A 57,671-nucleotide genomic window follows, 5' to 3' on the forward strand; every position below is an offset into this window, starting at 1 on the left:
GCGTGCGCTGGTACTCCCGTACCCGTGGGCTGTCCCCTGACAGCACACTTCATCACTTCATTATTCCTGTCTGTCAGGGGACAGACCGGGGTGCGGTTAGCAAGAACAAAAAGTAAAGAGGGCGCTCTTGCTGGATGGCCAGAGCGACCTCTTTACTGGTTACCCTTTCTCCTCTACCTTCCCATCGGCGTGGATAGCAAAACGGCCTTTCTCTCTCGCATGCACGTGCTCGTGGTTGGGCCAGGGCCAGCCGCCGAACTGCGTGCGCTGGTACTCCTGCATCGCCTGCTGGATCTCTGCCTGGTTGTTCATCACAAACGGGCCGTACTGCGCCACTGGCTCACCAATCGGCTTGCCTTGCAGCATCAGGATAAAGCCAGGCTCCTTGCCGTTCGCCAGCACCGCTTCCTGATCGGCATGCAGCTCTACAGCTTTGTAGGCATTGATGCTTTGGTCTTCCACCTGCAGTAGCTCTCCTTTGTAGAAGTAAATCGACCTTTTGGCTCCCTTCGAAGCTTTAGGCACCGTAAACGTAGCGCCCGGCTCCATTTTGATCGTCCAGATGGCAACGTCATGGTCGGCTTCGTTGGCCCAGGAGTGAGGTGGGGGCGTAGGGGCGGTTTTGTCGCCCAGTTTACCTGCCACGACCATTACCTCAGTCGATTTGCCATTGGCGTCTTTCACCACTTCCCTGGGAATGGTTTCATTCCACAGCATGGCAAAGTGAGGAGGCACCAGCTTGTGTTTTTGTGGCAGGTTGAGCCAGATCTGGAACAGCTCCAGCGGATTGCCGTTTTCCTTGCTCAGCAGCGGAAACATTTCCGAGTGCTGCACCCCTTTGCCGGCGGTCATCCACTGTACGTCGCCATTGCCAAAGCGAGCGGCGGCACCGAGAGAATCAGAGTGGTCGATGAGGCCTTTGGTGGCGATGGTCACGGTTTCGAAGCCACGGTGGGGGTGGGCCGGGAAGCCAGGTACTTTTGAGCCGTGGTACATCCTCCAGCCGTCTTTGATGGTGAAGTCGTTGCCAATGGCCCTTCCGGCCAGGGAAGCATCCGGCCCCATGCTGTCGTTGCCTTTTGGGTAGGCATCGGCATGGTGCACACAGAAGAGGAAGGGATCCTGGGTTTCCCAGGGAAACCCTAATGATTTTACTTTTATGATGGCTGACATATTGTGTTCCTTTCAGTTATTTATATGTATATACATACAACTAACGAGTCAAGTCAAAATTAGTTCTGATGGGCAAGGTAAAAAAATAGAGGAAGTATACCCGTTTGTTAATTATGAGGGAGATAAAGAAAAGAGTCCTCTTTCCCTCTTCTTCATTTGGCCCGATTTTAGTGCCTCAATAGCTGGAGGCCATCATCTCTTCCTTTCCCAGGCCATTCCGGTGCGGCGCAAGATTTTCTCCTTCGATGCCCATCAAACCACTCCTTCGATGCCCATCAAAACTACCATTCGATGCGCATCAAACTAATATTTATACAGCAATCGCCACACAACTCTGGCCGTAGACCCTCACACATCTAGCGCTAGACCCGGACACTTCTTGCGGTAGAAGTGGCTCCGTCTTGCAGTATGAGTAAGTGTTTCTTGCGCAACAGATGAGTACTTCTTGCTGTAGCGTCAGCTCCGTCTTGCGGTAGAAGTGGCTCCGGGTTGCGGCATACGTGGGTGTTTCTTGCGCTGCAGGTAACAACTTCCAGCGCCGTAGGAAGCTCCTTCTTGCGGTAATGATGGCTCCATGTGGCGGCGCAGCGCACTTCCTTTTCTGCAAGGCCAGCTATCCATCCGAGGCAGGTGTGCCTCTTGAAAAAGGCAGTGAGTAGGGTTGGGGATGGAGTGAACGCCCGGAGGCAGACTGGGGTTTGTTCAAGCGTTGTGGGTAAGATTCAGCATCTGATATCATCGGTAGTAAATTGTATATTTGAGTGCAATGAAAAAACTATATGTCATAGCAGGTTGTAACGGAGCGGGGAAGACCACCGCTTCATATACTATTTTACCAGAGATTCTTGACTGTAGGGAATTTGTAAATGCGGATGAAATTGCCAAAGGAATCTCTCCTTTTCAGCCGGAGAAAGCGGGAATTGTAGCAGGCAGATTGATGTTGGAAAGGATTAAAAAACTGTTAGGGTCAGGAGAAAGTTTTGCTTTTGAAACGACGCTTTCGACCAGAAGCTATGTTCAGTTTATTGATAGGGCAAAGCAATTGGACTACCAGGTGAGTTGCTTGTTTTTCTGGCTCAATTCGGAAGAATTGGCCATTTCAAGAGTGGAGACAAGAGTAAAAGAAGGTGGTCACCATATTCCGGAAGACGTCATCAGGAGGAGGTATAAAAGTGGTCTGAAAAATTTTTTCAACCTGTTTCTTCCCAAAGTTGACAACTGGCTATTTGTAAACAACTCTGGAGATAATTACGAGATTATAGCAGAAGGGGCTTTAAATGAAGAAACTATTAATAATGTTGAACAGTGGGGAGAATTGAAAAGGAAATACTATGGGAACTAAAGAACAGTTGAAAGAAGAACGGGACAGGATAGTCAAAGGACTTGAAGAGACTTACAGAAGGCTTGTCGAATACAAAAAGCAAAAGAAAAGCCTCATGATTGTGGTTAGGAACGGCAAAATTGAAGCGGTTGACCCGAATGAAATACCACCCACAACATTGTATAAGCGTAGTGCAGGCTGAAACTAAAATCAACAATTTTTGCTCTTGGCAAGGTTTGTACCTGGCGAGCAGTAAAGTGCTCCGAATCCACAGAAGGCGATGTACGGGTAGTCTTACGGCGCAGCGCACTGCTTTTTCTGCCAGGCCAGCTTCCTTCAAAAGGGAGTGAAAGCCTGGCGACCATCAGACGGTTTTCTACTGGACTGGCCATTCTTCTAAAAATACTACCGAAACTGCTGGTAAATTACACGGCGTTTGACTAGTATTATTTCTGTAATTTTTATCCTCCGGCCGCATGACCTTTTTTCTACCGGATTTTTTACCAGCCAGCGGTTTGTCTTATCCGACTTTCTTTTTACCTGTGAACGCTTTGTAGTAGGGGGAGGGCATACAGCCGGGGACAGTGAGCACCGAAAACGCAAGGTGACCAGCGGGCAAGCATGCATACATGTTGACCAGACGGGCACCTGCGGCTATTTGGAATATAAATGCTAGTGCCGGGGCCGACTGGGGTTTATACAATCGTTGTGCGCAATATGAAAAAGACGAACTTGACCTAAATGAAAATAGAATTTGACATCTCAGGCGAGAAATCTCAAAACCTAAGTCAATCCGCTTCATCAGAGTTGACAAGGGTTTCTAAGGAATATGTCGAGGACGTCCTTGATGAGGCGAACCGCCTTGAAGCTAGTAGAAACGATTCTTCAAATCATGAAATTACAGCTGCAATAATTAATGATGCGGTATTATACACCAAGAAGTATAGACTTAGAAAGCGAAAACCAACAAACATTATCATAGCTCAGGTAGTGGCGTTCATTTCTTCTGTGTTTACAGGAGGACTGTTTGATACTGACAAGTTTAAAGACTTAGGATATATTATCTTATTCCTATTTGTTTTTCTAGTTGCAGTGGTATCATCTGTTTTTATAATCTTCAAAGACAACAGCAATGAATAAGGACGAAATATTGAATAAGTTAACTCCTGCTGCTAAGGAAGCGCTTGACGAACTCTCACAGGAATACTACAATGGTCTTTTAGAAAAGGCTTTTAAAATAGCTCAAAGAAGACAAACTGTTGATAGAGAAATTTCTCTTAGAGACATAATTGAAGCTCAAGATCGAGAATTAAAAGGTAAGTCAAACATAGAGGGTTATCAAGACAGAAAAAAGAGATGGTCAACTCTTATTTCACTGAGTGGGGCTACTTATGCTGCTGCTGGAATAACTATATATTTATGGCAAAACAACAAGTTCAATATTGAACAAGACCTAGGATTAATCATTGCAATTGTTGGGATTTTGATAACTCTTGTGGGATATTTTTACGCACAGATTTTACCCAAAAGAATGATCTCTATTGGAAACTATAAGGAATCTGAAGTTGCTGTGACTTCTGACTCTGATCTCGATCTTGTCAAAAGGTGGCAAATAATAGAACGTCTTGCATCAGAAAAACTTTCGGATAAAGACAAGCACTCTTTTCGCTCAATCCTCCAATATTTATCGGAGAATTACACTTCATCAGATAATGAAATGATGAAGTTAAAGCAACTGCTTGATTTAAGAAATCGCATTCTTCATGAATCTTATGGTCTATCAAAACACGAGCGAACAGAATATCTGGAATTTGCTGACAACCTAATTGATAAGCTTGAAAAAACTAAAAAGACTACTGCGCACAACAAACACTAAAATGAATATGCGAACTGAGCCTTTTGATATGATAGTGCAAACCAGAAGCTTTTGTGCTTCTGGCAACCGGGACGCATACTCATTTTAGTTGGACGTTAGTGGCAAGACAAAGCCAACACAAAAAAACAAAATCAAGAGCAAGTGATAAGTTTTCAGAATCGTGAAGAATAGAAATCTGGGAAATGCTTGACAAAAAAATCACTACACTTATTGGTAAAGCCATAAGGGAAGGAAAATACCTAAACATTACCTATCAAAATAAGAGTGGAGAGATTACGCCTTTTTGGATCAGCATACTGGATATCAATGAAAGAGATGAACTGCGGGTAAACATGTTCAACGTTACAAAAGATGATCCCATCAGAGATTCCAAAATATTCATTTCAGCCATTCAGACTGCCGAAATCCTGAAATTTTCACACTATAATGTGCCAGAGAAACTTATTCGAAGGCTGGATGAAGATGAAAGTTTGCAGATGTATGAATTTGACCGGTATGACAATAATATACTGAACTACTACCTGGAATGCTACAAGGCCAATAAAGACCCTTTTTTATACAAAGCTCATTTAATTCCGGGTGTGGATCTGACAGAGTTGGCCATTAAAAATCCATATCAGTTAAGCGACGAACTTCAAAAGCAGATTATAAAAGATATCTATCACAATGATTACAACAAGTATTATGATTACGAGCTGGCTATAAGTGAGTTTTCAATTGATATACGTTCGAAGGGGAAATTTGTAATTGCATTTAGAAAACTCACGCTTGATCCTGTAGACAAAACATTGCATGTGGGTAGTAAAACACAATTCAATACAAATTTTTATATCGAAGATGTAAAGCATTCACTGTCGTACTACACCGATTTGAGCTCGACAGATTTTGAAGCGATGTACTTAGACAATAAATCTGATGCCATAGAATTATTGCGAACCCATTTCAAAACTGGTGAATTGCCAAATACAAGGCCTGAAGTAGTTGTGCTGGGGTATGCACAGATAGATATCTCTGGCATTTACGACGACATACATAAAGCATATGAGCTCAAGGAAATGGAGGTTCCGTTAAGGGCATTCTTTCAAAACTTATCATTGCTGGACAGGCAAAACCGAAAAGAGCCTCACATTGCACTGTATGACCGGAATATAAATATTGATCAAATTCAGACCATTTACAATGCACTAAAATACCCGATCACGTATGTGCAGGGACCACCCGGAACGGGCAAAACACAAACCATATTGAATGTAATTGTGAATTGCCTGACCAATGGCAAAACGCTACTGATTTCGTCAAATAACAATGTACCCATCGATGGGATTAAAGATAAATTATACTTAGGCAAGTACAGAAACAAAGAAATTCTGCTTCCCATACTCAGGCTTGGAAACAACAAATGTGTAGCTCAGGCACTGCATCTCATTAAAGAACGGTATGCTTTTGAAACCAGAGATGTACCTAAGGAAGAACTATTGTCTAATCTCAAAGAAAAGTCGAAAGAGAAAAACAGGAAATTGCTTGAGAAAATTAAAAATCATGAAACCAGAATAGAACAGACGCAAAACCTGTCGTTTGTCAGCAGTCTGCTATCAAAAGGCGGAAATCATTTGTTGGAAAAAGAAAAGCAAGCCATTGAAGTAAAACTCAAGCAGATCCCTGAAATCGCCAATGATGATCTGGACAATTTATTTGAAGTGATAAAAGATAGTCAACAGCTGTTGCAGTTTTTTTACTTCGAATCATTGAAGTACACAAAGCGCTTGAAACACAAGGATTATAATCAGTTGATCGAGATACTGGATATTGAGGAGTCCGAAAAGCAGGTAAGAGAATTTAATAAATGGATCGCAGATGACGACAACCTGGAGAAGCTCACAAAAGTATTCCCCATTATTCTGACTACCAATATATCCGGTCGCAAGCTGGGACGAAAATACAAATTTGATCTGCTGGTAATGGATGAAGCAGGGCAGTGCGATATAGCCACCAGTTTGATTCCTGTCTCAAAGTGCAAAAGTATGGTACTGATTGGCGACACCAACCAGCTAAAGCCGATTGTTGTTTTTGAAGAAAGCAGAAATCAACACTTGATGCGCCAGTTCGGTATAGATCAGGCATACGATTACTACAATAATTCTATCCTATCCGTTTATAAAGGGATTGATAATATTTCGAGGGATATTTTGCTCAGCTATCATTATCGCTGTGGTAAGAAGATCATCAATTATTCAAACATGCGGTTTTATGAGAACAAATTAAACCTTTCGAAGATTAAAGCCATTGGTGAGGTGAAACTGATCGATGTGAATAATGTCAACCAAAAGGATAGAAATGCAAACATTGAAGAAGCACAAGAGATCATAAAATTTATAGCAGACAACAAATTAACGGATGTTTTCATCATCACACCATTTCGAAACCAACAAGAAGTTCTGAATCATTACCTGGAAAAGGCAAAAGCAAATGCAGAAATAGATTCGTCGGTAAGTTGTGGTACGATCCACAAAATACAGGGACAAGAGAATAGAACCATCATCATATCCACTTCCATATCAAGAAACACAACGTCGAGAACATACGACTGGATAAAAAACAACAGTCAGTTAATTAACGTTGCAGTTACAAGGGCGCAGGAAAATTTGATCGTGGTGGCCGATAAAAGGGCAATTGATATTTTATCAAGGAGAGATGATGATTTGTATACCTTGATTGATTACGTGCAAAAAAATGGCACTACACTAATTCCGCAAAGCACCGCCAACAGGTTTACAATCGGGTTTTCGAATGATTCAAAATTTGAAAACGAATTCTATAAAACCATGAACCATTTTTGCACAATACAGGGCTCCCGCTTTGAAAGAAATGTGAAAGTAATAGATGTGTTTCCGGAAGAAAGAAACAATTCTGCTGTAAACAAAAAAGAATTTGATGGAGTGATTTATGAGGGCAGGATTCCAAAAGTGGTATTTGAAATAAATGGTGCCGAACATTATAAAATGAAGAAAACAATTGGCTCAGATAAGATTAAATCGCAGCTACTCGTTTCTAAAAACATTCCTAAAATTGATATCCCTAACCAGTATGTTAAACATTATGAATTTATACGGGAATTAATGAATAAAATCAAAGGAGGTGTTTATCAAACAGCATTGTTTGGAGGCTAAGATTCCACCACCTGATAAAAATGAGATCACTTAGCCAGCGAAATGTTTACCCCAGGAGATTCTTCGTAAAGTGTGCGGTGCTCAAACAACTCGTCGTCGTAATGAAAAGGGAGGTGGGAAGCGGTTCGTTGTATGGTTAACGTCGTAGTTGTGAGCATATTGTACCGTAGAAAATTTAGCCGAAAATGGTGTTTTGGAAGAGCTGAGATGAATATTTTTGAATGTTCACAGCATCAAGTGCTGCCAATAAGCAAGGCAGAACGCTCACCAATAACACACCGGTAATGGAAACGGAAAGCATTGAAAACGAGGCAGCAAAGCCGACATACTATCATGGAACGAAGGCAAATTTGAAACCGGGAGACCTGATAGCACCAGGGTTTAAGTCCAACTACGGATCGGGGAAAAAGGCGGCTTACGTCTACTTCAGCGCCACGCTGGATGCCGCCATTTGGGGGGCGGAGCTTGCAGTTGGCGAAGAGCCAGGCAGAATTTACATAGTGGAACCAACAGGCTCTTTTGAAGATGACCCCAACCTGACAAACAAACGGTTTCCAGGCAATCCAACCAAGTCGTACCGAACCGCACAACCCATTCAGGTATCCGGTGAGGTCCGGGAATGGCAGGGGCACTCACCTGAGCAGCTCAAAACGATGAGGGATCATCTCGAGAAGTTGAAGGAGCAGGGTATTGAGGCGATTGAGGATTGAGTAGCGTAGCAATACTGCTCGGAGTATATGGCAAGGCGACAGCACTCAAAAAACTGCTGCCGACCTTGCTTTTAGTAAGCCCTCAATTCACATTGGCCGGATCCACCCTTGTCGGCGTGTCTTCTCCTGAGATCATGCCAGTAGCAGCGGCAGCAATGGCCTTGATGGAGTTGGTCATGTGCGCCAGATCCAGTGTTTTCACCTCATCAGATGCCTGGTGGTAGTCTTTGTCGACGTCGATGGGCGTGGTACTGATGGAGTGAGCGGGCACGCCTAATCGGGCCAAGGTAGCATTGTCGGAGCGATAAAATAGGTTTTGGTCGGGGTATGGGTCGGCGTAGAACTCATACTCGGTGCCCTTCACGGCCTTTTGCAACAACTCACCAAAGCTGGACTTGTCGAAGCCGGTCACCCAGGCAGTGTTTGGCCCGCTCACGGCAGGCTTGCCTATCATTTCAATATTGAACATCGCCACAATCTCATCAGGGTTCAATTGTTGTGAGAAATACGTCGAACCGTAGCCGCCGCCTTCCTCGGCGGTAAAGGCAGCAAACAGAATGGTGCGCTCAGGCTGCGTGCCCATGTCTTTGAAGTATTTGGCCAAAGTGATCACGGCTGTGGTGCCCGAGGCGTCGTCGTTAGCCCCGTTGTAGATGGTATCTCCTTCGGTGCCTCTGATGCCCAGGTGGTCGTAGTGAGCGCTGAAAAGCACGACTTCGTTGGGGCGCTTTCCGCTGATTTTGCCTACCACGTTCGACAGGCTTTCTGTTTTTACATCGTTCTCTACACTTATGTTCAGAGAACTCACTTCGGTAATTTCGGTTAACACGAGCACATAAGCTTTATCGTTTAATGCCATCACATGATTACCCCCCGACAAGAAACCACGGTATCTTTCGAAAATGCCCTTATGAGAAGGATCGGCCAGTATCAGCACCTTTCCCTCCGCACTTCTGGCTTTGGAAATGGCACCCCGGAAGTCGTCGCCAGCTTTGACGGTGATCACTTCAACTTCGTTGGGGCTGGTAATATTGAGCCTTTCACCGTTAACCGAGGCCGTGAGGTTTTCTTCAGCCACAGCCTGTCCGTTGATCGTAACCTCCATGCTCTTGGGGGTGATGGTGTACATATCGAACTTTTGCTCGTAGCTGTTCAGGCCGTCTACATATTCCAATCCGATGGACTGAAATTCGCCCTGAATAAACTTTGACGCTTTTTCAATGCCGGGGCTAAACATTCTTCTGCCTTCCATATCGTCGGCGGCCAGGGTGGTGATGATACGGGTCACATCGGCTTCATTGATCTCGGCAGCAGGCTGACAGCTGATGATGAGTGATGTGAACAATAGGAAGAAAGCTGGGAGGATAGACGTCTTTTGCATGTCAGGTTAAATCAGGGATTTTTAATAGACTGGAAAGTTAATACTTATTTTTTCACTTGGTCAACTGGCTACACACCAATGGCAACTTCTCTATTCTGAGGCGTGACATTTGGAGGGCCTCGTTAGAAGCAAAGGTAATTATTGATATATTAGGGGATATTTGATTCACAAATAGTGTCCTTTCTATTCTCTTAAGAATCTCCATCTACGCTCGATGCAACGAAGAAGCTTTATCAAAAAATCCTCATTGACAACTCTCGGTATCACTTTTCTGGGTACTATACAATTGAATTTTAAACGAGTTTTACGTGGTGGCATGTTGAATGTTAATGCACAGCGAATTGAAGACCGGATTACAGGGATGGCTCAATTTGGGCGGAACGACAAAGGCCACGGCTACAGGATGGCGTTTACTCAGGGCGATGTTGAAGGGCATGCGTGGTTTGTTGACCTGATGAAGAAGGCGGGGCTAGAAACAACCATCGACCAGGCTGGGAATATCATTGGCAAACGAAAAGGGAAGAAGCCTACACTCAAACCCATCGCCTTTGGCTCGCACATCGACATGGTGCCTGATGGTGGTAATTATGATGGCACGCTTGGGTCAATTGCTGCGCTGGAGGTAATTGAGGTGCTCAACGAAAACAAGGTAGTGACCGATCATCCCCTTGAAGTGATCATTTTCGCTGATGAGGAGGGGAGTATGATTGGCAGCAAAGCCCTGTCTGGAAAGATCACGCCCGAAATACTGAATCAAACAAGCCATAGTGGGCTCACCATTTCAGAGGGTGTTAAAGTGCTTGGAGGCGACCCTGATACTATTCAAAACGCCCGCCGCAAGAGAGGCGACATCCACGCTTTTTTAGAATTGCATATTGAGCAGGGAGGGATTTTGGAAAAGGAAGGCCTGCAGATTGGTGTAGTGGAAGGGATAGTTGGCATAGAGCATTGGGAGGTGACAGTGGATGGTTTTGCCAACCACGCAGGAACCACCCCCATGAGTTTGCGCCAGGATGCCATGCTATCAGCTTCAAAATTGATTATTGCAGTGAATGAGGTGATCAGAGGGACAGAAGGAAGCCAGGTAGGCACCATAGGAAAGATTAATGCCTACCCTGGGGCATACAATGTCATTCCCGACAAGGTGACCCTGGGGCTGGAGATGCGTGATTTGTCGCCTGAAAAAATCGAACGACTTTTCGCTGAAATAGAAAAGCAAGCGATAGCCATTGCCGAAGAGACGAAGACGAAAATCAGTTTTGTAAGACAGCCGAGCGTAGCGAAGGCGGCACTTACTGATAAAGGGCTCCAGCAGATTATCCACACCTCTGCCCAAAAGTTGGGATTGAGTACCAAATTTATGCCCAGTGGTGCAGGCCACGACTCTCAAAACATGGCAATGATTACTCCTGTGGCGATGATTTTCGTGCCCAGTATAGGTGGCATCAGTCATTCCTTTAAGGAATTCACCAAAACGGAGGACATGGCAAACGGAGCCAATGTGCTGCTGCAGGCGATATTGGCTGCGGACAAAGGGTAGGATTGGGAAGGTTTTGCGATCCCGGAGATTGGCAGGTGCCATGAGCCGAACTAAAGAGCAGCTTTAGGTCTTGGGCTTTCCTCTTCCATGCATCTACTCGGTTATGGTTCATAATTTATTTCTCTGGTGTCGAAAAGTTGACGTCGGCGTGTATTTTTGCCAGTGTGCACTGTGGCCACGCTGTGCCTGTCTGCTGCCTAACCCATAATTATTCCGTTTTATGCGCCAACGTTTTGTGAGGGAGTTTGTCCCGATGTTTCTGCTCCTTTTTGCTGCGAATGTACATGCTAAGCAGTCGGGCGCCAGCGAACTTGAGAAGCTGTTTACTGAAGCAAGTAGTGTTCTGTGCCAGGATATGGCAAAGACTGACTCGTTGGCTGCCCGATTGCTTGAGGTGGCTCGGCAAGCCAAAGACGTCAGCTACCAAGCCCGGGCCTATAAGTTGATGGGGGACAACGCCTCCTGTCAGCAGCAGTTTCAGAGGGCCATTCAAGGGCATGGGCGAGCAGCAGCTTTGTTCGGGCAGGTGGGCGACGACGAGTTTACTATTCGGAGTCTGGTTAATCTTTCCAACAGCTACCTGAAGCTTAGTAAAACAGATTCGGCCCTGGCTGTGCTCAATCAGGCTGAGTTGATCAATCGGCGACTGAAGTCAGACTTTATGGCAGCGCAGATTTACCTGGTAAAGGCCAGCTATTACAGCGACTTCTCTAAAAACGATTCCGTCGTTTTTTATTCGCTCAAGGCGCTGAGTCTGGCGGAAAAAATTCCTGACGAATCGATGATAAACAGGGCTGTTATCACGCTTGGTGCTGCCTATTATCAGAACGAAGACTATCAGCTGGCCATCAGGTACTTCCGAAAGTCACGTGAGCAGTTGCTAAGTCAAACCAACCAGGCCAACCTGTCGATAGTCAACTACAACATGGCCAATAGCTACACCGCCCTCAATATGTATGACTCTGCCACCTACTTTTACCAGGAGGCACTTGAAAGCCCCGGGGTAGAGGGCAATAAGTTTTTGCAGGCCTACTTTTATGAAGGGCTGGCTGAAATGCAGGGCAGAATGGGGCTGTACAAGGAGTCGATTGCGAACCACTTGAAAGCGATTGAGTTGTGCAAAGAGGTGGGGGAGAAACGAAATCTGTCAGCAGCTTATGTGAACCTGTCGGAGATATTTCTCAAGACAGGGAAGACGGCCGAAGCGATCAGGTATGCCGAGCTGGGAGCCGGTCTTTCTCACGACATTGAATTCATTGAAAAAGAATCAGACGCTTACTGGATGCTGAGCAATGCTTATCGGGCGTCGGGCAGGTACAAAGAAGGACTGGAGGCACTGCACAAGTTTTATAAGCTCGACAGCACCATGCTGAACCAAACCAAGGCGTTGCAGATATCGGACCTGAACATCAAATACGAAACGGAGAAAAAGGAGAATGAGATCGACCGCCTGGCACAAATGGCGGAGATACAGGCGTTGCAGCTCAGCCAGCAGCGATACCTGATCATTGGCGGGGCGATTGTGCTGCTGCTGGTGATCGCTATTTTGGTGCTTTACTACAGGCAGAGGGCCGACAGGCAAACCCAGGCGTTGACCCAGCTGGAGCAAAAAGCTTTGCGAAGCCAGCTCAATCCTCACTTTATTTTCAATGCCCTGGGGGCCATCCAAAACTATATGCTGCAAAACAAACCACAGGATGCCGCTTCTTTTATGAGCCGCTTTGCCCGGCTCATGCGCCAGATTTTGGAGAACTCCCGGGAAGATTTCATTTCGCTGGACGAAGAGGTGGCTACGCTGGAAAACTACCTAGAGTTGCAGCTGCTGCGGTTCAACAACTCCTTTGAGTATGAGCTGACAGTGGACGAGGCCATCGACCCGGAGGAGGTATCGATTCCGCCGATGTTTGCCCAGCCGTTGATTGAGAATGCCCTGGAGCACGGGCTGAAAGGCAAAATGGACGGAGCCAGAGTGAAAATCACTTTCCGGCAGGAGGGTGAGTATGTGCTGCTGACCGTGGAAGACAATGGCAAAGGAATTGCCAGTGAGGTGAAGGCCAGGGAAGGCCACAAGTCGCTGGCGGGTGTGATCACCAGCGAGCGGATTGAGCTGTTCAACGCCGGCCTTAAAAGCAAAATACGAATGATGGTAGAGGACCTTGCTGGCGTAGGTAGCTCGGGCACGAGGGTGCAGTTGATGTTGCCTTATAGGGAGGGGTGATGCGTATTTCTCAGAGTCCCTTGCAGGAGACGCTGAGTGAAAATCTAGTTTGTTAGTGAAGCTATTCCTTGTTGTCAGTTAGGCTTTTTAGCGACCTAAGAAGGAAGAATATAAAATAAACAAGACAATTAATATTAGGAATAGAATAACCAAGCCCACAATGAAATCAAAGAAACCCATTCTTTGATGCTTAAAACAATTGAAAGATACCTTCTCCTTATTTTGGTGCTTTCTAGCTAAATTATTTGCAATCCATCTTGCGCAGAAACCAAGATATTCCACTGGAGTAAATGATTCTTTGTTTCTCATCGGAATTGTTGGAACCTTTTCTTAAACTTTGCGAGACTCTACTGCACCAGATTTTGATGCGAAAATGCTACGACTCATCTGCACTAGCTCTTGGGGCAATCTGGTCACTAAATTTGTTGATAGCGTGATCTGAATCCATAGATGTAAAGAAGGTGCTTATGTCCGTTGCAAAAAAGAAAGCTTTTCCATCTGAAAGCTCTAGCTTAAATATAAATGGCGATAGCGACGTTTTTTTGACAGCAATAAAGTTTTCTCGTTTAAAACTATTGCTAGATAGTAGGTTTCTGATATTAATGCTCTGTCCAACCACCTCAATTTCCCGAAGTTTGAGATAAAGAGCATTGAACCCTATAACAATCCCAATTCCAACTACAAGACCAAAAAGACCTGACATGGTCGGCTTGATGAAAAGGATTATTGCAAATATCAGCAGCCATAGTCCACTAAAAAACATCACCACTCCTTGCACAAACATGACAGCTATACTTCCGATTTTCATAGTCTTTGTATGTCCTCAGTCCCAGAGTCCCTTGCAGGAGACTCTGAGTGAAAATCTAGTTTTGGCCAGGTGCTACTAAGCGATTTGAAGCTTGTATTTTTGAAGCAACTCTTCTTGAATAAGGCTTTTTAATGAAGTGTCGGCTGTTGGGATTTCCGGCCATAGCACACCGTCTCCCATGTTTTCAAAATTACTTAATTGTTTGAGGCTGGCAGAAGTTAACCCTTTGAACTGGCTAATCTGACGTTGTAACACGGTGCTATTGTTCAAGATGAAAAGAATTGTATTGTTTTCTTTCTGGACTATAACATTACTGATTTTTAAACCATTGAATACAATAGCTGTTTCGATTGGCGACATTTCCGACGAATAAATATCCACCTGATCATTGTCCTTGAAGTTCGCAAGTATTTCGTCGATGGATTTAATGTCTGTTTTGTCAGTTATTACAGTAGGCATTCCAGTATTCAGTTAGTTGTGCTATATGCTCTTCTGCTAATTTAAGCAATTGTCGCTTCTCTTTTTGCTTGAACCCTTACCTCGTTGGGTTTGGTATGCCAGACCCCGCTTGGACCTTTTGTTCTTTTTGCGAAAAGATCAGGCGAGCTACTGCCCAGGGATACACGAAACTGAAGTTTTAGTGATGAAGCTATAGTTGTGCACTGCCAAAACTGCATGACGAGGCGATGGGCTTAGCGCTTTTCTCAGCTCAACTGAAGTTCAAGTATAAAAACATTGTTGTCACGTAAGCTAAGAACAGACAAAGGCTAACAACATAGAGTTTGGTAAGCCTGTTGAACTTTGAAAGTAAAGCCGCATTTGTCTTAGGGTGGTCGTTATTTTTCAGATGGAAAGGGATCAAGGGTTTGAAAATATAATGTCCCTTCACATTTGAAGGAATATTGATTTTGTACAACCCCAGTCCGCTTTTTAGGTCAGATATTCTTGGATCATAAGCTTGCTTAATTTGAAAGTACATACTGCTTCTCTGTGCCATGCAATAGAGCATAGTTCCGACAATAAGGAAGAAGAATATGCCCATATTATTTCGCAGTCATTTTATTTCCTCAGAGTCCCTTGCAGGAGACTCTGAGGGGATGCTTTTCTCAATCCAAATGCTCATTCACCACATCCAGCAAGTACTCCTTAGGATCGCTGGCGTATTGCCAGAACATGATACCGGCGAGGCCATTGTCGTTAACATATTCGCACTTAAGCTTCACAGAGCTTTCGTCGTCGTACACCACCAACTGGTTGTTTTCGGCATTGAACAAGTAAGGTGACTTAGCCGCATCATCCCAGTAGCGTACGAACCCCGGCTTGGCCATCAGGCTGTCCTTGATAAACGTAAAGCCGTTGTTTCCTCTTATCACCTCGTCTCGGGGGCGAAGGATGCCCAGATTATCGCTGCTTTTCATCGTCCAGCTACGGCCATAGAAGGGTACGCCCAGCACCAGTTTCTCAGCAGGAACTCCCTGCTCGATATAGGTTTTCACGGCTTTGTCAGCAGAATTTTCTTTTTCATAGCTTTCGGAGGGGTAGAGGTTACTGTGGTGACCAACGGTATCGCCAGCGACATAGAAATCGTAGGCCATGATGTTCACGAAGTCGATATGCTTGGCTACGTCGCCCATATTGGTAACTTCAAAAAGCCTCGGGAAGCAGGGGAGGGCGGTGGAGACAATGTATTTCTTGCCAGTGGTGACTGCCAAAGCATCCAACTCTTTCCTGATGGCTTCAAACATCAGGGTAAAATTCTCCTTGTCTTCAACCCGGAAGACGTTGTCCTCACCTTTGAGCCCCGGATACTCCCAGTCGATGTCGATGCCATCGAGGTTGTAGTCGGCCACGATTTTGGCGCCACTCTTAGCAAACTTTTCTCTGGAACTGTCAGTGAGCACAGCGTCAGAGAAGTTTTCGCTCCACGACCAGCCGCCGATGGAGATCACGATCTTAAGAGCAGGGTTGTCCTTTTTCAGGTAATTGAGCTTTCTGAAGTTGACGCTATCTGTCTCCAGATTGGTCAACCACGCCAGGCTGTCTTTTACGTCTACAAAGGCGTAGTTGATGATGGTCAGCTTGTTGGCGTCGATATCTTTTTCATCGAGCAAACCACGGAAGCCGGGCACATAGCCGATGATTTCTTTTTTTGAGGCAGAAGCTTCGATTGATTCTTTTGATGTTTCCTGTTGGCAAAAGGAAAGGGCCAGGCACGATGTTGCAAGGACTATGGAATTGATCTTATTCATGAACGAGGGATTTTGACAAACACATAGAGCAGACTGTTTTGGCTAGGGTTAGATAAACGAATGCCCTCAGTCTAAAATGAGAATTTGCTTCACAACCAATGTCTTGCCGAGTATGTCAATGATATCGAATGGCTTGAAGATTTGTTTTTCATCATAGGCTTTGCTACCCGGTCGCTTGAAAACTTCAATGGCGTTAGCGTCAATGTCTACTATCCAATACTCGGGAATGCCAAACGAAGCGTAAAAAGGCATTTTTACGTTTTTATCATACTTGACAGATGAGTCGGCTACCTCAATAACCAGAAGTATATCAGAAACACTGGGGTGCGAGCCGCTATAATCGTCGGATCTAAACTTAAGAATAGATATATCGGGCTCAGGCTCATTTTTATTGTCTAGCCTAACAGGGGATTGCACACCAATCGTTGCCTGTTTTTCAAACAAAATATTTAACTGTCTCGCCAAACGGTTGACGATCGCCGCATGTTTACTACCTATAGGACTCATCTCGTATATTTCACCATTGATAAGCTCAACTCTGTCATCCGTTTTCAGAATACCCACTTCTGCCATTTTGTAGTATTCTTCAACGTTGATGAGTCTTTTTTCTACTTCTACTGGCATACAGCGTTTCTTTGTTAATTAAAGATAGAAAATATTTACATGGTTGAAAACACACCAAAATGGCAGATAATTCTTTAGCGATTAAAAATCTGTATCAGCCTTCTTCAAATCAAGTTCTTCAATCCAGATATTACGATAAAACACATCGTGGCCTTCTGCCTGTAGCTTAAGCCCGCCAGGCACGTCGGTGATGCCTTTGCCACCATCATTGCCGCCATCGATGCCCGAGTTAGGCCCGCCCCACACCTGGCTGATGACCTGATTGGTATGCGCCTTTTTGCCATTGAAGTACAGGGTTACCATTGGTTTTTCAGTGAGTTTGCCATCCTTGAAACGAGCGGCACGAAAGACAATGTCATACGAGTTCCATTTTCCCAAGCCATTGTAGGCAGAGTAAGGAGACTCCGACTCGTTGATTACTGCCCCCAGGCCATGGCTGGTAGAATCTCCATCCAGCACCTGGATTTCGTACCTGTTTTGCAGATAGACGCCGCTGTTGCCGCCGGGATTGACAATGAGGAACTCTACATGGGCCCGGAAATCACGGAATTTCTTGTTGGTCACTATATCGGCCGCACCATATTTGCCCCCCGCCCCGGCAGGGTCGTTGCTGCTCATGGCTGTGCCACCGTCAACCGGGTCTTTCACAATTTGCCATTTGATCGGCAGCTGTGCAGCCAGCCTGGGGCCATCCCAGTAGGTCCAGTTTTTATCCAGCATATCACGGGTGCCATCGAAGTAGACTACGGCCTTTTTTGTCGGTTTAGCTCCGACATTCATGTTGGACTGAGCGAAAATGCTGGTTGCTGAAGCAGCCAGGAATAGGATCAGAAGGGCGTTCTTTTTCATTATTTATTGATTTGTTAGCTTCAATTATTTCGCACCAGGAACATTCATTTTTACGCCATACACGGCATCCATGGCTGTGATGAAAAGGGTTTTTCGGTCTTTACCACCAAAGCACACGTTGGCGGTCCATCCCTTTCCTGTAGGAATATTGCCGATTTCAGCGCCACTTTTATCATAAATCATCACGCCGCTTCTGCCCGTGAGGTACACATTGCCCTGGCTGTCGAGGGTCATGCCGTCGGAGCCCATTTCGACAAATAGCTTCTTATTGGCCAGCGAACCATCTTTCTGTATGTCGTACACGTAAGTCTTACGGTCGCCTATGTCGGCCACGTACAGGCTCTTTCCATTGGTGGTGCCGACGATGCCATTGGGTTGTTTGAGGTCTTCGGCCACACGGGTCAGGGTTTTGCCCCCAGGGCTCAGGTAGTAGACATGCTGCCCATCTTGCTGCATGGCCGGGTCACGGATCCAGTAGTCTCTTTTGTAAAGCGGATCGGTAAAGTATATACCACCTTTTTTGTCGACCCATAGGTCATTGGGTCCGTTGAGCAACTTGTTGTCATAGTTTTCGATCAGCGTAGTGGGCTTTCCGTTCTTGTCCCACGACCACAGTTGGTTGTCCATGTCGGCGCAGGCTACCAGGTTGCCTTTCTTGTCAAAATACAGGCCATTGGAGCGGCCGGAAGCAGCAGCGAAGGTGCTTATTTCGCCGGAGGTGGCATCCCAACGCAGAATGGTGTTGTTGGGCTGGTCAGTGAAGTACACATTGCCGTTTTTGTCGGGTGTTGGCCCCTCGGTAAATTTATAACCGTCACCAAGTAGCTCGACAGTTGCACCGGGTGCCAGCAGTGAGCGGAGGTCTGTTATCTGGGCTTGCACAACCCCTAAGAACAGGAATGAGCAGGCTAAAAATAGCGGTGAAGTTTTTTGCATAAGGAGTGTTTAAGTAGCGGTTATGAATTTCAGCTTTTAAAATCAAAGAGAAAAGTATTAGCTCAAAAGATACATGGAAGGTTGCATAACGCTACTTATCAGCCATCTTTTCAAGGCAAAAAATGAACTACTGACTACAAGATATAATTTCAATCATCTCTGCAATTTTAAAAGTTTATTTTAAATTTGCAGGGATGATTAAGCGGATTATAGAAAAAGAATACCTTACTTCTTTGGAAGAGTTTCCAGTTACGGCCCTTATCGGCCCCAGGCAGGTGGGGAAAACTACACTCGTCAAAAGTGCCTTCGTTGAAGCTGAAATGATTTATCTGGATCTTGAGAAGGATTCGGATATCAACAAGCTTCAGGATCCGGAGCTATTCTTTTCTGCTCATATCAATAAGACGATCATCCTCGACGAAATTCAGCACAAGCCGGAGCTTTTTCCATTGATCAGGGCATTGGTAGACGAAAACCGAAGACCCGGCAGGTTTGTGGTGTTGGGGTCGGCTTCTCCGGCACTCTTGAAGCAAAGTTCTGAGAGTTTGGCAGGAAGGATCAATTACCTGGAAATGTCGCCGCTGAGCCTCATGGAGGTGAAACATAAGGTTTCGCTTGACAACCTGTGGATGTATGGAGCCTTTCCAGAGCCTGCTCTGTCGGGCAAAAGGGGTTTCGTTGAGAGGTGGTACCGAAGCTTTATTAATACCTATATTCAGCGGGATCTGCCCCTTTATGGTTTGCCTGCTGCGCCTCATGTTACCAGGCAATTGCTTCAGATGATTGCCTCGGTGCATGGTGGAATTTTGAACTATAGTGATCTGGCCAGGTCGATAGGGCTTACTGTGCCCACTGTCAAAACGTATATGATGTTTTTGGAAAATGCGTTTTTGATTATCCTGTTGCAACCATGGTATGCGAATGTGGGCAAAAGGATCGTAAAATCTCCCAAAGTATATATGCGTGACACTGGCGTTTTGCATTACCTGTCCAATATTTCAACTTATGATAATCTCATAGGGCATATAGTGGCAGGGCGCTCCTGGGAGGGTTTTGTTATCCATCAGGTGTTGATGGTGCTTCGTACTGATGATGAGGTGTTCTTCTACAGGACGCAGGATGGGGCAGAAGTTGACTTGCTGGTACGCAGAAATGGCCGCTGGCTGTTAGCCGCTGAAATCAAGCTGACGAATTCTCCTGTGTTGACCAGGGGCAGCTACCTGGCAAAAGAGGACTTGCAAGTAGAAATACTTCACGTGATTACACCTGGTGCCGACAATTACAGGATTGCTGAAGGCGTGGAAGTAACTAGTTTAAACGCAATACTGACATTTTTGGCGAGCAATTAAGCGTCTTTTGAAGAAAGCCCAAAGATGCAATAGAGTCATTCAGAGACAAAAGTAGCCTCACACATTAATTCTCATTGCATTTCCCGACTGCTTGTGCTATCCTGAGCTAACAACACACTATCATGGTACTAAGAATATTTACCTGCCTCATAGCTGTTTTCTTAATTGGAGGCCGCTTCAGTCCACTTTTGGCCCAAAAAAAGAGCAAACAAAAGAAGGAGGACAACTCGCCAGAGAGAATAATCCTTGCGGATAAAGGACAAACCCTCTACCGGATTGTCGTTCCGTCGGCAGCCACGGCCGATGAACAAAAAGCTGCCAACGTATTGCAGGACTACCTGCTTCAAATTTCGGGGGCTGTGCTGCCGATTATCGAAGCTGACAGGAGCCGTAGCCGCTACGAGATAGTGCTTGGGCAAAACGAAAGGCTGGGCGAGTTGGGACTCCCCATCAACCTCAATGAGCTGAAAGAAGACGGCTTCCTGATCAGGACTGATAGTTTGCGGTTGATTATCGCAGGGGGTAATGAAAAAGGGACACTTTATGGTGTTTACAGCTTTCTGGAGAAGTACCTGGGATGCCGGATGTATTCACCGAAGGTAAAGGTGGTACCCAAACAGGCAACAATTGTGTTGGACAAAATTGACGACCTACAGGTGCCGGTGATTGGTTTCAGAGATACTCACTACAGAGTTACCTGGGACGAGGAATACACCGACTGGCACAAGCTTGATCATGATGCAAAGGGTGGCAGGCCTGACTGGGGCATGTGGGTGCATACCTTCAATGAGCTGGTGCCGCCAGATGTATACTACGATGAACATCCTGAGTACTTCGCCATGGTGAATGGCAAGCGGCTGCCTACGCAGCTATGCCTGACCAACCACGACGTACTGGACATTACTATCCAGAACCTTCGCCGGAAAATAGCAGAAAACCCGGAAGCCAAATATTGGTCGGTCAGCCAAAATGATAACCGGAATTTCTGCACCTGCGACAATTGCAAGGCCATTGATGACCGGGAGGGCTCACCTTCAGGTTCTATCATCCAGTTTGTGAACCAGGTGGCCGACCAGTTTCCGGATAAGATGATTTCTACCCTGGCCTACGAGTATGGCCGGGCCGCTCCCAAAACTTTGATTCCGAGAGACAACGTCAATATTATGCTTTGCAGCATTGAGGCTTACAGAGACAAGCCGATTGAAGCAGACTCTGCCAGTGCCGATTTCGTGAAGGACGTGCAGGACTGGGGCAAGATCGCCAAAGACATCATTGTGTGGGATTATGTCATCCAGTTCAATCACCTGGTCAGTCCTTTCCCAAATCTTCACACCCTCAAGCCGAATATTCAGTTTTTTGCCAAAAACGGTGTAAATGCACTCTTCGAGCAGGGCAATCGGGAAGTGGGCGGCGAATTTGCAGCCTTGAGGGCCTACCTGCTATCGAAGCTGATGTGGAACCCCGAAGAAGATGTGGCGCAGCTGATGAGTGATTTTCTTAACGGCTACTATGGAGCAGCTGCGAAGCCTATACAGCAGTACATCAATGAAATGAAGGAGGCTCAGGCTACCTCCGGGCAGCCGCTGAGGATTTTTGGTTCGCCCAACGAAGCGTCAACAAGTTACCTGTCACCCGAACTGATGAAGCGGTACGAGGAATTGTTTAATGCGGCTGAGCTGGCCGTTGCCGATTCAGCCGAGCTGTTGGAGCGGGTAAGAATAGCCAGGCTTCCTCTTGAATATGCGTGGATGGAACAAGCAAAGAAGAAGTTTGCTGGAGAAGGAGGGGTGTTTCAAAAATTTGGAGATCGCTGGGAGGCCAGCACTAAGTTCCGGTCAAAAGTTGACGACTTCACTGACTTGTGTATTCGGGAAGGAGTAACGCAGGTGAAAGAATGGAGTACCTCGCCCGACGAATACAGAACAGCCAACTATCGCCTGCTGGCGCAGGGCATGAACGAGCACCTGGCTTATGGTAAAAAGGTCACTTTCATCAGCCCGGGCAATGATGCGGTAACGGCTGAGCATGCCAAAATGCTGACCGACGGCGTCCGTGGCAGCCAGGACTACACCTACAACTGGTTTAGCTTTTCGGGACAAGATCTGGAAGTGGTGATCGACCTGGAGGAACTACAACCCGTGCGCCGGATTGAGTCGGCTTATTTTCAATATGGCTTCTGGCTGAGGCTTTTCCCAAAGAAGGTGGAGTATTCACTGTCGGCCGATGGAGAGAACTACACCGTTGTGAGTGCTGTGAATAATACCCTGCCCATTGATCAATACGGAGGGCAGCAGCGGGACTTCATTGGTGAGTTTGCCCCACAAAATGCCAGGTATGTCAAAGTGAAGGCTTATTCAATAGGCAACACACCGGGCTGGCATCCAGGAGCAGGCAGGCCAGCCAATATGCTGATTGATGAGATAGTGGTGGAATAGCATCGAAAATTCTGTACACCCGGAAGTGTTGGTGATTGTTCCATCGTCATAGGGCGGCTGCCGCAAAAAAGCTATTTATTCCAGTAGATTTTCAGGTTGTTGCTGGCCCTTCCGGCGGCTACAATGTCCAGTTTGCTGTCGCCGTTCAAATCCATGACCTGCAAATCTTCACAAGCCATGCCATTGTCGTCAACCCACTGCGACTCCCACTTGCCCCCGCTTACTTGCTGATACAGCTTGATACCTACTTTTCCCTCGGCATTGGGCACTCGCCATCCGGCGACGATTTGCTCATTGCCGGTGCCAAGAAAATCGGCCACCGCCAGGGCGTGGCCTTCTTTCAATTGGTCGTCCAGCACTACCCTTGTCCTTTCATTTCCCAGGTAAGCCACCACTGCGTTCCCGTGCATTGGCTCAATCGTGGCGAGGAGGCTATTGCCGACCCGTATTTCTCCGGCTCCGTACTCCATTCCTGTTATCTTTTTGGCTGACCCTGAGGAGCTCTTACCTGCGAAATTCTGAATGACTCTCACACCCTCCTTGCCACCAAAATACAAGCTACCGCTCTTAGGCCCTGAAGCTACCACATCCAGGTTGTGGGTCATGTGCATGTTGTTATCTAAAACCACGCTACTCCAGGCACCTTCAACGTTCTTTGGGTATTCGTAGGCGATGATTTTCACCCCGTCTCCTTCGCCTCCTTTGTTGTTTCTGCCGTGCAGGGGCACCACTATGAGGTGAAATTTGCCGTTTGATGCCTTTGCCCAGCGCATCCGGTGAATGGTAGGCTCGTGTGGAAGCTCGACGGCCTTCCACAGCTGAGTTCGATCTTCGGGTGCTATCAGGTAGTGAATAGAGCCCGATTGTGCTGCGTTGCTGGTTTCGCCCGGATTCCATTGAGCACCTACAGCTACTTCTACTTTGCCATCTCCGGTGATGTCCATTGCCGCAATGCACACATTGTCCCGCTCGGTCAGGTTGTCGATCATAACAAACTTTTTCCAGTCCCCATTTCGATACCAGACGAACTGCTTTTTGTCGGCCAGGAGAATGTCGGGCTTGCCGTCGCCATCAACGTCGCCCAGTGCGATGCCGTAGCCAATCGCTACCTGGTCGTCAATTAACTGTGCTTCGAATGGGAGCTTGGGAGGTGTGGTAAACACCCAAATGATGAGACTGAGGAAGTAAATCATGGCGTATCTTCTTTACATGGAAAAAGCAACAACCCGGCTGCTGAGCTCCGGGTTGTGGGCTATTTGCAAATGAAAATACGAATTTCTTATCGAAATACGGAGCAAACCGGCAACTACCTGTACACCAGTCTGATCCTCCCATCTGACGTGGTTAGGTTCACATCTACACCGCCACCGTTGGTCTTGCCATCGATGACCTCTTTTGTTGACCGTCCTGAGAAGTTGACCAGCGGCACGTCGACGGATTCTCCTTTCACATAGAGGTTCATACCCAGATTGTCGGGCACAGAAATCTCTATGTTGCCGTCGGAGGTTTTAGCCCTTAAAGAGCCCCTTAGCTCAATGATATTGCCTTTGATGCTGCCGTCCGATGCAATGGCTTCCATTCCCCCGGCCAGGTCTTCGAAATAGATGTCGCCGTCCGACGTTTGGGCGGTGTGTGTTTTTCCTTTGGCGTTGTAAATTTCTATGTCGCCGTCGCTTGTGTGAGCCCTGGCGGTTCCATTGATATTTGTCAGCCTTATGTTACCATCACTTGTTGTAGACTCTACATCTCCTATTACATTGTTGAAGTCAATGTTGCCATCGCTGGTGCGGCTGTATACACTTCCTTTGATTTTCTCACCTCTGATATTGCCATCCGACGTCACGCCGGATACGTCTCCGGTAATTTCTGCAAGCACGATGTTGCCATCACTGGTCTTTAGCTTCTGGCTGGCAGTCATGCCTTTAATCGTCACATTACCATCTGACGACCTCAGGTCACCGGTGGTTTCTTTGGGAGCATACACTTTAAAGTCCACATTGATGCGGTCTCTCCAGTCAATATTCCAGGAATTATTGGGGTATTTCACCGTAATGTCAACACTGCTGCCGGTTTTGATGATGGTGAGTGTCAACTCTTCTTCCAGCTGAGTTCTTGAGATATCAAGCATGCGGCCGTTTTGTTTGACCACAAAAAACACCTCGATCTCGCTGCCATTGCCGGGCAGCACATCAATGTTGCCGTCGGAAGATGATATGCTGAGTTGCGCAGGTGTTGAAACTTTGTAGGTTTCTTTGAAAGAGTAGTCAAAGTCCTGGGAGATAGCGGAAGAGACCGTTACCAGTGCGAAGAAAAGTAGTAGAGCAATTGATTTCATTTTATTTGAGTTTTGTTAGAAAAGCATGGTAATGAACCACACTGGTTAAGACGCTTGTCGTTGCCAGTGTGGTTACACTATTTAAAGATGCTTTTCGGGCTCAAAGGTTGCGTTGCCTTCTTTTTTTATTTTTTACTCATACCGCAGGCAGTCAGCCGGGTTGACCCTGGCCGCTCTTAAAGTTTGTACCCCGACTGTCACCCAGGCGATAATCATTGCAGCTATGCCTGCTCCGGCAAAATACCATATCGTTAAGTCAATCGAATAGGCGAAGTCCTGTAGCCAGTTGCTGGTCAGGTAATAGCTGATGGGCAAAGCTATCAGGATGGCAGCTCCCACCATTTTGGTGAAGTCGGACGTGAGCAGAAAAACAATGTTCCAGACTGAAGAGCCAAGAATTTTCCGGATGCCGATCTCTTTAAGGCGACGCTCTGCGGTGAAGGATGCCAGACCAAACAAGCCAAGGCAGGAGATAAGGATCGCAAACCCGGCAAAATACTTCGACAGGCTGCTGACCCTCTGCTCGGCTATGTACTGTGCCTGGTAGTCCTGATCGAGAAAACTGTATTCGAACGAATAGCCCGGGTTAAATTCACCATAGAAAGCTTCGAGCCTTTCCAGCGTTTCTTTCTCTTTGCCCGCTTCCAGCTTCACCATCACCTTCAGGGTCTTGTCCGGCTCGAGCCTGATAACCAGTGGATTTACCTTTTGATGTAGAGACTCAAAGTGAAAGTCTTTTACTATACCAATGATTCTCTTGTCACCACCCCAAAAATTCACGGTTTTGCCTAGGGGGGCTTCCATGCCCATCACTTTGATGGCCGATTCGTTGAAAATTACACCTTCTTCATCTGCACCAAACTCTCTGGAAAACGACCGTCCTTCCAGCACCTGTATGCCGAGGGTTTCTATTTCTTCATAGTTGACGGTCACCACCTCAAAGCGGATATTATCTTCCGGGTTTTTTCCTTCCCATACAACGCCCTGGGTTGAATTTTGGGAACCAACAACGATAGATTGAATTGTGGAGGCATTCACCACACCCGGGATATTCCTGATTTCAGCCAGAAAAACGTCCTGGTTCTCCACCACTTTACCTTCTTTGTCAAAATGGATGACATTTTCTTTGCTGTAACCCAGATTTTTCGATTGCACATAGTTCACCTGCTGGTAAACGACCACCACCGATACGATCAGAATCACAGACATGGCAAACTGGAAAACGACCAGCCCTTTTCTTGCCCACAGCTGCCCCACCGATGTGCTGATCCTGCCGCCTTTCAGTACGAAAGCTGCATTGAATTTTGAAAGATAGAGGGCTGGGTAGCTGCCGGACAATAGCCCCGTAGCGAATGTGATCACCAGAATCATTGCAACCAGGCTCAAATCGAAGTTGAGCGATAGCTGCTTGCCGGTGATGTCATTGAACTGAGGAAGAACGAGTAGCACAAGCAATAGGGCTACCACGAGCGAGAAGAGAGTGAGCAAAATGGACTCGTTCAGATATTGAAAAATCAGAGACTTTCGATCGGCGCCGATGGCTTTTTTTACGCCTACTTCTTTCACTCGCCGGGAGGCCTTAGCGGTGGACAGGTTCATGAAGTTGATGCAGGCTATCAGGAGGATGAAAATAGCGATAATGGAAAAAAGCCTGACATATTCAATTCTTCCTCCGGCTTGAACGCCGTTTTCGTAGGAGCCATGCAGGTACCTGTCGGAGTATTTGGCCGCAAAAAGTGTAACGGTGGAGGTTTCACGCTTCGATTTGATGTAGCCTGCAATTTTTTTATTGAACTCGTCGATATTTGTTCCCTCCTTAAGTACCAGATAAGTGTTGGGGCCATGGTTTCCCCAGTTGACTTGTCTGCCGGCTAAATCACTCATGTTTTGCCACATTTTCCAGTTGAGGACCATATCAAAATGCTCAGTGGAGTTGGTAGGTAGATTTTCGAAAACCGCCGTTACGGCCACTGGATATTTGAAGTTGATAATTTGAACTTCCATTGTTTTGCCAACAACATTTTCAGCCGTTTTGAAAATTTTCTCCGCAAGATCTTTTGAGATGGCTATGGAGCCGATGCCGTCTAATGCTTGTTCGGCATTTCCTTCAATCAGCGGGAATGAAAACATCTTGAAGTAATCCTTTTCTGCAAACTGACCTGTGGCTTTGAAAAAGTTGCTGCCTTGCACCAAAGAAAAGTTACCAAACCACTCGGACGGCGTTACGCCGGTGGCCATTTCAATCTCAGGAAATTCTTTGAGCATGTTCTCAGCGAGAAAGTCAGGCGTGCTGGGCCCGGTAGTCAACTCATTCGTCATTTGATGGTTCATCATGACCTGATAGAGCCTGTCGTCATTTTTGTGGAATTTATCCACATGAAGCTCGTCGTTCACCCAAAGGTAAATGAGCAGCGCACAGGCCAGGCCGGTTGACAGACCAACCAGGTTGATAAAGAAGGAGCTTTTGTACTTCTTAAAGTTCCGGAAGGAAAGTAATAAGTTGTGCTTGAACATGGTTGTAATATTTGAGTTTGTTGACTGTGTCTTTCTTATTGTAAAAGGTCTTAGATAGTGAAGTGTTTGGTACCAGTAATTGCGTCGGGCTTTTGATAGTGACTTCCTTTCGGCCGTCAGATAGAATTTCTCCTCCAGATCGCCCAGCACTTCCTCGGCGAGGTCGTCTCTGAGAAGCTTTAAAAGCAACTTCCCGGCAAGACGTGGAGGAGTGTTTGTTTTGTTCATGCTATTTGGACGCTTTTATTATGTATGGCTTAATATTCATCTACTCGCTTTTCAGGCTTCTACCGGGGTTCACCATCGCCGCCCGGATGGTTTGGTAGCTGACAGTCGCCAGCGTGATAATGAGTGTGCCTGCCAGCGTGACTACGAACACCCACCAGTTGAGCGTGGTATGGTACTCATAGTTATCAAGCCAGCCAGTCAGCAGGTAGTAGGCCATTGGAATGGACACGAGAGATGATATGACCACAAGAGCCGCAAAGTCCCTGGAAAGCAGTTTCCAAAGGTCGAACAGTGAAGCACCCAACACTTTTCTCACACCAATTTCCTTGGTGCGTTGCTCTGCCACGAATGAGGCCAGCCCAAAAATGCCCAAACAGCTGATAAAGATGGCCAAAGATGCGAAAGCGGTGGCCAGCTTGCCAATCCGCTGTTCGTTGCCAAATTTCCTCGCATATGCCTCGTCAACAAACTGATATTCGAACGGTTGAGATGGGTTGAATGTAGTGAAGACGGCTTCAATAGTTGCCATGGCATCGCTGCCGCTCACAGTGGGATTGAGCTTGGCGATCACATAGTTGCCGGGGTCATTGTTAACATAGTAGACAGTAGGCGCCACGGGCTCATAAGGAGAGCTGGCAATGACGTCTTTGACAACACCCACCACCTTTAGCGGATCGCCAAACCATTTCACAGTTTCTCCCACCGGACTTGGCAGACCCATAAATGCAACAGCCGCCTCATTTAAAATCACCGCTGAGCTGTCCGATCCAAATTCTTTTGAGAAGTCCCGGCCCTGTGTTACCTCCCAGCCAATGGTTTGGCCAAAGTCGAAGGAAACACCTACCGTAGGGAAATCGACCGAAAGAGCGGGATCTTTACCGGGCCAGTCGAAGCCACTGGTAGTTGACCAGGTGCTAGTGAGCGGGCTCTCCGATTCAGCCATTTCTACGATGGCGCCAGCGTTTGTCAGCTCTGTTTTGACGGCTTCAAAATGGTCATGAATATCATTGGTCAGGAGAGGCATAGCCACCAGGCCGTTTGAGTCATAACCCAGGGGTCTGTTTCTGGCAAATTCGATCTGCTTAAATACGACCAGTGTGCCCACGATCAAAATAAAGGAAATGGAGAATTGAATGACCACCAACACTTTGCGTGGAATAGTCGCCATACGGCCGGCTTTATAGGTGCCTTTGAGCGCTCTCACCGATTGTATCGATGAGAGGTAGAGCGCAGGATAGCTGCCTGCAATAAGGCCTGTGAATAAGGTGAAGCCAATGCCAATCATCCAGAAAAACGGGTTATTCCAAAGGATTGCTATCTGCTTGTCGGCCACTTCGTTGAAAAATGGCAGCGACAATTGAACAATGATGACAGAAAGAAGAAAAGACAGGCAAGTGACCAAAACTGACTCGGTGAAAAACTGTGCTATCAGGTGGCTTCGGTGAGAGCCAATCGCCTTGCGAATGCCAATTTCTCTTGCCCTTTTTTCGGACCTGGCAGTGCTCAGGTTCATGAAGTTGATGCAGGCCATCAGCAGAACGAAGCCTCCAATGATGCCAAACAGCCATACGTACTTGATCCTGCCGCCCACGTTCACTCCGTTTTCAAAGTCAGAGTACAAGTGCCAGTTGCTCATGGGGTCAAGAAAGAGTGCTGGTTGCTTTTTGGCCAATTCAGAATTCACCTTTTTTAGCTTCGCATCTTTTATCTTGGCCGAAATAGCACTTAGGTTTGCATTTTCGGGCAACTCCACGAACACCTGAAAGGCGTTGGGCCGCCACGGATCATTCATTGTTCTGATCCATTCGGTGGCATCGTAGTACAGCTGCCATGGCGCAAAAAAGGAAACGTTTTTGAAGGTGGAGTTGCCCGGCAGGTCTTCGTACACGCCTGTGACGAACACATTCATCCGGTTGTCGAGCTGAAGCTGCTGTCCAACCGGGTCGTTATCTCCAAAATAAGCTTTTGCCAGTGATTGCGAAAGCAGGATGGAAGCCGGGTCCTGCAAGCTGTTCCGGCTGCCGGCAATCATTTTTAGTGTCAGCACCTCGGGTAGGTTCGGCTCTGCGAACAACCCGGTTTTGGTGAGCTTTTTGTCACCTGCTGCGATGATCATTTCCCATTGGCCGGAAGCGAGGATCACCTCTTTAAAATCGCTGCCATAGTTACTTCTGAGCTCCTCAGCCAGTGGGTAGGGAGCAGTTCTCCAGGTCTGGATTTCTCCGTTGTTGGATACGTTTTGTATTACCTGGGCCACATGGTCATAGTTTTCGTGGTACTTGTTGTACGACAACTCGTCCCAGATCCACAGGCCAATGAGGATGGCGACTGCCATGCCCCCCGAAAGCCCGGCCGTATTGATAAACGAATGGAGTTTGTTTTTCCGCAGGTGGCGTCCAGCAGTTTTGATGTAATTGATGTACATGTCGATGTTATTTGAGTTTGTTGACCGTTTCGATTTTCTTAGAGCAAATGGCCTCAGGTAATTCACTACCTGGTACCAGTAATTCAGCTTCGCCCTCCATACCGACTTTTTATCCATTGTAGCATAGAACTTTTCTTCCAGGTCGCCGAGGACTTCTTCGGCGAGGTCGTCTCTGACCACTCGGTGAAGCAGTCGTTCTGCTAAAGGGGGCGGTATGCGGCGCTTATTGGTCATTCGGCTTTAAGCGACTTTACCGGATTGGAGGTGGCTGCCTTAATAGCCTGGAAGCTGACTGTAACGAGCGCCAATATGGCTGCAATACCCGCAGCTACCGCAAACAGCCACCATGAAATGTCAATATGGTAGGCAAATCCGTTCAACCACTTCTGCATGGCCAGGTACGCTATGGGGCTGGCTATCAGAACAGAAAGCCCGACCAGCTTCATAAAATCTGTCGAAAGCATGGCTACAATCTGAGAAACAGTAGCCCCCAGCACCTTTCTGATGCCAATTTCCCGGGTTCTGCGCTCAGCGGTAAAGGCTGCCAACCCAAAAAGACCCATGCAGGCAACTATGATGGCAATAAGGGTGAAGTATTGGATCAGAGTCAGCGTGCGTGCCTCGTTTTGGTAATTTCGCTCAAAGTCTGCATCGAGAAATGAATAAGAAAACGGGGAATTTGGGTTAAACTCTTTCCATGTTTCTTCAAACGATGCGGTCAGCTTGCTATAGTCTCCCCCGGATGTGTCGACAATAACGTAGGCTGTAGGCCCACTGAAAAGAGGTGCTACCGTGAGTGCCAGTGGTTTGATCTTTTGATGCAAGCTCTGGTGATGGTAATCTTTCACTACACCTATGATTCGCATGGCGTATTTCTGGCCGTCAATCTCGTAATGGATTGACCTTCCCACCGCATCCTCAAGAGGGTACCCAAGCTGGCTCACTGCTTCCTCATTCAGAACCAGTGCATTGGAGTCGGCCTGGAATTCCTTCGAAAATGTCCTCCCTTCCAGTAAGGTGATTCCCAATGTTTTCAGGTAACCCTCCTGAACGTACGTCGTTTGAATATCGACGTTGTCTGTTTTCTCTTTCCCTTCGGCGTAAAAAAGCATGTCGGTAAGGCTCTCAATACCGGGATAGGAGCCGCCAATGGCGGCAGAAACTACCTGAGAGTTGCCTAGCAACGCATTTTTGAAAGCAACAGCATTTGACCCGGCCTCGCTGGTCAGCAGCGGCAGTACTATTTTCCTTGCCTTGTCAAAACCTAGATTTTGGTGACTCAGATAGTTCATTTGCTGATTGATTACCAACGAGCCCAGTATCAGGATGATCGATACACTAAACTGAAAAATTACCAGCCCTTGACGAATAGCGGAAGCTGTTGAAGAGTTTTTTAACTTTCCTTTTAGAACCGCCGCAGGCCTGAGGGAAGAAAGAAAAAACGCTGGATAGACCCCAGCCAGAAGGCCTGTTAGTAGAGTAAGGACTGCCAGCCATGCCAGCAGATTAGGTAATTGAAGAAGAGAGAGTTGCTTGTCGGTAAGTTCACTGAATGCTGGGAGTGCCAGTTGAATGAGGATCAGCGAAAAGAATAAAGCCAGCACGCTCATAAGTATCGACTCAATAAAGAACTGGCTAATAAGGGAGCTTTTGCTTGCGCCAATCACCTTTTTCATGCCCACTTCTTTTGCCCTTCTTTCGCTTCGGGCTGTGCTGAGGTTCATAAAATTGATGCAAGCGATAAGCAGAAGGAAGCCGGCTATTGAAGTGAAAATATAGAGGTATTTGATATTGCCATTGGCTGCCACTTCAAACTCGTAGGTGGAGTGGAGATAGATATCTGTAACAGGCTGAACAAAAAGCGTTTTCTTGATACCCGAGGCTTCGAAGTAGGCGGCACCATGGCGATCGAAAAACTCGTCGAGTTTGCCTTCGAATACTAATGGATCAGTACCTTCCTTTAGCTTCACGTAGGTGTGGAAAATGCTGTTAGTTGCCCAGCTTTTTTGTCTGTCGACCCACCCACCCACGTCACCATTATTCATTGATAAGAGTAAATTAGCTGGGATGTGAGACTTATAGGGATTTTTTTTTAGCACTCCCTTTACGGTGTAGTTAAAAACGCCGAAGGAAAGTCCAACCTCCAGCACCTTCCCAACCGGGTTTTCGCTGCCGAAAAAACGGTTGGCCACGTCCTGCGAAATAACGATTGAGTTAGGCTCACTGAGTGCGGTTTTAGAATCTCCGAAAAGTAGCTCAGTGCTAAGAACCTCAAAGTAGGTCGAGTCAACATAGTAGCCATTTGATTCAAAAAACTGCTTTTGTGTTTGTTTGTCTCGAAGCAGCATTCTTTCCAGCCCGGGAAATCGCAAAAGCCTGGTTACTTGTTCAACCTCTGGAAAATCCTCGGCCAATGCCGCCGCCATCGGCGCTGCCTGGGCCACCCATTTTTCGCCGTTGACATCTGACGCAATTCTGACGATTCTGTCGCCGTCTTTGAAGTGCTTGTCGTAGCTCATTTCATCGGCTACATAGAGCATAATTAGCATGCAGGTAGTCAGCCCGACTGATAGTCCGAAAACATTGATAAAGGACAGGCTTTTGTTACGCAAAAGACTTCGCCACGAGATTTTCAAGTTGTGAGTAACCATGGAGTAATTATTTGAGTTTTTTGACTTTGACTTTCGTATAGCAAATGGCCTCAGGTAATTCACCACCTGGTACCAGTAATTCAGCTTTGCCCGCCACGCCGACTTCCTTTCCATTGTTACATAGAACTTTTCCTCCAGGTCGCCCAGCACTTCCTCGGCGAGGTCGCTTCTGAGCACTCGGTGAAGCAGTCGTTCTGCTAAAGGTGGCGGTATGTGGGTGCGCTTTTTCAACCAAAGTTTAGTTTGCCAGTGGCAAAGGCCGGAAACTGACTCCACAGCGAAACCCTAAAGTCTCTTGAAGTCTCCAATGCTCGTTGGCCACTGGCAGTGATGGTGTAGATGCGCTTCCTGCGCCCGCCCCGCTCGGCCGTGGCCTGGCCCATTTCCGATTCGAGAAAGCCCTTTTCCTCCAGCCGGTTAAGAGTGGAGTGCACAGCTCCGATGGAGACTTCTCGTTTCGTCTGACTTTCGAACTCTTCTGCTACTTTGAAAGAGTAGGCTTCTTCTCCCAGAATGCCCACAAGTAGTAAAAGAACTTCTTCAAATTCGCCCAATTTTGTTTCCTTCATGGTATATGATACTAGATTGTAGAGCTAATATACGAAGAGAGTTTTTATTTGTTCTACTTTTTAGTAGGAAATGCTTCTTTAAACACGAATGGCGAAAACAAAAATTCCTTTATCGAGATAAATCGGTGTCGAACGGATATTTGGGGGAGCTGATCGAATATCTTGATGATACGGCATATATTTGACTACCTTATGGTGGCAACCTTTAAGTGAGCATGGAAAAGTTAGTTTGGTCAGTGATTTTTATTTTTTGTGTCTTGTTTTCTTTCAAGACGGAGGCACAAATAGCCAGCATCGACAGCCTGGAAGTTGAGTTGAAGCTGGCAAAGGAAGATACAGCCCGGCTGAGAATCTACGTCGACCTGATTGAGCTTTACGATAAACTCTCTCCTTCAGAAAAAGCCATGCAAAGAGTACTCGAAGGGTTGGATCTGGCCAAGAGAACAGGCAATGAATTTGCTCAGGCAAAACTCATGCAATTTCGTGGACAAATTTATAATGAGCTTTACCGGTCAGACTATGATGGTGCGTTGTCATTTTTAGCCCAATCTATTCAGCTGCATAGAAAACTCTCAAAAGCCAATCCAGGCAATTTTGCTCAGCAACGGGAAATTGTAAGTGTACTTAACAGCACGGGTTACATTTATTGGCAGTGGGGAAAGCTCGTTACAAGCCTTTTTTATTACGACTCCACCATCCGATTAGGAAACAAGTTAAGGTTGATCGATTCAACTGACTTCCGAACCAACAGGCTTCTCGGCATTGCGCTGAATAGCAAGGGAGCCGTGCTGTGGGGCTTAGGTAACTATAGCGAAGCCATTGAAAGTTATATAGAAGCGTCTGCCTATTTCGAACAGTTGGGCATGACCAAGTTTCTAAGCCTGGCGATGTCCAATATAGGGCTCATCTACGAGTCGTGGGGACAAAAAGAGGATGCTCTTTTTTATTTTAAAAGGGCAGTGAGCCTCGCCAGAGAAGCAGAGGATCAGTCGGCGACTGGCTATGCACTCAACAATATGGGCAGCTTCATGCGTTCGGCGGCACAGTACGATTCTGCACTATATTATTTTCAATTATCGCTGGAAGAATATGCTGAGGATAACATAGGTGGGATTTGGCTGAACTTAAATGGTTTTGGAAAGACATATGCCAAAATGAAAGCTTACGATAAAAGCCTCGACTACTTTTTCAAAGCTTTGCTATTGGCCGAGGAAACCAATTCTGATTACAGGCGTGCGCTGGCTAAGGAAAGCATCTCGGCGACCATGGCAGATAAGGGAGACTACAAGAACGCTCTTCAGTATGCCAATGAGAGTAATGCCATCGCAGAAAAGTATGGATACAAGGAAATAATAAAGGACAACTACCTCAATATATCGAGGATGTATTCACTCCAAAATAACTATCAAAAGGCATACGAAACCTACCAGCGATACTCCGAAGTCAAAGATTCTTTGTTTTCCGATGAGAAATTTCGGCAGATCACATTCATGAAGGAACAGTTTGAAGCGGAAAAGAAAGAAAGCGAAAACGAGTTGCTCAGGAGAGATAGCTTGCTCCGGGATCAGGACCTGCAGCGAGCCCGCCTTGAGCAATATGGGTTGATAATATTGCTAATCGCCATGTTGACTTTCGGAGGGTATTTTGTGGTGACCAACAGGAAAATCAAAGGCATCAATAAAGTGCTCACCGGAAAGAATCTTGAGATAACCCGGCAAAAGGAGGAGCTTGCGTTGCAGGCAGAGGCCCTCAGGAAGTCGAATGAGATAAAGAACCTTATGTTTTCCATCGTTTCTCACGATTTACGAGGGCCTATTGTGAACCTGGGTGGGTTAGTCGGACTAATTAGCAATGAGTCAATTTCGAAAGAGGAGTTCCAAAAATTGCTCCCAACTGTCTTGACTAATATTGGCAGCCTCACCGCTCTGACCGACAACTTGCTCTACTGGGCACGAAGCCAGATGGAAGGGATAAAGGCCGTGCCTCAAAAGTTTGATATCAAGGAACATTTGGGGCCGAAAATGCAGCTATACGAAAGAGCAGCGCTTGAGAAGGGAATTATATGCATTGATAACCTGGAGCCTGCCACTATGGTATATGCTGACCCATATATGGTTGAGTTGGTGGTTCGTAACCTGATAAGCAATGCCATTAAATTTTGCAACGCAGGCGACACCATCACCACTTCTTCAAAGGAAGCAAATGGCTTTGTAGAAGTAACAGTCGAGGATACGGGGCAGGGCATACCACCTGAATACATGGAGCGCATCTTTAACGACATTCAGTTCACAACACTCGGCACCAAAAACGAGAAAGGAGTTGGCCTTGGACTGATGATGTGCAAGCATTTTGTGGAGGTGATTGGTGGCAGGATTTGGGTGGAAAGCATCTTCAAAAAAGGAAGCAGCTTCCATTTTACAATTCCCGTTTCTTGAAATCATGGCTTCCTGGAGGAAAGTCAAAACGATAAAATTCCAGCATTGAGTTAGGCTAAATCACCAGATCAGCCCTGGAGGCGTTGAAGGGGACGTTATGTGCCATCTACCGGCTGTGCTATTTTTTTTGCAGGTTCAAAGCATATTGTCTCACCACTTTAAAAGCATTTTCCAATTCTATTCCTTAATTTTGCACCCTCTTTTGAATTAGTAATTGCGCTTTTTCAGAATTATTATCGCAAGACAACACTTAAAGACAGAATAAAAAATGGGAAGCACGCTGTTTGATAAAATTTGGGATGCCCATGTAGTAAAGGAGATCAAGGACGGCCCGAGCGTTTTGTATATTGACAAACACCTCATTCACGAGGTTACGAGTCCTCAGGCCTTTGGAGGCATCGAAAAGAGGGGAGTGCCAGTGTTTAGGCCGGAAAGAACAGTGGCTACGCCAGATCACAATATCCCAACCATCGATCAGCACCTGACCATCAAAGACCAGTTGTCAAAGTTTCAGGTAGACAAGCTGACTGAGAACTGCGAAAGGCACGGCATTACGCTGTATGGCATCAACCACCCTTTTCAAGGGATTGTGCACGTGGTGGGGCCTCAAATGGGCATCACACAGCCTGGCATGACCATTGTTTGTGGCGATAGTCACACCTCAACGCATGGTGCATTTGGCAGCATTGCTTTTGGTATAGGCACCAGCGAAGTCGAAATGGTGCTGGCCACGCAGTGCATCATGCAGCCCAAGCCAAAGAAAATGAGAATCACAGTCAATGGCGACCTGCACAAGTCGGTAACTGCCAAAGACCTTATTCTTTATATAATTTCCAAAATTTCTGCATCAGGCGGAACGGGCTACTTTGTCGAGTATGCAGGTTCAGCCTTCACCAGCCTTTCTATGGAAGGCCGGATGACTGTCTGCAACATGAGCATCGAAATGGGTGCCCGTGGTGGTTTGATCGCCCCAGATGAAAAAACATTTGAGTACATCAAAGGCAGAGAGTTTGCGCCAAAAGGTGCTGACTGGGACAAAGCTGTGGCCAAATGGAAGCAGCTTTACTCTGATGCCGACGCCAAATTCGACAAGGAACTAACTTACGATGCTTCTGATATCGAGCCAATGATTACCTACGGCACCAACCCTGGCATGGGTGCTAAAATCAAATCGCATATTCCGAAGCTCGACGAGATGCCTGCCAGCGAGCGGTTGTCGTTCGAGAAGTCGATGAAGTACATGGGATTCAATGCCGGCGATGAGCTGCAGGGCAAGCCTATCGACTACGTGTTTGTAGGCAGCTGTACCAACGGCCGCATCGAAGACCTTAGGGCTGTTGCAGAATTTGTGAAAGGCAAAAAGAAGGCAGATAACATCACTGCCTGGATTGTGCCGGGCTCAAAAATGGTAGAGAAAATGGCCATTGAGGAAGGCATAGTGGCAACACTGGAGGCTGCAGGCTTCAAAATGCGTCAACCTGGCTGTTCGGCATGTTTGGCAATGAATGATGATAAAATTCCATCTGGCAAATACGCCGTATCTACTTCAAACAGAAACTTCGAAGGAAGGCAGGGCCCGGGCTCAAGAACCTTGCTGGCCAGCCCGCTAACGGCAGCAGCAGTGGCAGTTACCGGTCACCTAGTCGATCCCAGAGAAGTAATGTAATTCACCCTAATCAGAACACTATCATGGCAAAAGATAAATTTCACACCCTAGTAAGTCGTGCGGTACCTGTCGACGTTGAAAACGTTGACACAGATCAGATTATTCCTGCCAGGTTTTTGAAGGCAACCACCCGGGAGGGATTTGGTGACAACCTGTTCCGTGACTGGCGATACGATAAAGACAATCAGCCGATTCCTGAATTTCCGTTGAACAACCCTAAATACAGTGGAAAAATCCTGGTGGGTGGCAAGAACTTCGGCTCAGGCTCCAGCCGTGAGCATGCTGCGTGGGCAATTTACGATGCCGGCTTTAGGGTAGTTGTATCAAGCTTTTTTGCTGACATTTTCAAAGGCAATGCCCTGAACACTGGCCTTCTACCTGTAACAGTTTCTGAAGGGTTCCTGCGCAAGATTTTTGATGCGATTGAAAAAGATCCAAAAGCTGAATTCGAAACCAATCTGGTGGATCAGACTTTCACCATCCTGGCTACAGGCGAGAAGGAGAGTTTCGAAATCAACACCTACAAAAAAGAGTGCATGATCAACGGTTTCGACGACATCGATTACCTGTTGAACATTAAAAAAGATATTGAAGCATTCGAGTCTTCAAGGGCTTAAGCCAATTCCATGAAGGTTGAAATAATGGATACGACCCTCAGAGATGGGGAGCAGACGTCCGGTGTCTCTTTTACCGACAGTGAAAAGCTGACGATAGCGCAGCTATTGCTGGAGGAACTGAACATCGATAGGATTGAGGTGGCGTCGGCTCGTGTATCTGAGGGAGAACTGAAAGGGGCGACGAAAATACTGAATTGGGCAGGCCAGAACGGCTTTCTCGACCGGGTGGAGGTACTTGGCTTTGTAGATAAAAACATTTCTGTCGACTGGATCAAAAACTCAGGGGGCAAAGTGCTCAACCTGCTGTGCAAAGGCTCCCGCAAGCATTGTGAAGGGCAGCTGAAAAAGACGGTAGACCAGCACTTGACAGACATAGCCGAAACAGTTGACTACGCTCACAAACAGGGGCTCATTATCAATGTGTACCTCGAAGATTGGTCGAACGGTATGCGCACCTCGACCGATTATGTAGATACCATGATTGAGGGGCTGCTGAAAATGCCCGTCAAAAGGATCATGCTGCCGGACACTCTTGGTATATTGAACCACAAGGAGTCGTACGACTTCTGCAAGGCCATGACCACGAAATTTCCTCAGGCTCACTTCGACTTTCATGCCCACAACGATTATGACCTGAGCACCGCCAATGTGTATGCAGCGCTTGAGGCAGGCATTTACGGTGTGCACACCACCTTGAATGGTTTAGGGGAAAGGGCAGGCAATGTGGCGTTGTCTAGCGTAATTGGGATTGTGAAGGATCATTTGCACCTCGAAATGCAGGTGGATGAAACCAAGCTTTACAAGGTCTGCAAAATCGTTGAATCATTCTCTGGCGTTCGGATTCCTGGTAACAAGCCATTGATTGGCGAATTTGTGTTTACCCAAACCAGTGGCATCCACGCCGACGGCGACAGCAAGGACAACCTGTACCACAATAGCCTGAGTCCTGACCGTTTTGGAAGAAGCTACTCTTATGCGCTTGGCAAAATGTCGGGCAAGGCCAATATCAAGAAGAACCTCGAAGAACTGGGTATTGAGCTGAGCAAAGAGGATACCAAGAAGATTACGGAAAGAATTATAGAATTAGGGGATAAAAAGGAGACGATTACAAAAGAGGATCTTCCTTTTATTATCAACGACGTGCTTCGCAGTGAAAAGATTGAGCAGCATGTTATCATCAAGAACTATTCGTTGTCGGTTGCTCAGGGCTTGAAATCCATGGCAACCCTTTCTATCCAGATAGGAGGGAAGACCTACGAAAAGACTGCCGCCGGCGACGGACAGTACGACGCCTTTATGAACTCGCTGACGGCCATTTACGACGACTTCGGGCGTAAGCTGCCTAAGCTGATCGACTATGAGGTGCAGATTCCTCCGGGAGGAGAAACCGATGCGTTGGTGATCACCTCCATCACCTGGGAGAACGGAAAAAAATTCAAAACCAGGGGACTCGACCCTGACCAGACCGTGGCGGCCATTAAGGCTACCATTAAGATGTTGAACATTATTGAAAATCATAAATAAGGAGCATGCAGTATAAAATAGCCACCCTTCCGGGAGACGGAATAGGCCCGGAGATCGTAGATCAGGCCATCAAAGTATTGAAAGCCATCGGTGAAAAATACGGACATAGTTTTGACTTTCAGTTTGCCCTGACCGGTGCAGCTGCCATCGACAAAGTAGGTGAGCCTTACCCTGATGCTACCCACGAAATCTGCATGGCTGCTGATGCGGTGCTTTTCGGCGCTATTGGCGACCCTAAGTATGACAACGATCCTAAAGCCAAAGTAAGACCTGAGCAGGGCTTGCTGGGCATGAGAAAAAAGCTTGGCCTGTATGCCAACATTCGCCCGGTGGCTACCTTCCCCTCGCTCATCGACAAGAGCCCATTGAAGAACGACCGGGTAGAAGGCGCTGACTTTGTGGTGGTGCGTGAGTTGACAGGCGGTATCTACTTCGGTCAGCCAAGAGGCAGAACCGAAGACCAGAAGACGGCTTTTGATACCTGCGTGTACTCGGTAGATGAAATAGAAAGAATATTGAAGCTGGCGTTTGAGTATGCTGGTAAAAGAAATAAGCGACTGACTGTTGTCGACAAAGCCAACGTGCTGGCCAGCTCCCGTTTGTGGAGGGAAGTGTCGCAGCGCATGGAGAAAGACTACCCAGAGATCACTGTCGACTACATGTTTGTCGACAACGCTGCCATGCAGTTGATCCAGTGGCCTAAGAAATTTGACGTGATGGTGACAGAGAACATGTTCGGGGATATCCTTTCTGATGAAGCCAGTGTGATTACTGGTTCACTTGGTTTGTTGCCGTCAGCGTCTGTTGGTTTGCATACGTCTGTGTTTGAGCCTATCCACGGTTCTTACCCTCAGGCAGCTGGCAAAAACATCGCTAACCCTGTGGCAACCATCCTTTCGGCGGCTATGTTGCTCGAATCCTTCAATCTACTGGATGAAGCCAGGAAGATAAAAGACGCCGTGAACGCTTCGCTGGATGCGAATTTCGTGACTGAAGACATCAGCAAGGAAGCTTCCAAGTCGACCTCTGAAATAGGCGACTGGGTAGCTGATTGGGTGAAGAAGAATTGATATTTTCTCGAAAATTCCTGTAAGGGGGAATAACAAAGGCGCAAAGAGAATCTAATTCTATTTGCGCCTTCTTATTTAATATGACTTTTTCATGACCCTTCTCCATACCCACTCCGAAACTATCACAAAACTCCACACCCCCAGCACGTCACTGAGCATATCAGCAAGCTCAAACGTTCTGTTAGCAAAAGCCAGCTGGGTAAATTCCTCGGCAATGGCAAAACATAACACCAGCACGCCGGCCATATTGAGGTCGAGCGCCCAAAGTTTCAGTCTGCGAAACCGTAGCGCTACGTTGATCAGGCCTGCAAGAAACCCAAAGAGCATAAAGTGGCCTACTTTGTCGCCAAGGGGAACACCTTCAATAATCTTCATTAAACCAAGCTTATGATTTGTATCTGCCATTACAATTATGAAGCAGATGAAAGCGAAAAAGAGGAGGGAGGGAATGTATCTCATTGAAAGGGATTTTCATAAGTTATTATCTGTGACTATTCGTTGTTCAGATGAGCCAATTGGCTGGGTGCAAAAATTTTAGACTTCGCTCCCTTCAGGGTCGGGGTAATCGAAGTCTAAAATCATTATCAACGACACCTACTCTGTAGCAATATTCAACTTGTACCAGTTAATATTCCGTGTGAAGTACATAGTGATGGCCAGAATAATGGTGAGTCCTATGCTACCCATCAGCAGGGCATAGTCGGCCAGTTGAAGCGTGACAAACAGAAAACCATAGATACCAATAAGCGTAGCTACCAGCAGCATGGAGAGCTTTGGCATTTTAAATACACTCATCGAATACAACGAAATCATCCCGACAATTGCACAGGTGGACACGGCATAGGCAAGGTTGAAATTGGTGTGTTCTGAAATCGAAATAAGTAGGATATAGAACAGGGAAAGAGCCAATCCCACAAGTGTATATTGAAAAGGGTGGATTTTTCGGCCGTTGAGTATCTCTACCAGAAAGAAGATGAGGAACGTAAGCACAATTGTCATGATGGCATATTTGGCCGACCGCATCGATTTCTGATAGTCATCCAGGGGCAAGATGAGATCCACACCAAAAGCCGAATTTTGCAGCTTCTCGGCTTCTCCCGAGCCGATCCACGATTGCGGGAAGTTGCGGTTAAGTTGGAGCACTTTCCAGTTGGCGGAGAAGCCGGCTTCGGTCACTTGCCGGTCGTCAGGGATGAAATTGCCGTTAAAGCTCGGGCTGGGCCATGCTGACGTCAGCTTGATGTTGGTGTTACTGCCAAGAGGAGTGAACGACAGGTTCTGGCTTCCCTGAAGCTTTAGATCAAAACCAAAAGCGAGATCCTTTCCAAAGGCATCGGTCAGGTCAGGTACTGCGACGGTAAAGCCAGCATAGGCGATGTCTGAAATACGGGAGCCGGGCTCAACTTTCAGGTCACGGTTATTCCATTTAACGATCACATCGTCTTCAATACCTCTCAGGTCTGATATGCCGATGGTAAGAAACGCCTGCCCCCACCTGATGGTCTTCAGGTTGTTTTCGTCAGGCATTTTGTCAATGACAAAGCTGCCATTCACAGCCAGCGCCGACCTGTAAACGACAATTTCGTAAATACCCCGCCTGAGCTTCTCCGGATCAACCGTTCCGTTGATGTCGAGCGACTTGGGCAGGACATGCCAATACTTTACCGATTCCACTATCTTGTCGTCCTTCAGGTATTCGTACACAAGTGGTATGGTGAGGATAGGGCCATTCACCAGCTGACTATCGGCCCATTTGCCGCTGACTTCTGATACAGCTGCATTATTGAGAAACTCCCGTTCGCTGATGATCGAGGTGATCATTGATGTGGGAATTAAGAGCAGCAGCACCAAAATGGTAATGGTAGCAAGCTTTAGCATCACTGAATTCTTAATCCAGTTGTTTACTTTTTCTAGCGGAGTGGTTTCATTTTCCATGTTAAGTAATTTAAAAGTACTTTGTTTTTCAAAGTGATTAGATAAATTTTTTTACTTCAAAAGCTGTTCAATGGCCTTGATATGTTTAACAAAAGCTTCTTTTCCTTCCGACGTGGCCATATATTTGGTGTTGGGTTTTCGTTCAATAAACTCCTTTTGGACAGAAATGTAAGTGCTTGTTTCCAGTGACTTCAGGTGAGTCGCCAGATTGCCATCTGTAACATCGAGGAGGCCTTTGAGTGAGTTGAAATCAATAGCATCGTTGACCATCAGGGCAGACATAATGCCCAGACGGATTTTGTTTTCAAACGCCTTGTTCAAATCTTTCAGCAGTTCTTTCACGACCCGTACTTTACATGCATCACAATGCCATAGATAATGTGCAGCAAGCCGAAACCTACCGCCCAAAAGAGCAGGCCATACCCAATAAACTGACAGGCCAGTAACCCCAGTGCCACCTGCATCAGGCCCAGGCTGCGAACTTCCGAAAGTGTGTATTTACTGGCGTTGACGAGTGCGAGCCCATAGAAGAGTAACGTGAGTGGCGCAAGCAGGCCGATCAGGCCTTTAAACAGAAGGATAACGCAGAGGATACCGCCAGCTGCCAATGGGATGAAGAGATTGATGAGCAATCGCCTGGCCTGACTGTCCCATAGCTTCTGGTTGTTTTTTGAGGCTTTGCGCTGTGTGAAAAACAAACCGGCACCCACGGCCGACAGCAGGAGTGCCACAGCGATGATCAACAACTGAGAGATGTTCTCGTTGCTCAGCAGTGCCTGCCGGTAACCAAGATAGTCCTGGCCACTGTAGACCATTTCGTAGGCGACGTATGCCCCGATGAGTCCCAGGCAGCCAGCTACAATACCCGACATGCCGCTTAGTGAGATAAACCTGGAAGAGCGATCCATGATCGACTTAATTTCCTGCAGGTCGTCTAAGTATTTTTGTTTCTCCATTTAAAAAGTACTTTGTAATTCAAAGTAAGTGTTAATACGGACAATTTGCAAATGTGTTTTTCAGTTCGGGTAAATTATTTTTCCAGCCAGGCTTCTAATCGGGCGGCGACATGAGGCCAGTCGGCTAATTTTTCTGGATTTCTTGGTGAGCCGACATAATACTCCACGGTATCTGAAAATTGTCCATTCTCAAGCTTCATTACTTTCTTCCTGTGAAAGCTAAACACTTCGCCTTTGTGTTTCAGATGCACCCAACCTGTCTTTTTGGTAAGCAGGATCTCATTTTCAAGCCCTGCTGCTTTAAGCAGGTTCATGATGTCTTTATGCTCTGTTGGAAGGAGGCGCATAGGTGAAAGTTAGATATATTTTTGTCACGCAAAGCGAAGGAGACCCCAAAACATCACTCTTCTCTTTGCGACTTAGCGTCTTTGCGTGCTTTTACCTTCACTCTTAACATATCCTTAACCTCACTTCTGCTTAACAATTGAATAACAAATCGCTATTTTCGGACGATGGGAGAGACCAAACCGGAAAGCGTTGCAGTTGATAATAAGCTTGAACCTAAGCTCGGGCCGCTGATGCTCTGGGGGCTTGGCGTTGGCTACGTCATCTCTGGTATGTACTTCGGCTGGAACCTGGGCCTGGCGGAGGGTGGAACGCTCGGGTTGGCCATTGCCACCTTCTTCATCATCATTATGTACGTCACGTTCACTTTCAGCTACACTGAGCTGGCCTGTGCTATTCCAAAGGCAGGAGGGGCGTTCGACTATGCTAACCGGGCACTTGGTAAAAATCTTGGTTTCCTCACAGGAATGGCTCAGAATATAGAGTTCATTTTTGCGCCTCCGGCCATTGCAGCAGCCATCGGTGCCTATTTTCATATTTTCTTTCCTGCCATTGATACCGTGCTGATTGCTTTGGCTGCCTATGTTATTTTCACATCTCTTAATATCGTCGGTGTCAGGGCGGCAGCTACTTTTGAGCTCGTCATTACTATCCTGGCCGTAGTGGAACTGTTGATTTTTGCTGGGGTGACACTGCCTGCTTTTGAATTCAAAAACCTACAAACAAATTCACTACCCAATGGATTTCAGGGCATTTTTGCCGCTCTACCTTTCGCTATATGGTTTTTTCTTGCCATCGAAGGGGTAGCCAATGTGGCCGAGGAGGCCAGAAATCCACAACGCAGCATACTCATTGGTTTCGGCTCAGCTATTTTTACGCTGGTGGTGCTCTGTGTCCTTACGTTTGTCTCATCGGTGGGTGTGGCGGGATGGGAGGCCATCGTATTTCCCGAAGGAGGCACCACTGCCTCAGATTCGCCCTTGCCACTTGCGCTTGGGAAAATAGTTGGGAATGAGCATATTCTGTATCACCTGCTGATTACGGTTGGCCTTTTTGGCCTGGTAGCATCGTTTCATGGCATTATTCTGGCAGCAGGTCGCTCTACTTTTGAGTTTGGAAGGGTAGGCTATGTGCCCAAAGCTCTGGGCAGGGTGCACCCTAAAGCCGGTACACCTGCGAATGCGCTGGTGGTAAATATGGGCATTGGGATATTAGCGCTGCTCACCGGAAAAACTGGCGAAATCATCACCATTGCGTGTTTCGGTGCGTTGACACTCTACATTTTGTCGATGATTACCTTCTTTGTACTCAGAAAAAATGAACCCGACCTCGAGCGCCCGTTCAGAGTGCCGTTGTATCCTTTATTTCCTGCAACTGCGTTAGTAATAGCAACGATAGCCTTTGTGGCCATCACCTGGTACAACCCTATGTTGGCCCTGGTCTATTTCGGACTGCTAATTATCGCTTATATTTGGTTTAAGCTCACCTATAAAGAATCGTGACCATGCAAGTGAAAGGAATGCTTACACTGGATGAACTGAAAAAGAAAGTCGCCTCTGAGGGGATTGAGACAGTGATCACTGCCTTTACCGATCACTATGGTCGCATGATGGGCAAGCGCTATGATGCTGAGTTCTTTCTGGAAAGTGTGGTAAAAGGCGGGACTCACGCCTGCAACTACCTGCTCACCACCGATATGGAAATGGAGCCGGTTCCTGGCTACGACTTTGCCAACTGGGAGCTGGGTTATGGAGATTTTCATTTGGTGCCCGACATGAAAACACTGCGTGTAGCCAGCTGGCTGGAGGAAACGGCCCTGGTTGTTTGCGACGTGTATTCGGACAAAACACATGAATTAGTGCCAGAGGCACCCCGTTCTTTGCTTTCCGGTCAAATCAAGCAGCTAAAAGCTCAGGGCTTCGATTCTGCTGCGGCTACTGAGCTCGAATATTACCTGTTTGAAAACGATTATCGCTCAGCGCATGAAACTGGCTATAGCCAAATGACTCCTGCCGGTTGGTACCTGGAAGATTACCACATCATGCAAGGTACGAGGACAGAGCAATTTACTGCCGCTGCCCGCAAGCACCTGAAGCATTCTGGTGTGCCAGTGGAGAACTCAAAAGGAGAATGGGGGCTTGGTCAGCACGAACTCAACGTACAATATGCAGAAAGCCTGGAAATGGCAGATCGCCATATTGTGTATAAGCAGTGCCTGAAAGAGCTGGCAGATGCTATGGGTATTTCGGTCACTTTTATGGCCAAGTTCCATGAGGACAGAGCCGGGAGTAGCTCTCATGTTCATATCAGTCTTTGGAAGGACGGCAAAAACCTTTTTGTTGGCGATGAGGAATTTGGGCCCGTAAAGGCTTCGAAAGAGTTTGGCCATTTTCTGGCTGGCTGGATCAAATACGTGCCGGATGTGATGGTGTTTTATGCGCCAACAATCAACTCCTATAAACGATTTGTGGATGGCAGTTGGGCACCAACCCGCATGGCCTGGAGCAAAGACAACCGAACGGCTGGTTTTCGCATAGTAGGAGAGGGGAGTAGCCTGCGTATCGAGTGCAGAATTCCGGGAGCAGATTGCAACCCCTATTTGACGCTGGCGGCGTCTTTGGCCAGCGGATTGAAAGGAATGAAGGAAAAGCTGGTACCCGAAAAATGCTTTGAAGGAGATATTTATGCGGCAGCGCATTTGCCAAGGGTACCCAGGACTTTGAAAGAGGCAGTGAGCTTGTTTAAGCAAAGCCCTTTTGCCAAAGAGGCATTTGGGGAAGAAGTGGTGAAGCACTACGCCCATTTCTACGAAACGGAAGTGGCCGATCATGAAAAGGCAGTATCGGACTGGGAGCGGAAAAGGTATTTTGAGAGGATATAGAGCGGTGTTGCTCTGGTGCACACACCGTTAGGTGGTGGCAACAGAGAATTAGAATATAAATAGAACTATTGAAATCACATTGGTGCCACCAGCTCGGGCTGTGGGCACCAATCTAAAATTTACTATAACCAATACATGAGACTAAAAGACAAAGTAGCCCTGATCACAGGGGGAAGCAGTGGCATAGGAAAGGCCAGCGCTATGCTTTTTGCCAAAGAAGGTGCCAAAGTAGTAGTGGCCGATGTGAATGAGGCAGGTGCTACAGAGACAGTCAGGGAAATCAAGGCTGCTGGCTTTGAGGCGGCCTTTGTGAAGGCTGACGTATCCAAAGCTGCCGATTGTGAAAATATGGTGAAGTTCGCCGAAAGCACCTATGGCAAGCTGAACATCCTGTTCAACAATGCCGGTATTATGGATTCCAACGACGACAATGCCGAGTCTACCTCAGAAGAAACCTGGGATCTGACGATGAACATCAATGCTAAGGGCGTATTCCTTGGCTGTAAGTACGGCATTCCCGCATTGAAAAGAGCAGGTGGCGGAAGCATCATCAACACCGCTTCCTTTGTGGCGATACTTGGCGCCGCCACACCTCAGGTGGCCTACACAGCTAGCAAAGGGGCCGTGCTTTCCCTAACAAGGGAGCTGGCTGTTATTCACGCTAGGGAAAACATAAGGGTGAATGCATTGTGCCCTGGCCCGCTGAAAACGGAACTGCTCATGAAGTTTTTGAACACCGAGGAGAAAAAGCAACGCCGCCTGGTGCACATCCCGATGGGGCGCTTTGGTGAATCAGAAGAAATGGCGAAGTCAGCGTTGTTCCTGGCATGTGATGATTCGTCTTATGTGACAGGTACAGAGTTTCTGGTAGACGGTGGTATCACAGCAGCCTATGTAACCCCACAATAAGTTTATGCAAAAAGGTTTTCAAATCATCAGCCCGGTCGATGGGGCGGTTTACGCCGAAAGGAGTTACGCTACGGATTCTGAAGTAGATGCCGCTGTAGCCAAATCCTGCTATTCGTTTCCTTCCTGGAGAAAAATATCGTTAGAGAAGAGAGCGAAAATTTGCCGCAAAGCTGTGCAGTACTTTGTCGACCATGCCGACGACTGGGGCATGGAAATTACGATGCAAATGGGTAGGCCGGTGCGTTATACGCCTAACGAAATCAAAGGCGGTTTCAAAGACCGGGCAGAGTTTATGATCACCTCTGCTTTTGACGCATTGAAAGACAAAGAAGTATCGCAAAAAGAAGGGTTCAAACGCTTCATTCGAAAAGAGCCGCTAGGCACGGTGCTTGTGCTGGCTCCGTGGAACTATCCATACCTTACGTCTGTAAATGTGGTTATTCCGGCCATCATGGCGGGCAATACGGTGATACTGAAGCACGCTGAGCAAACGGCCCTTTGCGCTGAACGATACGCAGAGGCCTTCAAAGCCGCCGGACTCCCCGACGGTGTTTTCCAGTTTTTGCACATCAGCCATGCCCAGGTTGCCGACCTGATCCACGATTCAAGAATTGCTTACGTGGCATTCACTGGCTCCGTGGAAGGCGGTCGTGCCATTCAGGAAGCGGCTGGCGATAGGTTTATTACGGCAGGGTTGGAGCTGGGAGGTAAAGATCCAGCGTATGTGCGGGAAGATGCAGATCTTGCTTTTGCAGTGGAGAACCTGGTGGACGGGGCTTTCTTCAATTCAGGACAAAGCTGTTGTGGTATCGAGCGGATTTACGTGCACCAATCGAAATATAATGAATTCGTAAAGGCCTTTGCTGAAATGACAAAAACCTACAAGGTAGCCGACCCTCGCAAAGCTGACACTACGCTGGGACCAATGGTAAGGCCTTCCAACATGGCCAAAGCCCAGCAACAAGTGAAAGAAGCAGTGGCCAAAGGAGCCAAACTGTTGGTCAGTGCCATTGACTTTCCGGAGATGTCGGCGCCCTATTTGGCTCCGCATGTTTTGGTAGATGTCAATCACACCATGGAAATCATGTCTGAGGAAAGTTTTGCACCGATTGTAGGCATCATGCCCGTGAAAGACGATGAAGAAGCTATCCGACTGATGAACGATAGCCAGTACGGATTGACTGCTTCCATCTGGACCAAGGACGTAGACAAAGCCCTTTCTATTGGTAACGAGGTCGAAACCGGCACCTGGTTCATGAACCGTTGCGACTACCTCGACCCTGAACTGGCATGGACAGGCGTGAAGAACTCTGGCAAGGGGTACACGCTGTCCTCACTAGGTTACGATGCCCTTACCCGACCTAAGTCGTTTCACCTGAGAGTATCTTGACATGAAAGTAGCTCTGCTGGTTTGTGATCATGTGGCGACGCAGTTTGCTGAGAAGCATGGCGACTACCCCTTCATGTTTGACCAACTGCTGCCTGAGCTGAAACTGGAACCATGGTTTGTCTGCGATGGAAGTTTTCCACCCATCGCAGACTACGATGCCTTTGTGTGTACAGGCTCGAAGGCTTCAGTATACGACAACATTGCCTGGATACACCAGCTAAAAGCTTTTACGAAGGAGATTTATGACAGCGGTAAGAAGTTTGTCGGGGTGTGCTTTGGCCATCAGATGATGGGAGAGGCACTTGGGGGAAAAGTGGAGCGAGCTGATGTCGGATATTTGATCGGGGTTCATCAGTTCACTATAGCGGAAAAGCCAGGCTGGATGAAAAGCGCCCCGGACGTCTTCAATATCCTCATGCTTTGTCAGGATCAGGTGGTTAAACTGCCTCCCAACTCAAAGGTATTGGCCTCATCTCCCGACTGCCCGGTTGGGATGTTCACGGTTGGAGATACATTCCTGGGTATCCAGGGGCATCCGGAATTTAGCAAAGAATATGACAGAGAAGTCTTTGAATCGAGGGTGGAAAGGATAGGAAAAGAGAAGGTTGACAGGGCGGTTGAGAGTTTGAAAGTGGAGCCGGATAGGGAGGTGTTGAAAAAGGTGATAGTAAGCTTTCTGAAATGAGTCAGGAAATCCGGTTTGCGCTAGTTGAGTTCAATTACGTTGGCGCCTATTTTAAGCCCTCTTTGAATTAAATCATTGATTTTTGGAGCAAAATGCTTTACCGAACCATAAGAGTTGTCAAAAGCGTTCAAAATGATAACTGCAATCGGGTATTTTTCAAAATTCTGTTGGTAGTGAAGGTTCTTGTCAAAAGTTATAAGTGCCTCAATTCCATCGGTTACCATGAGCTTCAAAAGCTCGCCGTTCTTTTTGCCGTTCCAACCTTTGTCGAAGACGGTAGAGACCTCATGATCTGATAAATCCAGTTTTAATCTTTTGGGGAGGTTTTCATCAATCAATAGCTTCATATATACTATCAAGCTTGGCGGAAGTCACAATTTTGTTGGCAATTTCTAGTACGCCAATCGCCTTTTCCTTAGAGACACTTGGGAAATCTTCCAAAAATTCCTCTAGGGCAATTCCCTTTTCCAGGTGCCAAAACAAAGTTTGCACCGGCACCCTTGTACCAGCAAAAACTGGTTGTCCGTTTTGGACGTCAGAATCAATTGAAATAAGGGATTTTATGTTATCCATACTTAAAAATACGAATTTATTTATTCCAAATTCATCGTGCTTGAATCCTTTTAATAGATACTGATGAAAGTGTGGTCAATCATAATGAAACCTGCATTTCACAATCCAGATTTCACCTTCCACTACCCTATAGATGAGTCGATGCTCCTCATTTATCCGTCTCGACCAAAAGCCACGGTATTTGTGTTTGAGCGGTTCCGGTTTTCCTAGCCCTTCATAGGGTGTTCTTGAAATTTCCTTGATCAGCATATTGATCCGGCCAAGCATCTTTTTGTCAGTCTTCTGCCAGTAGAGGTAGTCCTCCCACGACTCATCTACAAAGCAAAGCTTCATTCCTCAACAAGGTCTTTGTTGAAGGATTGTCCTTGCCTGAACTTGGCAATGGCACTATCTAAACGCTTCTCATTGACTTGGGAGGATAACTCGTGCTGTGTCGCCTGCAAGGAATTGTATTCTTCCAGCGAAATCACCACAACGCCGGAGTCTTCACCCCGATTAATAATCAGCGTTTCGAAATTCTGTGTTACCCTGTTCAGGTACGTTTTCATGTCTTTTCGAAAAGCTGAGATAGTAGCCGTGATCATGCGTTTTCATTTTATGTACAAATTTATGTACAATATTTTGTAATAAAAAATGTACCAAGCCCGAAGGGGCGACAGCAGTTTACTGCTTACCTTTCACCGCTTACGTCTTTGCCACTGCTTTTATATCCCTCACCTCCAGCACTTTTTTATCATAACCCTTCAATGTTACTCCCAGCATAGCTTGCCCTAAATCAGCCAGCGTACTCACGCTGCCAGGAAAAACTGTTTTCAGGAAAGGATACATCCAGGTGATGTATTTGTAGTATTTCAGCGTATTGCTGAGGCCGGGTGTTGGCTGCATATAACCAGGACGGAACATGTAGGCAGCCTTGAAGGGTAGCTTCAGCAGGTCGTTCTCTGTTTTTCCTTTTACCCGAGCCCACATGCTTTTGCCTTTTTCGCTGCTGTCGGTAGCTGCGCCGGAAACATAGCAGAAGGTCATGTCAGGATTCAGCCCGGCCAACAGTTCGGCTGCATGCAAGGTAAGGTCATAAGTGAGTTTCTTGTACTCAGGCTCTTTCATGCCCACCGATGAAACACCCAGGCAGAAGTAGCAAGCATTGTAGCCTTTGAGCTGATCTGCAACAGGGCTAAGGTCAAAAAAGTCTTTATGAATGATCTCAGTAAGCTTGTGGTGCGTGGTGCCGCATGGTTTTCTGCCTATCACCAGCACCTTTTCTACATCAGGGTGATTCAGGCATTCGTGCATAATCCCTTCGCCCACCATGCCGCTGGCACCAGTAACGATCGCTCTTATTTTTGTTCCCATAAACATAATGACGTATAACTTGCAGATTTACTTTACCTGATATGGAAAGGTAAGCAGTTGCACTGAGATGACCTCGCCATCGGCAGGTACCAGCAGCCGTTTTGCGTGGTTGTTTTCGGAGGCGTATTTGGTCACATCAGCTTTGTGCAGGAGGCAGTGGTTAACCGTGTCCATATGAACGGCAATGACCTTTGCTTTGCCAGACGCCTGCAGCACTTTCTCAATGTCGGGCAGGGTCATAGTGATTGGATCTCCTTTGAGAAACTGCGCTGCACCTGCATTCACTACAATGGTAGCAGGTTTGTGCGTGACTATGGCGGTTTCCACTTCACTGCACCAGATGGTGTCCCCTGCGATGTATAGTTTGTCTTTGCCCGCACCTACAACAAAACCGGAAACCGCCCCCATTAGTTGGCCAATCTCACCCGTGCCGTGCTGCCCTCCGGTTCTGGTAATGGAAAGGCCTTTGAAAGCATAGTCGGAAGCAATTGCCACGGCATTTTCAAAGCCCAGTTCCCGTATTTTTTCAAGATCCGAAGGTTGACAGAATATAGGCTTGTTTTTAGGTATCATTGCATGGGCTTCACTGTCCCAATGATCCCTGTGGGTATGCGTGACCAATACCGCATCGCATTGGCTGACAAGTGACTTTATTTCGTCTGATGACAGGGGAAGGTCCACCATAGGGATGCGGTAGTTGTTGCCGGCGTTTTGCACTGGGGCCATGGCGTCTTTTGGCGATAGCATGGGATCAACCAGTAGGTTCACTCCACCTATCTCAATCCAGAGAGTGGCATGTCTGATAAGGCGAACGCTCATCTTTCTTTTGCGGGCAAAAGATTGAGGGCTGCTGGTAGCCAGCAACCCCCAGATAATCAGTGAACGCTTTAAAAAATCTTTGCGGTTCATGGGATTACATTTTCTAACCCAATAACGGAAATAAAAACCGCTGCGTTGGCCTTTACTTCTCTACCCAGAAATCGACTACTGTTACACCATCCAGGTGCGGGCCTACGATGCCACCAAATGCCTTGTGATCAGGGTGAACAAGGTAATCATCCCTGTCTTTTTCGCTGTTGAAGGTAAGGATGAAAGCATGGGTAAGCCCCTGGTTCAATCCTTCAGGGCTGTTGTTGGTGCCCCATTCGAAAGCTTTAATTTGTTTGATCTTTTTAGGGAGCGCCTCAAAGGCTTCTACCACTTTCTTCACATCTTCTGCGGAGGAAGTGTCTTTGAACTTGAATAGTACGACGTGACGAAGTGAATTTCCTTTTCCCTGAGCCATAGTGTTAGATGAAGTGAAAGCGATTGCGACAAAAGCAACGGCAAAGCAAATAAGCAGGTTTTTCATTTTGTTGGAGTTTTATTAACCAATAATAACTCAACTTCCTGAAAGATGAACGCTTTCAGGAAGTTTTATAGCGATCTTATTGAGGAGAGACGGTGGAACTCATCCCCGACCGACCCCTGATATCAAAACACTTTAGCTTTACCATGCTGCTCACGGCCACGGGCTCAGTGTATTCCGGGGAGTTGGCAGTAGGCTCTGATCCGTCGGTCGTGTAGCGAATGATCAAGCCCGGATACTCGCTGTTGGCCAGCAGCAGTCCACCTTCTATTTTCGCCCCTGGGCGTGGGATTCTGTAGCCTACACCGCCTTCAAGGTAGCTAAGCCTTGGCATTTCCTTCTGTCCCATTGTGTTAGCAAAACCATTCCAGGCAGCCTCTCTAGCTTTTATTCTTTGCTCCAGATTGTCAATGGTCGCCCACTTCGGGTTGCCGGCCCAGGCCCGTTCCGCCAGTCCGACCAGTTTAGGAAATACAACGTACTCTAGTAGCTCTGGAGTTTTTGCCACTTCAGTCCAAAGCTGTCCCTGTATGCCGAGGATGTTGCTTTCTCCTTCTGGCGTTAGTTTCACCATCTTCTTCATTTCGGCCTCCACGTCTATTGAGTTACCCCGACTATCCTTTTCCGAAGAGTAGAAAATATTCTGCGGCACTATTTCCCACGCCGACTGGGTATTAACGAGGCCTGCCCATGTTTGGCCAGGCTCTTCCGGGTCGTTATTATAAGCCAAATCAAAATACAGCTTGGTGGCATTAGCGATGATAGGCGTGTATCCTGCGTTGGCCAAAAGCCCTGGTAAGTTGGGGTCGGGTATCCATACGTAGGGGCGCATGCCTGAATTGGCAAAGGCCGGGTTCACCTCTTCTTTTCCATCTGCTCCTTCACGCATGGCCACTTCCTGCCAGCCGGATGTTGGCATGCCTTTTTTCTCCAATATTTTGATCAGCTCTCCGATGAAATAGGGCATCAGGTCGTGCGTTTTTGCTATTTCGGGGTGAGTCTTACGGAATTCATTGCAAATCGGAGACTTTTCCCAAACGCCCTTAGGTACTTCGTCGCCACCTATATGAATCGATTCCAGCGGCACACCAGCTTCTTTGTGCATGGCAATGATTTCGTCAAAAACCTTCTCCATAAAAGTGAGCGCCGACGGGCGGCAAACACAGATCACGTTGTCGGGGAAGTTCTGCACCGACATGTATTCTGACGCATCTTCGGGGTCGTGAAGGGCATACTGATTGGCTTCTTCAGTTTTGCCTTCTTTCATGAGACGATTGTACCGATTCTTCATTGAAACGATCGCAGCTCTTGAATGACCAGGGATGTCAATTTCAGGAATCACCCTGATATGTCTTTTATGAGCGTGTTGCAGTATTTCTATGTAATCAGCTTTGCTGTAATAGCCGTTGCCCGGAGAGTTAGGGTCGTTGGGATCGGGGCCTGATCCGTATTCCGGGTGAAGAAACTCTTCTTCGGTGGTGGTGTGCCCTCTGCGGCTGCCAATGTCAGTCAGCTCAGGAAGGCCGGGTATCTCAAGTCTCCAGGCTTCATCTTCGCTCAGGTGCATGTGGAAATAGTTAAGCTTGTAGTAGGCCATCAGGTTGAGCAGCTTAAACACTGTTTCCTTCGATTCGAAGTTCCGAGCCATATCCAGGTGCATGCCCCGGTAGGCGTAGCGGGGAGCATCTTCAATAGTCAGTTGATCAAGTGAAATGCCCGATGCTGGAGCTTCGTAGGTAGCCACAGGCAGCAGCGCTCTTAAACTCTGGATGCCGTAGAACACACCAGCAGCATCTGCTCCGGTAATTTGAATGCCGGTTGTGTTAATAGACAACGTGTAGGACTCAGGCCCTCCGGATTTACCCAACTTGAGCTGCATCGATTGGCCTTTACCTTCTTGAATACTCACGTCGCCATCAAGCACCTCGCTCAGAGCCGACTTGAGCAATTCTGCCTCGCCGGCTAAACCAGCTTCATGATAGATCACAAGCGGTGTTTGTAATATAAACGAGCCCTTTCCTGCCATTATGCTCATGGGCGTTGGCACCACGTTGCTCAACTGAGAGGCAGGGAGCATCTTGAGCGACTGGTTTTTTTCAAAGAGATTCTTAGCCGTAGGAATCAGCGTTTTTACGACCTTCAACACTTCGGGGTTATCCATGGTGAGGGTGGCAGGTTGGTAGTTGCTGATAGTTTTGGCGTTTTCATTTCCCTGCGCAAGGTAGGGGCCTAGCGGTTGCTGTGAGTTTTTTACGATAGCACCCCCCGCCGTATACTCGAAGGTGAGCGTTTCACCCTGGCCTAGTTCAAATCCTTCCTTTGGCACCAGCTTAAAAAGCGTTCCTAATTCAAACTCGATGGCCAGCTTTGCCCCTTCCGGGAAGACGAAATCATGACTGGCGATTTGGTTGTAGTAAATGGCCCAGTCGGTACCTGAGAGTGCGGGGCCATTGTTGGTGATAGTAAACTTTGCCTTGTGCTGGTTTTCTCCGCCCGCCTGATTTTCCACCAGCTCCCAGCTGAGTTGAATATCACCTGCGTCGATCAGCTTGTTTTCCTTAGTGCCGCAGGAAAACACGATAAGTGACAATGATACAAGAGTGAATCGAAAGAAGGATCTCATAGCGAACGGGTTTGTTTGGGGCTTCAATATCGGAAAATGTGCTTTAAATTAAAATGTGTGCGGAAACATTTACTATCGAACCCTATCTTTTTGCATAGATAGTCAAAAAAACACGGAAAAACTTTCAAGTGATAAAATGAAACTATATTTTTGACTGACCGTTTAGTCAATGTAAAAGTAACTTATAAATGAGTCCAAGAACCAAGGCGCAGATAGACGAGATAAGAGAGCAGAGCAGGGAGAAGATTATTGCTGCAGCATTGGATTTGTTTGCTCACAATGGGTTTCATAGCACATCTATCGCTCAGGTTGCCGCCAAGGCTGGCATTTCGAAGGGGCTTATTTATAATTATTTCGAAAGCAAGGAAGATTTGCTTCAGGCCATTTTTACGGAGGCAATGAAGAACTCCGAGGATATTCTGACCATGGATCCGAATGCAACCGCCAAGCAACGGCTGATACGTATGGCAGAAGCATCGGCTGATTTTATGTACAATAATCAGGAGTACATGCGCCTGTTTCTGACACTGATGATGCAGCCCGACGTGGTGAAAAGTATGAAGCCGTGGTTCGATACTGTGGGCAAGGCCAAGAAGGACATGCTAATGCCCATGTTCGAGGAGATATTTCCCGGTCGGGCAGAGGTCGAGTATTTTTTCTTCGGTGCTATTATGGACGGCATTGGCTTTGGATACCTCGTACTCGGGCGTGAGTATCCATTTGAAGATGTGAAACGAAAATTCATTGACCACATACAAAATCAATAACTGATTGCTATGAAATATTTTTTGACCACAGGATTTATTTTTTGTCTGTTAGCTTATCAGGCAAACGCCCAAACGGCTCTTGAAATCATTAAGAAGGCTGACGAGAAAATGCAAGGAGAGAATGGTTATGCCGAAATGGTGATGAAGATTGTGCGGCCCGACTGGACTCGGGAAATCACAATGAAAAGCTGGAACAAAAACCAGGATTATTCCCTGATATTGATCACAGGGCCGGCAAGAGACAAGGGCACGGCCTTTTTGAAAAGAGGCAAGGAGATGTGGAACTGGCAGCCTTCCATTGACAGGGTGATTAAAATGCCACCGTCGATGATGATGCAGTCGTGGATGGGCTCAGACTTCACTAACGACGACCTGGTGCGTCAGTCTTCTATTGTCACTGACTACACGCACAAGCTATTGGGCGACACAACGATGTTAAGCCGGAAATGTTGGAAAATGGAGCTGACCCCCAAGGAGGATGCGCCAGTAGTGTGGGGCAAAATAGAAGCTTATATCGATCAGAAGGACTATTTGCAGTTACTCATTAAATATTATGATGAAGATGAGTATTTGGTGAACACGATGGTGCTGTCCGATATCAAAGAGTTGGGAGGCAGAACGCTGCCCACGCACATGGAGATGATACCTGCGGAAAATCCAGATCAGAAAACGGTGATCGATTATGTGAGCCGGACTTTTGATACCAACCAGCCCGACGACTTTTTCTCGATCCAGAACCTAAAACGTATCAGATAACTTATCGATTATGCTGCTATTGATAGCCTGGCGTAATATCTGGCGCAATAAGCGCCGAACGCTGATTACTCTTGCTTCCATAGGATTTGCTGTCTTTTTTGCCTGCATCATGCAGAGCATGCAGTTGGGATCCTATGAGCGAATGATTGAAAATGCCGTCCGCTTCTACACCGGCCATATCCAGGTGCATGAAAAAGGTTATTGGGACGACAAAACGCTTGACAATAGCCTGGAAGTGACGGAAAGCCTCCAGACCAAATTGTCTGGAGAGGCCGACTTGAGCGATTATGTACCGAGAATTGAATCCTTTGCCCTGGCGTCTCATGGAACCCTTACCAAGGGCGTTCTGGTCAATGGCATTGACCCCATAAAGGAAACAGGGCTCACCGATTTGCAGGGAAAGATTGTGGAGGGACAATACCTTTCCAACCCTGGAGATATCATGATAGGTGAAGGACTTTCCACCTACCTGAAGGCAGC

51 protein-coding genes (1 of these 51 running past the window's edge) are annotated in these 57,671 nt (G+C 46.9%); 23 read left to right on the top strand and 28 right to left on the bottom strand.

All coding sequences use genetic code 11. From position 1 onward, the window contains the following. Nucleotides 1–159: 159 nt before the first annotated feature. Complete coding sequence (locus AAC052_RS20325) at nt 160–1,173, bottom strand: pirin family protein (RefSeq protein WP_339815259.1); 1,014 nt, start codon at nt 1,171–1,173, stop codon at nt 160–162. Nucleotides 1,174–1,939: 766 nt separating this feature from the next. Between AAC052_RS20325 and AAC052_RS20330 the strand changes: the two genes are divergently transcribed. The 5 genes from AAC052_RS20330 (at nt 1,940) to AAC052_RS20350 (ending at nt 7,537) form a co-directional block, all read left to right on the top strand. After that, complete coding sequence (locus AAC052_RS20330; protein ID WP_151998427.1) at nt 1,940–2,515, top strand: zeta toxin family protein; 576 nt, start codon at nt 1,940–1,942, stop codon at nt 2,513–2,515. Next, nucleotides 2,505–2,696: a hypothetical protein gene (locus AAC052_RS20335; protein ID WP_151998428.1), complete on the top strand. Its 192-nt coding sequence runs from the start codon at nt 2,505–2,507 to the stop codon at nt 2,694–2,696. The genes AAC052_RS20330 and AAC052_RS20335 overlap by 11 nt, the downstream gene beginning before the upstream one ends. A 539-nt stretch (nt 2,697–3,235) precedes the next feature. Continuing rightward, complete coding sequence (locus tag AAC052_RS20340) at nt 3,236–3,634, top strand: hypothetical protein (protein ID WP_339815260.1); 399 nt, start codon at nt 3,236–3,238, stop codon at nt 3,632–3,634. Then, nucleotides 3,627–4,370 (top strand): hypothetical protein, encoded by a 744-nt coding sequence (locus AAC052_RS20345; RefSeq protein ID WP_339815261.1) that lies wholly within the window; start codon nt 3,627–3,629, stop codon nt 4,368–4,370. Before AAC052_RS20340 ends, AAC052_RS20345 begins: the two co-directional genes overlap by 8 nt. A 182-nt stretch (nt 4,371–4,552) precedes the next feature. Beyond that, complete coding sequence (locus AAC052_RS20350) at nt 4,553–7,537, top strand: AAA domain-containing protein (protein WP_339815262.1); 2,985 nt, start codon at nt 4,553–4,555, stop codon at nt 7,535–7,537. Between the two features lie 26 nt (nt 7,538–7,563). Here AAC052_RS20350 and AAC052_RS20355 read toward each other — a convergent pair whose 3' ends face one another. After that, nucleotides 7,564–7,695, bottom strand: a complete 132-nt coding sequence (locus AAC052_RS20355; RefSeq protein ID WP_339815263.1) for a hypothetical protein — start codon at nt 7,693–7,695, stop codon at nt 7,564–7,566. A 126-nt stretch (nt 7,696–7,821) separates the two neighbouring features. Between AAC052_RS20355 and arr the strand changes: the two genes are divergently transcribed. Further along, the gene (gene arr, locus AAC052_RS20360) at nt 7,822–8,247 is read left to right on the top strand and encodes an NAD(+)--rifampin ADP-ribosyltransferase (protein ID WP_339815370.1); all 426 of its coding nucleotides are present in this window, start codon (nt 7,822–7,824) and stop codon (nt 8,245–8,247) included. 82 nt (nt 8,248–8,329) lie between these two features. Here the strand turns inward: arr and AAC052_RS20365 are convergent, their stop codons facing one another. Further along, complete coding sequence (locus AAC052_RS20365; RefSeq protein ID WP_339815264.1) at nt 8,330–9,628, bottom strand: M20/M25/M40 family metallo-hydrolase; 1,299 nt, start codon at nt 9,626–9,628, stop codon at nt 8,330–8,332. A 316-nt stretch (nt 9,629–9,944) separates the two neighbouring features. Here AAC052_RS20365 and AAC052_RS20370 point away from each other — a divergent pair, with 316 nt between their 5' ends. Both AAC052_RS20370 and AAC052_RS20375 read left to right on the top strand, forming a co-directional pair. Continuing rightward, nucleotides 9,945–11,168, top strand: coding sequence for a Zn-dependent hydrolase (locus AAC052_RS20370; protein WP_339815265.1), 1,224 nt, complete (start codon nt 9,945–9,947; stop codon nt 11,166–11,168). A gap of 220 nt (nt 11,169–11,388) precedes the next feature. After that, the gene (locus AAC052_RS20375; protein ID WP_339815266.1) at nt 11,389–13,386 is read left to right on the top strand and encodes a tetratricopeptide repeat protein; all 1,998 of its coding nucleotides are present in this window, start codon (nt 11,389–11,391) and stop codon (nt 13,384–13,386) included. Nucleotides 13,387–13,762: 376 nt separating this feature from the next. Here the strand turns inward: AAC052_RS20375 and AAC052_RS20380 are convergent, their stop codons facing one another. From AAC052_RS20380 to AAC052_RS20405, 6 genes are all read right to left on the bottom strand, one after another. Further along, nucleotides 13,763–14,194 (bottom strand): hypothetical protein, encoded by a 432-nt coding sequence (locus tag AAC052_RS20380; RefSeq protein WP_339815267.1) that lies wholly within the window; start codon nt 14,192–14,194, stop codon nt 13,763–13,765. A 75-nt stretch (nt 14,195–14,269) separates the two neighbouring features. Next, on the bottom strand, nt 14,270–14,653 hold the full coding sequence (locus tag AAC052_RS20385) for a hypothetical protein (RefSeq protein WP_339815268.1): 384 nt from the start codon (nt 14,651–14,653) through the stop codon (nt 14,270–14,272). A gap of 647 nt (nt 14,654–15,300) precedes the next feature. Next, on the bottom strand, nt 15,301–16,443 hold the full coding sequence (locus tag AAC052_RS20390; RefSeq protein ID WP_339815269.1) for a glycoside hydrolase family 18 protein: 1,143 nt from the start codon (nt 16,441–16,443) through the stop codon (nt 15,301–15,303). 66 nt (nt 16,444–16,509) lie between these two features. Beyond that, entirely contained in the window at nt 16,510–17,067 is a 558-nt protein-coding gene (locus AAC052_RS20395) for a Uma2 family endonuclease (protein WP_339815271.1), read from the bottom strand. An 81-nt stretch (nt 17,068–17,148) separates the two neighbouring features. Then, on the bottom strand, nt 17,149–17,916 hold the full coding sequence (locus AAC052_RS20400) for a DUF1080 domain-containing protein (RefSeq protein WP_339815273.1): 768 nt from the start codon (nt 17,914–17,916) through the stop codon (nt 17,149–17,151). A gap of 24 nt (nt 17,917–17,940) precedes the next feature. Continuing rightward, the gene (locus AAC052_RS20405) at nt 17,941–18,852 is read right to left on the bottom strand and encodes an SMP-30/gluconolactonase/LRE family protein (RefSeq protein WP_339815274.1); all 912 of its coding nucleotides are present in this window, start codon (nt 18,850–18,852) and stop codon (nt 17,941–17,943) included. A 194-nt stretch (nt 18,853–19,046) separates the two neighbouring features. On the opposite strand from AAC052_RS20405, the gene AAC052_RS20410 reads away from it, so the two are divergent. Both AAC052_RS20410 and AAC052_RS20415 read left to right on the top strand, forming a co-directional pair. Continuing rightward, a complete protein-coding gene (locus AAC052_RS20410) occupies nt 19,047–20,201 on the top strand; it encodes an ATP-binding protein (RefSeq protein WP_339815275.1) in 1,155 nt (384 codons plus the stop codon). Nucleotides 20,202–20,323: 122 nt separating this feature from the next. Next, nucleotides 20,324–22,636, top strand: coding sequence for a DUF4838 domain-containing protein (locus AAC052_RS20415; protein ID WP_339815277.1), 2,313 nt, complete (start codon nt 20,324–20,326; stop codon nt 22,634–22,636). A gap of 71 nt (nt 22,637–22,707) precedes the next feature. Here the strand turns inward: AAC052_RS20415 and AAC052_RS20420 are convergent, their stop codons facing one another. From AAC052_RS20420 to AAC052_RS20445, 6 genes are all read right to left on the bottom strand, one after another. After that, nucleotides 22,708–23,829, bottom strand: coding sequence for a VCBS repeat-containing protein (locus tag AAC052_RS20420; RefSeq protein ID WP_339815278.1), 1,122 nt, complete (start codon nt 23,827–23,829; stop codon nt 22,708–22,710). Nucleotides 23,830–23,942: 113 nt separating this feature from the next. Further along, nucleotides 23,943–24,971, bottom strand: a complete 1,029-nt coding sequence (locus tag AAC052_RS20425) for a DUF4097 family beta strand repeat-containing protein (protein ID WP_317490833.1) — start codon at nt 24,969–24,971, stop codon at nt 23,943–23,945. A 132-nt stretch (nt 24,972–25,103) separates the two neighbouring features. Continuing rightward, nucleotides 25,104–27,713 (bottom strand): ABC transporter permease, encoded by a 2,610-nt coding sequence (locus AAC052_RS20430; protein WP_339815279.1) that lies wholly within the window; start codon nt 27,711–27,713, stop codon nt 25,104–25,106. Between the two features lie 40 nt (nt 27,714–27,753). After that, the gene (locus AAC052_RS20435) at nt 27,754–30,372 is read right to left on the bottom strand and encodes an ABC transporter permease (protein ID WP_339815280.1); all 2,619 of its coding nucleotides are present in this window, start codon (nt 30,370–30,372) and stop codon (nt 27,754–27,756) included. Then, nucleotides 30,369–33,020 (bottom strand): ABC transporter permease, encoded by a 2,652-nt coding sequence (locus tag AAC052_RS20440; protein ID WP_339815281.1) that lies wholly within the window; start codon nt 33,018–33,020, stop codon nt 30,369–30,371. The genes AAC052_RS20435 and AAC052_RS20440 overlap by 4 nt, the downstream gene beginning before the upstream one ends. Continuing rightward, nucleotides 33,017–33,358: a helix-turn-helix transcriptional regulator gene (locus AAC052_RS20445; protein ID WP_151998445.1), complete on the bottom strand. Its 342-nt coding sequence runs from the start codon at nt 33,356–33,358 to the stop codon at nt 33,017–33,019. Before AAC052_RS20445 ends, AAC052_RS20440 begins: the two co-directional genes overlap by 4 nt. A 215-nt stretch (nt 33,359–33,573) precedes the next feature. Between AAC052_RS20445 and AAC052_RS20450 the strand changes: the two genes are divergently transcribed. From AAC052_RS20450 to leuB, 5 genes are all read left to right on the top strand, one after another. Next, a complete protein-coding gene (locus tag AAC052_RS20450) occupies nt 33,574–35,793 on the top strand; it encodes an ATP-binding protein (protein ID WP_339815282.1) in 2,220 nt (739 codons plus the stop codon). A gap of 268 nt (nt 35,794–36,061) precedes the next feature. Next, complete coding sequence (gene leuC, locus AAC052_RS20455; protein ID WP_317490838.1) at nt 36,062–37,459, top strand: 3-isopropylmalate dehydratase large subunit; 1,398 nt, start codon at nt 36,062–36,064, stop codon at nt 37,457–37,459. Between the two features lie 23 nt (nt 37,460–37,482). Then, nucleotides 37,483–38,076, top strand: a complete 594-nt coding sequence (gene leuD, locus AAC052_RS20460) for a 3-isopropylmalate dehydratase small subunit (RefSeq protein ID WP_339815283.1) — start codon at nt 37,483–37,485, stop codon at nt 38,074–38,076. A gap of 9 nt (nt 38,077–38,085) precedes the next feature. Continuing rightward, nucleotides 38,086–39,600 carry an alpha-isopropylmalate synthase regulatory domain-containing protein gene (locus tag AAC052_RS20465; RefSeq protein WP_339815284.1) on the top strand — a complete coding sequence of 505 codons (1,515 nt, stop codon included), beginning with the start codon at nt 38,086–38,088 and terminating at the stop codon, nt 39,598–39,600. A gap of 5 nt (nt 39,601–39,605) precedes the next feature. After that, complete coding sequence (gene leuB, locus AAC052_RS20470) at nt 39,606–40,670, top strand: 3-isopropylmalate dehydrogenase (protein WP_339815285.1); 1,065 nt, start codon at nt 39,606–39,608, stop codon at nt 40,668–40,670. 75 nt (nt 40,671–40,745) lie between these two features. On the opposite strand, the gene AAC052_RS20475 is transcribed toward leuB, so the two are convergent. The 5 genes from AAC052_RS20475 to AAC052_RS20495 all read right to left on the bottom strand — a co-directional run bounded on the left by AAC052_RS20475 (nt 40,746) and on the right by AAC052_RS20495 (nt 43,908). Further along, nucleotides 40,746–41,045 (bottom strand): VanZ family protein, encoded by a 300-nt coding sequence (locus tag AAC052_RS20475; RefSeq protein WP_339815286.1) that lies wholly within the window; start codon nt 41,043–41,045, stop codon nt 40,746–40,748. A gap of 219 nt (nt 41,046–41,264) precedes the next feature. Continuing rightward, entirely contained in the window at nt 41,265–42,605 is a 1,341-nt protein-coding gene (gene creD / locus AAC052_RS20480) for a cell envelope integrity protein CreD (protein WP_339815287.1), read from the bottom strand. Between the two features lie 51 nt (nt 42,606–42,656). After that, a complete protein-coding gene (locus AAC052_RS20485) occupies nt 42,657–42,947 on the bottom strand; it encodes a transcriptional regulator (protein WP_317490847.1) in 291 nt (96 codons plus the stop codon). Then, the gene (locus AAC052_RS20490; RefSeq protein ID WP_339791758.1) at nt 42,944–43,561 is read right to left on the bottom strand and encodes a hypothetical protein; all 618 of its coding nucleotides are present in this window, start codon (nt 43,559–43,561) and stop codon (nt 42,944–42,946) included. The genes AAC052_RS20485 and AAC052_RS20490 overlap by 4 nt, the downstream gene beginning before the upstream one ends. Before the next feature lie 74 nt (nt 43,562–43,635). After that, nucleotides 43,636–43,908, bottom strand: a complete 273-nt coding sequence (locus tag AAC052_RS20495; protein ID WP_339815288.1) for a hypothetical protein — start codon at nt 43,906–43,908, stop codon at nt 43,636–43,638. Nucleotides 43,909–44,073: 165 nt separating this feature from the next. Between AAC052_RS20495 and eat the strand changes: the two genes are divergently transcribed. From eat to AAC052_RS20520, 5 genes are all read left to right on the top strand, one after another. After that, complete coding sequence (gene eat, locus AAC052_RS20500) at nt 44,074–45,408, top strand: ethanolamine permease (protein ID WP_339815289.1); 1,335 nt, start codon at nt 44,074–44,076, stop codon at nt 45,406–45,408. 2 nt (nt 45,409–45,410) lie between these two features. After that, nucleotides 45,411–46,787 (top strand): glutamine synthetase family protein, encoded by a 1,377-nt coding sequence (locus AAC052_RS20505; protein ID WP_339815290.1) that lies wholly within the window; start codon nt 45,411–45,413, stop codon nt 46,785–46,787. 135 nt (nt 46,788–46,922) lie between these two features. Beyond that, a complete protein-coding gene (locus tag AAC052_RS20510; RefSeq protein ID WP_339815291.1) occupies nt 46,923–47,696 on the top strand; it encodes a glucose 1-dehydrogenase in 774 nt (257 codons plus the stop codon). A gap of 4 nt (nt 47,697–47,700) precedes the next feature. Continuing rightward, a complete protein-coding gene (locus AAC052_RS20515; RefSeq protein ID WP_339815292.1) occupies nt 47,701–49,086 on the top strand; it encodes an aldehyde dehydrogenase family protein in 1,386 nt (461 codons plus the stop codon). A 1-nt stretch (nt 49,087) separates the two neighbouring features. After that, complete coding sequence (locus AAC052_RS20520) at nt 49,088–49,771, top strand: amidotransferase (protein WP_339815293.1); 684 nt, start codon at nt 49,088–49,090, stop codon at nt 49,769–49,771. A 20-nt stretch (nt 49,772–49,791) separates the two neighbouring features. On the opposite strand, the gene AAC052_RS20525 is transcribed toward AAC052_RS20520, so the two are convergent. The 8 genes from AAC052_RS20525 to AAC052_RS20560 form a co-directional block, all read right to left on the bottom strand. After that, nucleotides 49,792–50,118 carry a DUF5615 family PIN-like protein gene (locus AAC052_RS20525; RefSeq protein WP_339815295.1) on the bottom strand — a complete coding sequence of 109 codons (327 nt, stop codon included), beginning with the start codon at nt 50,116–50,118 and terminating at the stop codon, nt 49,792–49,794. Next, nucleotides 50,102–50,344: a DUF433 domain-containing protein gene (locus tag AAC052_RS20530; protein WP_339815296.1), complete on the bottom strand. Its 243-nt coding sequence runs from the start codon at nt 50,342–50,344 to the stop codon at nt 50,102–50,104. The genes AAC052_RS20525 and AAC052_RS20530 overlap by 17 nt, the downstream gene beginning before the upstream one ends. A 75-nt stretch (nt 50,345–50,419) precedes the next feature. Further along, nucleotides 50,420–50,677 (bottom strand): Txe/YoeB family addiction module toxin, encoded by a 258-nt coding sequence (locus AAC052_RS20535; RefSeq protein ID WP_339815297.1) that lies wholly within the window; start codon nt 50,675–50,677, stop codon nt 50,420–50,422. Beyond that, nucleotides 50,674–50,928 (bottom strand): type II toxin-antitoxin system prevent-host-death family antitoxin, encoded by a 255-nt coding sequence (locus tag AAC052_RS20540; RefSeq protein WP_339815298.1) that lies wholly within the window; start codon nt 50,926–50,928, stop codon nt 50,674–50,676. Before AAC052_RS20540 ends, AAC052_RS20535 begins: the two co-directional genes overlap by 4 nt. A 100-nt stretch (nt 50,929–51,028) precedes the next feature. Further along, nucleotides 51,029–51,697: an NAD-dependent epimerase/dehydratase family protein gene (locus AAC052_RS20545; protein WP_339815299.1), complete on the bottom strand. Its 669-nt coding sequence runs from the start codon at nt 51,695–51,697 to the stop codon at nt 51,029–51,031. Nucleotides 51,698–51,724: 27 nt separating this feature from the next. Continuing rightward, nucleotides 51,725–52,606, bottom strand: a complete 882-nt coding sequence (locus AAC052_RS20550; RefSeq protein ID WP_339815300.1) for an MBL fold metallo-hydrolase — start codon at nt 52,604–52,606, stop codon at nt 51,725–51,727. A 52-nt stretch (nt 52,607–52,658) separates the two neighbouring features. Continuing rightward, nucleotides 52,659–53,048, bottom strand: a complete 390-nt coding sequence (locus tag AAC052_RS20555; protein ID WP_317490858.1) for a Dabb family protein — start codon at nt 53,046–53,048, stop codon at nt 52,659–52,661. A 76-nt stretch (nt 53,049–53,124) separates the two neighbouring features. Beyond that, nucleotides 53,125–55,668, bottom strand: a complete 2,544-nt coding sequence (locus AAC052_RS20560; RefSeq protein ID WP_339815302.1) for a family 20 glycosylhydrolase — start codon at nt 55,666–55,668, stop codon at nt 53,125–53,127. 188 nt (nt 55,669–55,856) lie between these two features. Here AAC052_RS20560 and AAC052_RS20565 point away from each other — a divergent pair, with 188 nt between their 5' ends. The 3 genes in view from AAC052_RS20565 to AAC052_RS20575 are tightly spaced (at most 10 nt apart) and all read left to right on the top strand, a layout consistent with a single transcriptional unit that may run on beyond the window. Continuing rightward, nucleotides 55,857–56,435: a TetR/AcrR family transcriptional regulator gene (locus tag AAC052_RS20565; protein WP_339815303.1), complete on the top strand. Its 579-nt coding sequence runs from the start codon at nt 55,857–55,859 to the stop codon at nt 56,433–56,435. A 9-nt stretch (nt 56,436–56,444) separates the two neighbouring features. Continuing rightward, nucleotides 56,445–57,191 (top strand): outer membrane lipoprotein-sorting protein, encoded by a 747-nt coding sequence (locus AAC052_RS20570; protein WP_339815304.1) that lies wholly within the window; start codon nt 56,445–56,447, stop codon nt 57,189–57,191. Between the two features lie 10 nt (nt 57,192–57,201). Continuing rightward, nucleotides 57,202–57,671, top strand: partial view of an FtsX-like permease family protein gene (locus tag AAC052_RS20575; protein ID WP_339815305.1) — the 5' end (the start) only. 745 nt of this gene lie beyond the right edge of the window; 470 of the gene's 1,215 nt are visible here — the first part of the coding sequence; its start codon is at nt 57,202–57,204; its stop codon lies off the right edge, out of view.

It is taken from the genome of uncultured Imperialibacter sp. (assembly GCF_963974565.1).
Taxonomy (GTDB): Bacteria; Bacteroidota; Bacteroidia; order Cytophagales; family Cyclobacteriaceae; genus Imperialibacter; species Imperialibacter roseus.

Bases quoted from the DNA above. Each gene is read 5' to 3' on its own strand.
- AAC052_RS20495 (WP_339815288.1), bottom strand. From the start codon at position 43,908: ATGCGCCTCCTTCCAACAGAGCATAAAGACATCATGAACCTGCTTAAA.
- AAC052_RS20555 (WP_317490858.1), bottom strand. From the start codon at position 53,048: ATGAAAAACCTGCTTATTTGCTTTGCCGTTGCTTTTGTCGCAATCGCT.
- AAC052_RS20390 (WP_339815269.1), bottom strand. From the start codon at position 16,443: ATGAATAAGATCAATTCCATAGTCCTTGCAACATCGTGCCTGGCCCTT.
- AAC052_RS20550 (WP_339815300.1), bottom strand. From the start codon at position 52,606: ATGAACCGCAAAGATTTTTTAAAGCGTTCACTGATTATCTGGGGGTTG.
- AAC052_RS20345 (WP_339815261.1), top strand. From the start codon at position 3,627: ATGAATAAGGACGAAATATTGAATAAGTTAACTCCTGCTGCTAAGGAA.
- AAC052_RS20335 (WP_151998428.1), top strand. From the start codon at position 2,505: ATGGGAACTAAAGAACAGTTGAAAGAAGAACGGGACAGGATAGTCAAA.
- AAC052_RS20515 (WP_339815292.1), top strand. From the start codon at position 47,701: ATGCAAAAAGGTTTTCAAATCATCAGCCCGGTCGATGGGGCGGTTTAC.
- AAC052_RS20330 (WP_151998427.1), top strand. From the start codon at position 1,940: ATGAAAAAACTATATGTCATAGCAGGTTGTAACGGAGCGGGGAAGACC.
- AAC052_RS20505 (WP_339815290.1), top strand. From the start codon at position 45,411: ATGCAAGTGAAAGGAATGCTTACACTGGATGAACTGAAAAAGAAAGTC.
- AAC052_RS20545 (WP_339815299.1), bottom strand. From the start codon at position 51,697: ATGGGAACAAAAATAAGAGCGATCGTTACTGGTGCCAGCGGCATGGTG.
- AAC052_RS20445 (WP_151998445.1), bottom strand. From the start codon at position 33,358: ATGAAGGAAACAAAATTGGGCGAATTTGAAGAAGTTCTTTTACTACTT.
- AAC052_RS20565 (WP_339815303.1), top strand. From the start codon at position 55,857: ATGAGTCCAAGAACCAAGGCGCAGATAGACGAGATAAGAGAGCAGAGC.
- AAC052_RS20415 (WP_339815277.1), top strand. From the start codon at position 20,324: ATGGTACTAAGAATATTTACCTGCCTCATAGCTGTTTTCTTAATTGGA.
- AAC052_RS20430 (WP_339815279.1), bottom strand. From the start codon at position 27,713: ATGAACAAAACAAACACTCCTCCACGTCTTGCCGGGAAGTTGCTTTTA.
- AAC052_RS20325 (WP_339815259.1), bottom strand. From the start codon at position 1,173: ATGTCAGCCATCATAAAAGTAAAATCATTAGGGTTTCCCTGGGAAACC.
- creD (WP_339815287.1), bottom strand. From the start codon at position 42,605: ATGGAAAATGAAACCACTCCGCTAGAAAAAGTAAACAACTGGATTAAG.
- AAC052_RS20520 (WP_339815293.1), top strand. From the start codon at position 49,088: ATGAAAGTAGCTCTGCTGGTTTGTGATCATGTGGCGACGCAGTTTGCT.
- AAC052_RS20375 (WP_339815266.1), top strand. From the start codon at position 11,389: ATGCGCCAACGTTTTGTGAGGGAGTTTGTCCCGATGTTTCTGCTCCTT.
- AAC052_RS20355 (WP_339815263.1), bottom strand. From the start codon at position 7,695: ATGCTCACAACTACGACGTTAACCATACAACGAACCGCTTCCCACCTC.
- AAC052_RS20570 (WP_339815304.1), top strand. From the start codon at position 56,445: ATGAAATATTTTTTGACCACAGGATTTATTTTTTGTCTGTTAGCTTAT.
- leuD (WP_339815283.1), top strand. From the start codon at position 37,483: ATGGCAAAAGATAAATTTCACACCCTAGTAAGTCGTGCGGTACCTGTC.
- leuC (WP_317490838.1), top strand. From the start codon at position 36,062: ATGGGAAGCACGCTGTTTGATAAAATTTGGGATGCCCATGTAGTAAAG.
- AAC052_RS20465 (WP_339815284.1), top strand. From the start codon at position 38,086: ATGAAGGTTGAAATAATGGATACGACCCTCAGAGATGGGGAGCAGACG.
- AAC052_RS20420 (WP_339815278.1), bottom strand. From the start codon at position 23,829: ATGATTTACTTCCTCAGTCTCATCATTTGGGTGTTTACCACACCTCCC.
- AAC052_RS20475 (WP_339815286.1), bottom strand. From the start codon at position 41,045: ATGAAGATTATTGAAGGTGTTCCCCTTGGCGACAAAGTAGGCCACTTT.
- AAC052_RS20365 (WP_339815264.1), bottom strand. From the start codon at position 9,628: ATGCAAAAGACGTCTATCCTCCCAGCTTTCTTCCTATTGTTCACATCA.
- AAC052_RS20340 (WP_339815260.1), top strand. From the start codon at position 3,236: ATGAAAATAGAATTTGACATCTCAGGCGAGAAATCTCAAAACCTAAGT.
- AAC052_RS20410 (WP_339815275.1), top strand. From the start codon at position 19,047: ATGATTAAGCGGATTATAGAAAAAGAATACCTTACTTCTTTGGAAGAG.
- AAC052_RS20400 (WP_339815273.1), bottom strand. From the start codon at position 17,916: ATGAAAAAGAACGCCCTTCTGATCCTATTCCTGGCTGCTTCAGCAACC.
- AAC052_RS20435 (WP_339815280.1), bottom strand. From the start codon at position 30,372: ATGACCAATAAGCGCCGCATACCGCCCCCTTTAGCAGAACGACTGCTT.
- eat (WP_339815289.1), top strand. From the start codon at position 44,074: ATGGGAGAGACCAAACCGGAAAGCGTTGCAGTTGATAATAAGCTTGAA.
- leuB (WP_339815285.1), top strand. From the start codon at position 39,606: ATGCAGTATAAAATAGCCACCCTTCCGGGAGACGGAATAGGCCCGGAG.
- AAC052_RS20380 (WP_339815267.1), bottom strand. From the start codon at position 14,194: ATGAAAATCGGAAGTATAGCTGTCATGTTTGTGCAAGGAGTGGTGATG.
- AAC052_RS20560 (WP_339815302.1), bottom strand. From the start codon at position 55,668: ATGAGATCCTTCTTTCGATTCACTCTTGTATCATTGTCACTTATCGTG.
- AAC052_RS20525 (WP_339815295.1), bottom strand. From the start codon at position 50,118: ATGAAGCTATTGATTGATGAAAACCTCCCCAAAAGATTAAAACTGGAT.
- arr (WP_339815370.1), top strand. From the start codon at position 7,822: ATGGAAACGGAAAGCATTGAAAACGAGGCAGCAAAGCCGACATACTAT.
- AAC052_RS20370 (WP_339815265.1), top strand. From the start codon at position 9,945: ATGTTGAATGTTAATGCACAGCGAATTGAAGACCGGATTACAGGGATG.
- AAC052_RS20530 (WP_339815296.1), bottom strand. From the start codon at position 50,344: ATGGATAACATAAAATCCCTTATTTCAATTGATTCTGACGTCCAAAAC.
- AAC052_RS20350 (WP_339815262.1), top strand. From the start codon at position 4,553: ATGCTTGACAAAAAAATCACTACACTTATTGGTAAAGCCATAAGGGAA.
- AAC052_RS20395 (WP_339815271.1), bottom strand. From the start codon at position 17,067: ATGCCAGTAGAAGTAGAAAAAAGACTCATCAACGTTGAAGAATACTAC.
- AAC052_RS20535 (WP_339815297.1), bottom strand. From the start codon at position 50,677: ATGAAGCTTTGCTTTGTAGATGAGTCGTGGGAGGACTACCTCTACTGG.
- AAC052_RS20405 (WP_339815274.1), bottom strand. From the start codon at position 18,852: ATGCAAAAAACTTCACCGCTATTTTTAGCCTGCTCATTCCTGTTCTTA.
- AAC052_RS20425 (WP_317490833.1), bottom strand. From the start codon at position 24,971: ATGAAATCAATTGCTCTACTACTTTTCTTCGCACTGGTAACGGTCTCT.
- AAC052_RS20510 (WP_339815291.1), top strand. From the start codon at position 46,923: ATGAGACTAAAAGACAAAGTAGCCCTGATCACAGGGGGAAGCAGTGGC.
- AAC052_RS20540 (WP_339815298.1), bottom strand. From the start codon at position 50,928: ATGATCACGGCTACTATCTCAGCTTTTCGAAAAGACATGAAAACGTAC.
- AAC052_RS20450 (WP_339815282.1), top strand. From the start codon at position 33,574: ATGGAAAAGTTAGTTTGGTCAGTGATTTTTATTTTTTGTGTCTTGTTT.
- AAC052_RS20490 (WP_339791758.1), bottom strand. From the start codon at position 43,561: ATGGAGAAACAAAAATACTTAGACGACCTGCAGGAAATTAAGTCGATC.
- AAC052_RS20385 (WP_339815268.1), bottom strand. From the start codon at position 14,653: ATGCCTACTGTAATAACTGACAAAACAGACATTAAATCCATCGACGAA.